Genomic DNA, 55,277 nt, shown 5'->3' with positions numbered 1-55,277 from the left:
CTTGATCATCCGGTCGATCGCCTGTCCGACGAACGACGGCTCCACCCGCGGCCGCCCGATGCCCTCGATCAGCGACCCGGAGTCGCTGGTGCGCGTCGGGTCGCCGTCCCGCCAGGCGTCGAAGAACACCGAGTGCTCGGGGTCCACGACGGCCAGTTGCGTGTTGTGCCTGCGGTAACGCAGATAGCGCCCGATCGTCGCGCTGGTGCCGCCGGTGCCCGCACCGACCACCACCCACGCCGGTTCGGCGTGCGGTTCCAGCGCGAGCTGCTCGAAGATCGACTCGGCGATGTTGTTGTTGCCACGCCAGTCGGTGGCCCGCTCGGCGTTAGTGAACTGGTCCATGAAGTGGCCGCCGAGCTCGGTGGCCAACCTGCGGGACTCGGTGTAGATCGCGCCCGGCTCGTCCACGAAGTGGCAGCGGCCGCCCTGCCACTCGATGAGCGACACCTTCTCGCGGCTGGTGGATCGGGGCATCACCGCAATGAATGGCAAACCCAGCAGGCGAGCGAAGTAGGCCTCGGAAACCGCCGTGGAGCCCGACGATGCCTCGATGACCGGCGTGTTTTCCGTCACCCAACCGTTGCAGATCGCGTACAGGAACAGCGATCTGGCCAACCGGTGCTTGAGCGAACCAGTCGGATGTGTTGACTCATCCTTGAGGTAAAGCTCGACGCCCCACTCCGCGGGCAGCGAAAAGCGCAGCAGGTGGGTGTCCGCGCTGCGGTTCGCGTCGGCCTCGATGATGCGGACCGCTTCGCTGGTCCAGCTGCGCGTTCGGGTGCAGGAACGGTCGAGTTGGGTGCTGTCGATCACTGGGCTTCCGAAGTTCTCTCGCCGCGCAGCTGCGCGCGGAGCTCTTCTCGGCGCTCCCGGCGTTCGGCCGCACGTTCCGCCATGCCGACGGCGACCCTGCGGCGCAGCGGACCGAACACGAGCATCGACAACGGCATCACGACCACTACGGACACCGCGAGCGCGACCAGGGCGGGGACGTGCACCAGCATCAACACCGCGGCCACCGCAGCCACCATGCCAAACCTGGCGGCGGTGTAGAGCACGATGTCGCGCGCGAGGTTCGGCTTCGAGCCCTGGTCCACAGTTCCGACTCCTTGCTGTTCCTGCACGTCATCCAGGTTAGAGCAAACAGAGCTGCGCCCAGTGGGGCCCCGCCCGAAGCGCCGTTTTCGTCCCTTACCTTCCCTTTACCTAAACCCAAATGTTCGAGTACCTGACCATCGAGGTGCCAGGATGCGACCGGAATGCCCGAAAAACCACTACTCGCAACGTGGAGGTCACCTGTGACCGCGACGACCCAACAGCCTCGCCAGAACGGTCAGGAGCAGCTCCTCACCCCCGCGCTCTTCCGGGTCGATCCCAAGACCGTGACCCGGTGGGCGACGGCCGGCCGGATCGGCTCCATCCGGACCCCCGGCGGCCACCGCCGCTTCCGCGAGTCCGAGGTCCGCACCCTGCTGGCCGAGCTGACCAACGACGTCGACCGGTCGTCCTGAGCGGCGATCGGTGCGACCCGGCGCCTCGACCGCCGGAGAGCACCCCGCCACCGAAGATCTGAAGAATCGCCGGCGGTCCCGGCGACCGCCGATCCAGGTGGCTCCTCGCCCACCACGCGAGGCGCCACCTGGATCCGCCATCGGCAGTGCCACCTGCGACTACGACAACCGCACCCGGGATTGGCTAATCTCGAAAGCGGAACAGTTGGAGGTGGCCACGATGATCTACGTCCTGGCAGCGATCGGCGCGCTCACCGTCGTCGTGCTGATGTGGAAGGCCTTCGGCCCCCAGGCGACTGGGGTGGCAGGGCGACGTCCCCGGCAGGCCCCCATCGCTCCGGACGACGACCCCGAGTTCCTGCGCCGGCTCGGCGAGCAGCAGCGCAAGCCGCGATCCGGAGAGGACGACTGAGCGTGCCGTTGGTGGGGCGGCAGCGCCCACACTAACGCGACATCAGCCCCGGTTGCGGCCGGGGGCGTGCGGGAAGTCGTCGGCCACGATCGCGGCCAGTTCCAGCAGCGCCATCCGGGTAGGCGCGTCGAGCCGATCCAGCTCCACCTCCGCGCCTTCTTCCAGGTGCGGGTCGAACGGGATCTTCGAAACCGCGCGGCAGCGAGCCCCGAAGTGCGCGGCCAACTTGTCCACGTCGACCTTGCCGGACCCCGGGCGCACCGAGTTGATCACCGCGACGGACCGGGACACCAGGTCGCCGTAGCCGTGCGCCTCCAGCCAGTCCAATGTGGCCGAAGCGCTGCGCGCCCCGTCGATCGAGCTGGGCGACACGATGACCAGCGAGTCCGCCAGGTCCAGCACGCCCTTCATCGCGGAGTGCATCAGGCCGGTGCCGCAGTCGGTCAGCACGACGTTGTAGAAGTGCTCCAGCAGCGTGACAGTGCGCCGGTAATCGTCTTCGCTGAACGCTTCGGAAACGGCCGGATCCTGTTCGCTGGCGAGGATCTCCAGTCGGCTCGGCCCCTGCGAGGTGTAGGAGCGGACGTCGCTGTACTTGCGGATCCGGTGCGCGTCGCGCAGCAGGTGCCGCACGGTCGCGGTGGTTTCCAGCGGGATCTTCTGGCTCAGCGTGCCGCGGTCCGGGTTCGCGTCGACGGCGATCACCCGGTCACCGCGCAGCGACGAGAAGGTGGAGCCGAGCGTCGCGGTGGTCGTGGTCTTGCCGACACCGCCCTTGAGGCTCAGCATCGCGATCTTGTAGCAGCCCTGCAGCGGCTGGTTGATCCGGGCGATCAGCTCGCGGCGCCGCCGATCGGCCGGCCCCTCACCGAGGTTCACGGTCTTGCCGCTGGCCAGGAAGACGGCTTTGCGCCAGCCCGATTGGGGTGACCGTTTGGTCGGCCGGAGCAGCTGAGCGGACGAGAGGTCCTGGCCGAATGGCTGATCCCCGGTGCCGCCGGACGGGGCAGCCTGGGTGTATGACGAAAACGACTGCTGCGGGCCCGGTTGCGGCCCGCCCTGCGGGTTCTGCGGCGCGTACGGGTGCGCGGGGACAGGCTGCTCGCCCGCGGTCGGGTACGGCCCGGACTGCCCACCGGACACCGGCGCGTACGGCCCGGACTGCCCACCGGAAACTGGCGGCAACGGTCCGGAGGGTCCGCCGGAAACCGAGTAGGGACCCGACTGCGCTCCGGGCACCGGGTGCGGACCCGAGGTGTTCGGCTGCTGCTGCGGACCGGCGGCTGGCCCCGGCGGGAACTGCCGCGGGCCGGACTGGTTCGGGTCGGCGTACGGCGGCGGTGCTGCGGCGCCGCTCGGCGCACCTCCCGGGTAGTACGGCTGCGGCGCGTCGCCCATCGAGTAAGCGCCGGACTGCCCTGGCTGCGCCGGGTCCGTGTAGGACGGTGTCGGGTGCTCGGGGGCCGGGTGCGGTTGCCCCGGCGACGTCGTGGGCTCGACGTACTGACCGTCCGGAGCCGACGCGGCGCCGTTGCCCGTGGTTTGCGGCTCGGCGACCGCACCGTCGGCCTGCGTCGAGGCGATACCCGTCTCGCGCCGCGCTCCGGGCTCTTCGTACTGACCGGTCACCGTTGCCGTCCCTCCAGACAATCGAGTCGGGCCCTGCCGGACCGAATCGAGATCTCCCCGTCCTCCGCAAGGCACGGTAGTCCCAGATATACCTACAAGTCACCGGGGGTGGCAGGTCATTTCCGCCGACGGTTCCCGCACGGGAAGCCCGAACTGCGCAGGTGGCGGACGGCGCGCCGGGAAATGCGGCCGTTGCGGCCGATTCGCGGCGGCGCACCGGTCGACGCAGATCACGAACTCACAGTCCAGCGTACGAGTGAAGCCCGGCGACGACGATGTTGATGAAAAACAGGTTGAAGATCATGACGGCCAGACCGAAGATGTTGATCCACGCGGCCCGGACGCCCCGCCAGCCGGCGGTCGCGCGGGCGTGCAGGTACGCGGCGTAGACGACCCACGCGACGAACGAGCAGGTCTCCTTCGGGTCCCAGCCCCAGAACCGGCCCCAGGCGGCCTCCGCCCAGATCGCGCCGGCAACGATCGCGAATGTCCAGACCGGGAAGATGATCACGGTGGCGCGGTAGGCCATCCGGTCCAGCGCCTGGCTGGTCGGGAGCCGGGAGCCGAACTTGGCCAGCTTCAGCGGGTTGTTCTCGAAACGGCACCGCAGCAGGTAAAGCACGCTGGCCACACCAGCGAAGAGCAGGACACCGCTGGAGACGATAGCCGCCGCGACGTGGATCACGATCCAGTAGGACTGCAGCGCCGGCTGCAGCGGGGCGGCCTTGGCGTAGAGCACCGTGCCGGACAGGAACAGCAGCAGGATCACCGGCAGCATCAGGAAGCCACCGAGTCCACGCAGCTGCGTCGGGGTGGCCTCGCGGCGCTCGGCGCGCAGCTGCCGGAACAGCACGATGCCCCAGGCGACCACCGCGGCCAGGCAGATCGCCGAACCGAACTCGTACATGTTGCCCCACGGCACCCGGCCGGTGGCGAAACCGCGCAGCAGAAGGGAAGCAGCGTGCACCAACGCGCCGAGCACGGTCATGGCGACGGCCATGCCGCCGAGGCGCTCGCTCAGCGGGCGCTTCTGCGGGGTCTCAACGTGCCCGATCACCGGGGTCGAGGTGGCCCCTCCACCGGCGTTGACCAGCGCCGACTCGCGCTTGCGGACTCCCGCCCCGGTCCTGCCGTAAGCGAATTCCCCGAAGTACAGCAACATCGCGGCGATGTAGACGACCACGGAGGTCGCGTACGCCATGTCGCTGTAAGTCGACAGCGTCTGATTGACCGGCATCAGCTCTTCCTTTCGCGCGCGGACCCGGCGACCGCGCGTGACTGCGGCGAGTGATCGACACCCGTGCCGAGCAGGTCGGCGGTAAGCCTGGTGAACTCCTCGCCATAACCGGCCTGATCGGTCCGGGCGAGTCCGCCGACTTCGACAACGGTACGCGCGGAACGGGAATCATCCGGTTCCGGGCTCGGCACCGCACGGACCCACACCCGGCGGCGCTTGATGGTCAGCGAGGTGCCGATGCCGAAGATGATCGCGATGGCGAAGCCGAGCACCCACGGCTGGAACGGGTCGTGCGAGACCTGCAGGTTGGCCCAGCGCTCGACACCGTCGAAGTGGACCCTGGTGCCGTCGTCGAGGCGGATCTCCTCGCCGGGGCGCAGGTTCTGCCGGGCGACCCGCTTGAGCCTGCCCTGGTCCACCATCGACTGGTCGACGCTGAAGATCGACTGGCCGCGTCCGGAGTCGAGGCCGAGGTCGCCGCGCAGCACGTCCACGGCCACGGCCGGATCGAGCAGGTCCGGGAAGCCGGAGCTCAGGACTTTGCCGTCGAAGGTGGCGGTCGGCGCGAACAGGCCGGTGATCGCGAGCTGGCTCTGCCGCCGCTGCGCCTCGTCCTGCACGCCCGGCGGGTCGAACTTGGTGGCGCCCTGCGACAGCATCGTCTGAATGGAAACCGGCTGCCACTGGATGAGCCCGGTGCGCTGCTGGCCGTCGGGGAAGGTGACCGTGAACTTCGGGGCGTAGCCGTTGCCGGACAGGTAGACGCGGTCGCCGACGATGCGCAGCGGGTGGTTGACCTGCAGCAGGTAGGGCTGCCAGGTGTTGGTGTCGAGGTCGCCACCGGCCTGGTACTGCATGTCGACGCGGTAGCTCTCGACCTGCCCCGTCGGCTGGTACTTCACCTCGAAGTCGTTGAGGCGCACGCAGAACGGGTTGAGCTGGGTGCCGTCGACGGTGAGCCCGGCGCGGAAGGAGTCGTAGTTGTAGGTCCCGGAGTTGCAGAACTCGGAGCCGTCGGCGACCACGATGACCTGGCCCTCGTAGCCGTACAGCTTGCCGCCTGCGACGCCGATGAGCATGCCCACCAGGGCGAAGTGGAAGACGAGGTTGCCGATCTCCCGCAGGAAACCCCGCTCGGCGCTGATCGAAAGCGCGCCATCGGCCTCTTCGCGTTCGACCATGCGCCAGCCGCGCAGCCGCTTGCGTGCGGAGGTCATCACCTCGTCGACCGAGGCGTCGAGGGTGGCCTGCTCGTAGTGCGGCATCCGGCCGAGGTTGCGCGGCGTCCGGACCGGCTTGCTGCGCCACTGCTTGTAGTACTCCCAGCAGCGCGGCAGCAGGCAACCGATCAGCGAGATGAACAGCAGCACGTAGATGGAGGCGAACCAGACCGAACTGAACACCTCGAACGCACCGAGCTTGTCCAGGATCGGCGCGAGATTCGGGTAATCCCTGAAGTACCGGTCCACTTCGCTCTGGTTCAGCGAGCGCTGCGGGATCAGCGCACCGGGCAGCGCGGCGAGCGCGAGCAGGAACAGCAGCACCAGCGCGGTGCGCATCGAGGTCAGCCCGCGCCAGGTGTTGCGCAGGAACGCCAGGGTCGCGTTGAGGAATCCGGGCATCAGATCGGCGTCTCGAAACCAGCGATCGGACCACGCAGCACCGCGATCAGCTCTCCCCACAAACCGGTGACGAGCAGCAGGCCCACCACCACCAGCAGCACGCCACCCGCGATCTGGATGGCGCGGGCACGCCGACGCAACCAGCCGGCGCTTCGGATCGCCCACCGGGCCCCGATCGCCAGCACCACGAACGGCAACCCCAGGCCCACGCAGTAGGCCAGGACGAGCAGTACGCCGCGGACCGCCATGCCGGTACCGGCGTCGGTGGCGATCGCCACCGACGTGACCCCGGCCAGCGTCGGGCCCAGGCACGGCGTCCAACCGAGCCCGAACACGGCCCCCAGCAGCGGCGCACCCCACACCCCGGCGCGTGGCACCCGGTGCAGCCGAACGTCGCGCTGCAGGGCGGGCACGAAACCGAGGAAGACCAGCCCCATCGCGACCGTGACGACCCCGCCGATGCGCTGCAGCAGCAGCTCATTGGCCAACAGCACGTCTGACAGCCCGAGGAGGATGAGCGTTCCCGAGGCGAAGACAACGGTGAACCCGGCTACGAAGAGCAGGGCGGCTCCGGCGACCCGCCAGCGCCCGCGGCGGCCTTGCTCGGCCTCCGCGACGTCCACCGGCGGCGCCTCGGCGCCGACGACACCGGCCAGGTAGGCCAGGTATCCGGGCACCAGCGGCACCACGCAGGGCGAGGCGAAGCTGATCGCCCCGGCGAGCGCTGCGATCGCCGCCGCGAACAGCAGCGGACCGGTCGCGGCGAGCTCGGTGGGGTTCACACTTCGAGGGTAGGAAAGTCAAGAGGGCGATCTACCACCGGGCTCGGTGAACCGGCCCACATTTTTCCTGGTGAACGCCTTGTGCAGGCACGACGCGTTCCTGCCAGGGCCTTAGGTCCCGCGTTTTCGGGACCACCGCACACTCCTCCGGACGGCCAGGAGACGAGCATCACACCGGGCCGGAGCCCAGCCGCGCGCCCGCTTCCGAACGGGCCACCACCTGCACGTACGGAGGTGTCCGGAACGGCGATTTCACGTGAAATCGCCGCTCACCACCGGCACGGGCCTGGAACCCTCAGCTCTGTTCGGCGGCGACCTTCTGGACTTCGGGGAGCAGCTCGCTCTCCAACATCTCCGTCAGGAAGACCGCCGCGACGCGGTGCTGCCGGTCGAGGACGATCGTGGCCGGGACGGTGCTGCGCGGGAACTGCCGCAGCGCCAGCAGCGTGCGACCCGAGGGGTCGAAGATCGACGGGTAGGTCAGCTTCCGGTCGCGGTTGAAGTCCGCGGCGGCCGTCTGGCTGTCCCGCACGTTGATGCCGAGCACCTGGACGCCCTGGGCGGCGGTCTTGTCCTGCACCGCCTGCAGGTCGTCCGCCTCGGACCGGCACGGCCCGCACCACGAGCCCCAGATGTTCAGGACGACGACCTTGTCCTTGAAGTCGTCCAGCCCGATCTGCTTGTTCGGTTCCAGGAGGCTCTCGCCGGACATGCCGGAAACCCGGCCGCGCTGCTCCGGCGGGTAGAAGAGGCGGGTCTGCCCGCCGGGCGAGACGAAGGTGAACTCACCGCCGCCGCCCTGCGAGACGGCATCGTCGCCTTGGGTCGCGCAGCCGGCGACCAGCGCAAACGCCGCCGCGACCAGCGCGAACCGCACCAACAGTCGTTTCATGCCCCCGTCACCTTCGGATCGGTTTCCCCGGCCGGTTCGACGTAAGCGATCCGCACCAGTTCTTCGCCGCGGAACACCAGGCTCGTCAGCGATGCCAGCGAGCACTGCCGCCGCCGCGGGTCGTGCCACATCGGCTTGCCTTCCAGGAAGCGGCGCAGCGTCCAGATCGGCAGCTGGTGAGAAACGCACACCGCCTCGTGACCGGCGGCGGCCGCCCGGGCCCGGTGCGCCGCGCCCAGCATGCGGTGCGCGATCTGCAGGTACGGCTCGCCCCACGACGGACGCAGCGGGTTCCACAGCTTCGGCCAGTGCTTCGGCGACCGCAGCGCGCCGTCCCCGACCGACACCTTCAGGCCTTCGAAGCGGTTGCCGGCCTCGATGAGCCGCTCGTCGGTGGCCACGTCGAGCTGGAACGCCGCGCTGATCGGCATTGCCGTCTGCTGCGCGCGCTGCAGCGGCGAAGCGCCGACGTGCGTGACCTCGCGCCCGGTCAGGAACTCCGCGACGATCTTGGCCTGCTGTTCTCCCCGGTCCGACAACCGGTAGCCCGGCAGGCGGCCGTAGAGGACTCCGTCGGGGTTGTGCACTTCGCCGTGGCGCAGGAAGTGCACCACGGTCTTCTCGCCGGTCATGCGCGTGCCTCCGGGGCGGTGGCCGCGGCGGCGGCCCGGGCGGCGTGCGGCAGAGCTTCGGCAATCGCCCCGAATGCCGCCTCGTCCATCGCCGCGTTGACGAACCAGGACTCGAACGCGCTCGGCGGCGCGTACACACCGCGCCGGAGCAGCTCGTGGAAGAAGGCGGGGAACCGCCAGACCTGCTGGGCCTGCGCCTGTTCGTAGTTGTGCACCGGGGTCTCGCTGAAGAAGACACTGACCATGTTCGCGGCGTATCCGACCTGGTGCGGCACGCCTTCCGCAGTCAGCGCCGCGCCGAGCAGTTCGCCGAGCCGTTTGCTGTTGCGGTCCAGCGCCGCATAGACCTCGGCGTCGGCGGCACGCAGGTTGGCCAGCCCGGCGGCGACAGCGACCGGGTTCCCGGACAGCGTTCCCGCCTGGTACACCGGCCCGGACGGGGCGAGACGGGCCATGACGTCGGCACGTCCGCCGAAGGCCGCCGCGGGCAGCCCGCCGGACATCACCTTGCCGAACGTGTAGAGGTCACCGGCGATGCCGTCGATGCCGAACCAACCGGCCGCGGAAACGCGGAAACCGGTCATGACCTCGTCCATGATCAGCAGCGCCCCGGCGGCGCTGGTGAGCTCCCGCAGCCCAGCGTTGAAACCGGGCAGCGGCGCGACCGCGCCCATGTTGCCCGCCGCGGCCTCGGTGATCACGCAGGCGATCTGGTCGCCCTGCTCGGCGAAGACCTGCCGCACGGCTTCGAGGTCGTTGTAGGGCAGCACGATGGTGTCCGCCGCCTGGGCACCGGTGACGCCCGGCGACGTCGGCAGCCCAAGGGTGGCGACCCCGGAGCCGGCGCTGGCCAGCAGCGCGTCGACGTGGCCGTGGTAGCAGCCAGCGAACTTGACGATCTTCTGGCGGCCGGTGAACCCGCGGGCCAGCCGGACGGCGCTCATCGTCGCCTCGGTGCCGGAGTTGACCAGCCGGACCTGCTGGACCGGTTCGACGCGGTCGATGATCTCCTGGGCGAGGTCGATCTCACCGGCGCCCGGCGTGCCGAAGGAAAGCCCGTGCGAAGCGGCCTCCTGCGCCGCCCGAACCACGTCGGGGTGCGCGTGGCCGTTGATCATCGGCCCCCAGGAGGACACCAGGTCGACGTACCGGTTGTCGTCGGCGTCCCACAGGTAGGCGCCTTCGCCGCGGACCATGAAGCGCGGTGTGCCGCCTACCGAGTGGAACGCCCGGACCGGCGAGTTCACGCCGCCCGGCGTCACCGCGAGTGCGCGCTCGAACAGCTTCCGCGACCGCGGAGCCGGATCGTCGTTCGAATTCGATGCGGGGTTCGCAGGAGCTGTCACGTCCCCAGTCTGACAGGCGCGGCGCAGTGACCGGTCACACCCCGTTGGACTCCCGGCGACGGGCCCGCGACGCCAGCACCAACTGCCGGATCGCGTCGAGCAGCAGCAACCCGGCCATTGTCACCGCGCCCACGGAGGTGCCCAGCCAGCTCCCGATCGACCTGGTGACGACGTCGACGGCGCCTTGCGGACCCGGCAGGTAGATCGTCACCGTCCCGCGCTGCCACGCCCACCAACCTACGAGCAGCAGCACCACGGCAACGACGAGCTCGATCCCGGCCACGGCGGCCCGCCACGGCTGGTTCAGTCCGGCCGAACGGATTGGTTCGTCGGCGTGCTCGGCGCTTTCGGTGTCGACGGTGAGTTTCGGCCCGTCGGCAGGCCACGGTTCCGGAGTCGTCACGCGAAGAAGCGTCTCACGACTCACCGTGCACACCGCATACAACCGAGCAAGCACTACTCCAACCACCGAGCAGAGCCGTGAGCGACTACTCCTCCACCAGGCGGGCCAGGGCCGCCGACAGGGCTTCGGGGTCCTTCGCCCAGGCCAGGACCACTTCGTCGGGTTCGAGCCGCAACGGCACCTCACCCGTTCCCTTCGGGATCGTCCAGCTCCCGCCGAGCACTCGGGCCCCCACGGACGCTCCTACATCGGTGACCGCCGCGATGCGGCTGACCGCGAGCTCTTCCCGCCCCTGCACCAGCTCCGCCGGCGTCAGCCGCACCGAAACCAGTCGGCGGCGGCCGTACACCCAGATCGCGGCGGCGGCCGCGAGCACACCGCCGACTAGCAGCCACGTCGCCGCGTTCACCGGGCCCGGTGTCAACGCCTCGACGCCGAACCCGAGCAGCGCGAACACCGGTCCCCACAGCACCGGCCACCAGCTGCTGCCGCGCTCCGAATACAGCACCAGTTCAGTCATGCTCACCCGTCAGCCAGTCCGTGCTCGAACGCCACCACATCAGCACCGCGGCGAAGGCGCCCAGGATGAGCAGGACCACGTTCACGCTGAGCACCGCCCCGGTGCCCAGCAGCATCACCAGGTGCAGCAGTGCGAACGCCGACAGCACGGCGCGGGCCCAGGGGCGCCGTTTGAACAGCAGCGCCCCCAACACCAGGTAGGCCGCCACCAACACCGCGGCGATCCCGGTGTTCATCACGAGTAGTTGCTGCGTGCGCTCGACCGCGTCCGCCGGTGTGGCCTGGCGCCGCTCGATCATCCGTCCCGCCAGTTCGGTGCGCCCGAACCACATCAACGCCGTCTGCCACGCGAGCACGAGCGCCACCACCCACCACAGGACGATGGCGTAGCGCAGCGGTCGCGGCGAATCCATCAGAACCGGCTCGCCGCCTTGAAGTACCAGTTCGACGGCTTCAGGTAGGCCAACGCGAGGAACACGATCATCCCCACCAGGCCCAGCCCGGTCTGGCTGTAGGACAACGCGAAGTACGAGCTGGGCAGGTTCGCGCCTTCCAGGTCACCGGACATCGTCATGCTGCCGCCCTGGATCAGCGCGATGACGCCGGACAGCATCCAGAGGCCCGCGAGCACCGTGAGCGTGATCCGCGCCCAGTTCTTCCCGGCCCGCATCTTGAAGCCGAAGAGGATCCACAACCCGGTCAGGACCAGGTAGATGATCGTGATGAAGACGAAGAAGAACAGCATGACCCCGTTGGCGACGGACGAGATCTGCTGGTCGAGATCCGGGTCGCCCATGCTGCCGGCGATGGAGTCGTTCACAAAGCCCTGCAGCAGCAGGTAGCTCACCACGGACAGCACCGTGGCCAGCAGCGGCACGACGATCGCGATCCAGAACGCGATCTCCACGGTGATCGGCCGCTGGAACGCGCTCAGCTCCTGCGCCGGAACCGGCGGCGCCGCGAACGGATTCGACTGCGGATACTGCGAATACCCGCCCTGCGGGTATTGCTGCGGAAAACCGCCGGATGGAGTCCCGCCCTGCGGGTACCCACCTTGTTGCCAAGGATTTTGCGGTGAAGTCACGCGGCAAACAGTATGAACAGGGCGGAGTCGCTGTCTACTTGGTTGCGCAAACTCACCTGCACCGCACAGTTCGATGTAGTCGTTCAACGGTTCCAGGAACACCTGGATCGTGACCTGGTAGCCGCGCTGCGACGGGAGAAGCTGCGGATTCGGCCCCCGCTGCCAAGGGTTCCGGGACGAAGTCACCCGCCGACCGGACCACGAGTGATCGGCTCGGCTGGCCGACATAGCCGACGTCCGGGCACCGCCTCGGTTTGCGCGAACTCACCTGCCCCGCGCGGCCTTGAAGTAGTCGTTCGACGGCTTCAGGAACACGAGGACGATGAAGAGCACCGTCGTGATCGGGACGATGATGAACATCTGGACCAGGCCGATGATCGCCGAGGGACTACTGAAGACGGGCCCGAAGTTCCCGCCGACGGCGACCAGGAACGAGGCGATCGAGTAGATGGTGTAGATCAGCCAGATCGCAGACATGACCACCAGCACGGTCCGGGCCCAACCGCGCCCGCGCCGCATCAGCAGCGAGAAAACGATCCAGAGGACCGCGGACACCACTGCGATGCCGACGAAGATCATGTTGGTGAGGAGGGCGGACCAAATGTCCGAGATGTACTTGCCGAACATGACGATCATGATCACGAAGTTGAGAACGCTCAGCGCCGCGGACAGCGGCGGCATCACGAGCCCGACGACGCTGGCGAAACCCACGGTGCCGGGCACGCGCGGCTTCCCGGCGGGAACCTGCTGCGGATAGCCCGCGTGCGGCGCGAACTGCTGGGGATTCTGGCCCTGCTGCCAGGGGTTCTGGGGCACTGTCACCCGGAAACCGTAGTACAGCGGAGCATTCCGACTCGCCGTAATGCCCGACATCCGGCCGAAGAAGGGGCCGCGGTCACCGGTGCCGACCGGTTTGGAAGTACTGGTTCGACGGTGCGAGATAGGCGAAGACGATGGTCGCCGCGACGGTCAGCACCTGCAGCACCGAGAGCAGCGCACTCGCGATGCCGCCCGCCGTGCCACCGGCGATCGACGGGAGGGTGAGCAGGATCCACACGGCCCCGACCACCGTGATCACGATCCGCGCCCAGTTCCGCCCGCGCCGCATGAAGAACAGGAACATGATCCACAGCGCCGCGATGATGGCCACGATGACGGTCAACATCACCAGCACCACGGAGTAGATGCCGCGTGCCTGCTCCATCGTCAACCGCTGGCCCTGCGCCGCGGTCTCCTCCAGCACCAACTGCAGCTCGGCGTCCGACACCAGCAGGAAAGCCGCCGCCAGCATCGCGAAGCCCACCACCACGCTGGCGATCCCCGCCCAGAAGGCGTTGTTGATCGAGCTCGGCCGCCACGGCCCGTGGCCGGGCACCTGCGGAGCGGAGTACGGGTCGCGCTCGGGTTCCTGCGGCGGCGTCACCTGGCCCAGGTTAGGAACCGCAACGCCCATTGTCCAGGAATTATTACCAACCGTTACCGGTCGTTGCCGGTGGGTTACCGGATCGCCGGTTCCGCACCGCCCGGAAGAACCGGTTCGAGTCCGGGCGGTACATGAAAACGATCGCGGCGATCTCGACGAGCATCACGACCAACGAGAACACGACGTCCACGCCGGTGATGGCGACACCGCTGAGCTCGCGGATCAGCGCGGTGCCGACCAGCGAAACGGTGAGCACGGTGAGCACGGCGTTGAAGATCCCGAAGCCGCCGAAGACGGTGAGCACGATGCGCGCCCAGTTCCGGCCTTCCAGCATCCGCCGGGACAGCACCACGTACAGCAACAGGATCATCGCCTTGAGCAGGAACGTGACCATGATCCCGCTGTTGGCCGCGGCCTCCAGGTCCATCTGCGACATGCCCGGCTGAAGCTGGCGCAGCTCGGCGATCAGCTGGGGCCGGTCGACGAGCTGGATGAACGCCTGCACGACGCCGATCAGCACCGACCCGATCCACAGCCACCGCGCCACCAGCAGCGCCTGCGGTGATGTGGGAGCCGGCTCGGGTACCGGTCGGCCGAACGCGTCCACCCGTTGCCCCAGGTCCGTCATGCCCGCACGCCCTGCAGCCAGCGCGCGGCCTCGACCGCCCAGTAGGTCAGGACGATGTCGGCACCGGCCCGCCGGATCGAGGTCAGGGTTTCCAGCACGGTGCGCTGCCGGTCCAGCCAGCCGTTGGCGACGGCGGCCTCGATCATCGAGTACTCGCCGGACACCTGGTAGGCGGCCACCGGCACGTCGGCGACGCCCGCGATGTCCCGCAGCACGTCGAGGTAGGACATCGCGGGCTTGACCATCACCATGTCGGCGCCCTCGGCGAGGTCCAGGTCCGCCTCGCGCAGCGCTTCCCGGCCGTTGCCCGGGTCCTGCTGGTAGGTCTTGCGGTCGCCCTTGAGCTGCGAGTCCACCGCGTCGCGGAACGGCCCGTAGAAGGCGGAGGCGTACTTAGCGGAGTAAGCCAGGATCGAGGTGTCGCCGAAGCCGGTCGCGTCCAGCGAATCGCGGATCACGCCGACCTGGCCGTCCATCATGCCGCTGGGGGCGGCCACGTGCGCCCCGGACTGGGCCTGCACGACGGCCATCTCGCCGTAGATCTGCAGCGTGCGGTCGTTGTCGACGTTGCCGTCTTCGTCCAGCACGCCGCAGTGCCCGTGGTCGGTGAACTCGTCCAGGCACAGGTCGGCCATCAGCACGGTGTCGTCGCCGAGCTCGCGGCGCAGGTCGCGCAGCGCGACGTTGAGGATGCCGTCGGGGTCGACCGCGCCGGAACCCTCGGCGTCGTGCGTAGTCGGCACGCCGAACAGCATCAGGCCGCCGACACCAGCTCTGACGGCGTCGACGGCGGCCTTGCGCAGCGAGTCGCGGCTGTGCTGCACGACGCCGGGCATCGACTGGATCGGCACCGGCTCGGTCACGCCCTCGCGAACGAACATCGGCAGCACCAAGTGCCGGGGCTCCACAGAAGTCTCGGAAACCAGTCTGCGCAGCGCGGCGTTGCGGCGAAGTCGACGCGGACGGTGCGAGGGGTACATGACGGCGGCTCCCCAAACAGGCTCGGCGGGGTGACACCACGAGCGTAACGACCCGACAGAACGCACGAGCCGAGGGATCAGCTCGAGAAGCGCTCGGCCTTGATCCGGTCGAGGAAACCGCCGAAAACACCGGCCCCGAAGACCAACGCCGGACCATCAGGGTCCTTGGAGTCCCGAACAGCGGTGGCGGTGGATAAGCGCGCAACCTCGACGCAGTTGTCAGCCCCGTTCTGGCTGCGGCTGCTCTTGCGCCATGTGACGGAAAGCTCGGACGCACGCACCACTTCGATCACTCCAGAGGATCGGGCTCGAACTTGACTCGATCGAGCATTCCCAGCGACTCAGCGGAAGACAGCGACGCCCGCTGCGCCCGATCGAATGCCAGCGTATAGAACTCGGTGTGCGGTGGTCCATCAAAGAAATCGGAATCAGTCAGGGCTTCGACATACGCGAACGTCACCATTGGGTCGCCCAGGTGAAGCAGCGTGAACGAGGTCCCGAGCGCCAGGTGCGCGCCCACCGAGAACGGGAGGATGCGAACGTCGAAGTTCGGCAGGTTCGCCAGCTTGTGGATGTAGTCGATCTGCCCCCGCATCACCGCTGCCCTACCCACAGCTCGACGCAGCACTGATTCACTCAAGACAACGGTGACGCGCGGAGCGTCGGACTCGGCGAGCCTCTCCTGACGTTGGGCTCGACGCGCGACTGCGCGGTCAATTTCACGTGCCGTCAGGGCGTCACCTTCTTCGAGGATGGTGCGCGCGTACTCCTCGGTTTGCAGAAGGCCCGGGACGAGCTCCTCCCGGTAGAGCTTCAGGTGCGACGCTGCGGATTCGAGCGCGACGTACGTTTGTGCCCAGTCCGCAACGAACGCGGGGCCGGTATCACGCTTGCGGGCTTCCTTGCCGAGAGCGATAACTCTTTCTCGTTCGTGTGCGCTCAGCTTGTAGAGATCCAGCAGAGCGTTGAGTTCCAAGGGCGCGAGCTTCCTCTTTCCGGACTCCATGAGCCCGACCTTCTGGACATAGCTCCAGCCGAGAGCCTCTGCGACTTCCCCGACCTCCAGGCTCGCGCGTTCGCGGTACGTCCGCAGAAGCGCACCGAGTTCGATCCGTCGCGCAAGCGGTGGAGGCGGGTTTGCCATCGTCTCGTCCTCTCAAGATCGACCATCAGGGCACCGCACTATCCCACGACAACTCACGGCCAGCGATGTCATCCGATCGGGATCTTTCGTCTTATCACGTGACAGTTGTAGCGTGACGACAACGAGAGTTACTCCAGTGACTAGGAGAAACGGGATGGTTGAGCAGCCGGAGGCTTGGTTGCGGCCGCATCTGGGGGCCGTTGAGGCGAGCGTGCGCGCGGGGTTCCGGTTCTCGTACCTGCCGACGCTCGACGGTGTCCTTGCGGTGCAAGGGATCCGGGTGCGGCACGGCGCGATCGACATGTACCTGGCTCGGTCGGCCTTCGACGCCTTGGCGGCTCGGGTCCGGGTCGATGACCTGGAGTTCCATGCCTCGCCGCCGCCGCTGTGGCACGCCCGAGGCGCGGTTGCCGACGTGGTGATGGAACTGCTCGGCCTGCCGTCGCACGGCTCGCCGGGAGCCCCGGCGCTCACCCTCTCCCGCCCGAGCGAGCTGTGGATTCCCAGCGACTCCGTGAACTGACCCGACCACCGAAAGGGAATGCTGATGACCTCGCTGCTCGTTCTCACCACCTGCTTTGGCGCTGCGGTCACCGTCCTGACCGCCTCCGGGTGGGGGTGGCGCGCCTTCGCCGCCTACGGGCAGCACTCAGGGGGCGGCGAAGGGGCTTTGACCGTGTGGCAGTTGATCGCGCACGTCGAGAAAGAGCGACAACAGTGGGAACGCCAGGGCAGGCACCAGCTCCGGGAGCCCGAGCCGTGCTGGCCCGACAACGACGCCCCGGCGATACCGCCGCTGGAGCTGCAACGACGAGTCCTGGACTCTCTCTGCCGCAGCTGATCAAGCCCCGGGCCGAGCGGTAGACACCCCGAAGTCCCCCGGCCCTCGCGGGCCGGTCGGTGCGGTCCTCTCCCCACGCACCGACCGGCCATCCTTTTCCCGGAGAGCGGCCACCCTTGTTCTGGCGGTCAGGCCAGTGCGACGGTCTGGCGGTCAGGAGCAACAGTCCAGCGCCAGGCTTCCAGCGACGGCTCTCCGTGACACTGCCACCACCGGAACGCGGCTTCCGCCTCGTCCCACAACCGACGAGGCCCCGACTGCCGAACGGTGTAGCGGCTCCGGTTGTCTGGGACGACGCTGGCCCACGAACCGGATACCGGATCGCTCAGCCACGCTACGCCGTGGTCACGTTCCGGGGTCTTCTTCTCCAGGCTGTACCGGCAGGAGGGAACCGCCACCGCCACCGCCCACCTGGACGCTTCGTCGATCAGCATCTTGAACGGGCTGACCTCAGTGATCGACCGGTCGGCGGCCGGGTCGTCCCAGCGCAGCCCATCGAATGGAAGCGCGGCGACGCGGTGCGAGCGGAGCTCCATGAAGCCGACCCGCAGTCCCTGCACAGCGTGCCCGCAGCCCACGCCGTCCCGCTCGACCTCGAACCGGACCAACGGGCCCGAGGCGAGATCGGCCCGCATCGGTGCCAGGATCACGCCGCCGATCCGCGCGTTCTCGAGCCACCCAACGGGAAGCTGCCCGAGACGCACCCCGGCGGTGGCGATGACCCGGTCGAACTTCTCGATCACGGCCATCGCCGCGGCGTCACCGACGACGACGGCGACGTGGCCGTACCCAACCGCCTCGAGCCGTGCCCGGGCGGTTGCCGCGAGGTCGGCGTCAATTTCGATCGTCGTCACTTTTCCTTGCACGCCGACGAGTTCGGCGAGCAGCGCGGCGTTGTATCCGGTGCCGGTCCCGATCTCCAGAACCGACTGTCCAGAGCTGATATCGAGAGCATCGAGCATTCCTGCCACCGCTGACGGCATGGATGCCGAACATGTGGGCCGACAACCGACCTCGGGCCAAGATGTCGCACCATCGTCGAACTGCGTCACGATCACGCGGTTCGAGTGGACGTTGTGCAGCCAGCGTTGCGGCTCCGCAGACCGGTCCATCGGCTCGTATGGACCGCCGTCGACCTCCTGAACCCACATCCGGTCCGGAACGAACCACTCCCGCGCCACCGCCCGAAACGCCGAGCCGCACCTGGTGGACAACTGCCCAGCCGACTGCAACTCCGCGATAAGCGCGGAGTCCCCGCCCCTAGCTGTCGTCCTCATCTTTCTCAAAGTCCGTGGGGTCAAGGTCGTCGGCGGTCTTGCCGGTCTGCTTGTCGTCCTCCACCGAATGCCTGTTGTCGACCACCAGGAATCTCCTCTCCGCCGTCCTGCTCTTGGCGACAGTATGGGATCCCAGAACCAAAAAGGGCTTCTTCCCCCTGACCGGCAACGCTTTTCACCAAGACAGATTTCACCAAGACAGAGCACAAACCGATCAGCCTCGACGGGACGGGATCTACCCCGTCGGATGAACCACGAAGGGCACCTTCCGACCGGTGGCCGGAAGGTGCCCTTCGTCAACGGGTTTCAGCTGCGGCGAGCCCGCTTCGCCTTGCGGGGCGGCGGGAGCGCGCCTTCGGCGCGGAGCCGGGCCGCGTGCTCGGCCAGGGCGTCCACCAGGTCCTCCACGCGCGGGACATCCGGCTGCACGTCGACCCGCAGGCCGAACTCCTTGGCCGTCTCCGCCGTGTTCGGGCCGATGCAGGCCACCAGTGTCCGGGCGTGCGGCTTGCCCGCGATGCCCACCAGGTTCCGGACGGTCGACGACGAGGTGAAGCACACCGCGTCGAACCCACCGGTCTTGATCATCTCGCGGGTCTCGGCCGGCGGCGGCGCGGCGCGGACGGTGCGGTAGGCCGTCACGTCGTCGACCTCCCAACCGCGCTCGCGCAGCCCTGCCGACAGCGTCTCGGTGGCGATGTCCGCGCGCGGCAGCAGCACCCGGTCCACCGGGTCCAGGATGTCGTCGTGCGGCGGGAACTCCTGCAGCAGGCCCTCGCTGGACTGGTCGCCCGACGGCAGCAGCTCCGGGATGATCCCGAACGAGCGGACCTTCTCCGCGGTGGCCTCGCCGACGCAGGCGATCTTCACGCCGGAGAACGCCCGGGCGTCCAGCCCGAACTCGCCGAACTTCTCCCACACCGCGCGAACCGCGTTGGCGGAGGTGAACACCACCCACTGGTAGCGGCCGTCGACCAGGCCCTTGACCGCGCGCTCCATCTGCGCGGGGCTGCGCGGCGGTTCGACCGAGATCGTCGGCACCTCGTGCGAGACGGCACCGTGCGACCACAGCCGGTCGCTCATTGCGCCGGCCTGCTCCTTGGTGCGCGGCACCAGGACCTTCCAGCCGTACAGGGCGCGCGACTCCCACCAGGAGAGCTTGCTGCGCTCGGACACCACGTCGCCGATGGTCACCACCAGGTGGCCCTGCAGCTCACCGGCGTCGGCGGCCAGCGAGGCCAGCGTCGTGTCGATGGTGCGCTGCTGCACGGTGGTGCCGGAGGCGGTCACCGTGACGGGAGTCGTCGCGGGCCTGCCGTGCTCCACCAGCCGCGAAGCGGCCTCGGCCAGGTGGCTGCCGGTGGTGTGCAGCACCAGCGCACCGGGCACCGCGGCCAGCGGAGCCCAGTCCACGTCGCCTCGGACATCGACCTCGGTGTGCACCGCGCCGAGCGCGACGCCGGCGTAGGCCGGGACCGCGCTGCCGCCGGCGACGCCGGGGATGATGTCGAAGGCGGCGCCGGTCTTGGCGACCTCCTGGACCTCTCGGACCACCGCGTCGGCGGTCAGCGGGTCACCGGCGACCAACCGCACCACGGTGCGACCGGTCGCGGCCTCGTTCGCCAGGTCCTTGGCGACGTCCGCCGGGTCTCCCACGGCGGGGCGGACCTCGGCGCCGTCAGCGGCCTGGCCGATGATATCGGCGGGTACGTCCGGGTCTGTCACCAGCAAGGCGGCGCGGGTGATCGCATCCCGGCCCCGGACGGTGAGCAGTCCGGCGTCACCGGGACCGGAGCCCACGAAAGCGATCCGTCCGTGGGTCTTACGTGCTCGGGTCATAAGGGCGCTCCCCATCAACTACTGCCGGGGCCGCTGAGCAAAGCGGCCCGGGCTTCGAGCAGCTGGGCGGCCAATTCCCGGCCCAGCTGATCGGCGGCGGTCGTCTCACCAGTGATGGAGGCGCGGACCAACTGATCGTCGTCGGTCGCCACCACCCCGCGCACGGACAGCCGCAGCGCCACGCGCCCGTCCTCGTCGAGGTCATCCACCACTTCGGCCAGCGCGCCGACGGGCGCGCTACAGCCCGCTTCGAGCGCGGACAACATGGCGCGCTCGGCGGCCACCGCGGCGCGGCTGGCCTGATCGTCCAAAACGGACTGCAGCAAGTGCTCGGTGTCCACGTCATCGACGCGGCATTCCACTGCCAGCGCGCCCTGGGCGGGCGCGGGCAGCATCTGCAGTGGATCGAGCGTTTCCGTGATCACCGCAAGCCGGCCCACTCGGGCCAGCCCGGCTCGGGCGAGCACGACGGCGTCCAGCTCACCGTCGGTCACCTTCCGCAGGCGGGTGTCCACATTGCCGCGGATGCTGCGCACCTCCAGCCCCAGGCCCAGGGCCCGGAGCTGACTGGCGCGGCGCGGCGAACCGGTGCCCACAACGGACCCCGGGGGCAGTTCGCCGAGCGTCAGACCGTCCCGTGCCACCAGCGCGTCCCGCGGGTCCTCCCGGACCGGGACAGCAGCCAGCGACAACCGGGGGTCCGGTTCGGTCGGCAGATCTTTGTAGGAGTGCACGGCGACGTCCACCTCGCCGGCGGCGAGCGCCTCGCGCAGCGCCGAGGTGAACACGCCGACGCCGATCTCGGCGATCGGCGCCATCGAGCGGTCACCGGGGGTCGACACGGTGACCAGCTGGGTCTGGTAACCCGCCTTCTCCAGCTCCTCGGCGACCTGCGAGCTCTGCGCCATCGCCAGGGCGCTGCCGCGGGTGCCGATGCGGAGGGTCTTGTTCAACGGTCCTCACCGTCCTGTCCTGCTCGATCGCGCAGCCGCGCCTGGGCGACGGAGGCCCCGCCGGGCAGGCCCTCGTCGGCCTGCGGGGTGCCGAGCACCGCGGGCGTCTGCGGATCGAGCTCGAAGAGCTCTCGGAGTGCGTCGGCGTAACCGGCACCGCCCGGCACCGACGCGAGTTGCTTGACCCGGACCGTCGGCGCGTGCAGGAGCTTGTCCACCACGCGGCGGACCGTGCGCGCCAGTTCGTCCCGCACGTCGCCGTCCAGTTCGGGCAGCCGCGAGTCGAGCCGCAGCAGCTCGCTGTCCACCACCTCGGCGGCGCGCTTGCGCAGCGCGGTCACGGTCGGGGTCACCTCGGCCGAGCGTTGCGCGGCGAGGTAGTTGCGCAGTTCCTCGGCGACGATCTGCGCGGCCCGCTCGGACTCGTTGCCGCCCTGCTTCTCGGACAGCCGCTGCTGCAGACTTTCCAGGTCGACGACGGTCACGCCGGGCAGTCCGGCCACCTCGGGTGCGATGTCCCGGGGCAGGCCGAGGTCGCAGCACAGCAGCGGACGGTCGTCGCGGACCGTCAGCGCCGACGCGACCACATCTTCGGTCACCACCGCGCCGATCGCGCCGGTGCAGGCCACGACCAGGTCGGCTGCGGCGATTGCGCTGCTCAGGTCCGTGAGGTCTGCGGTGCGCGAGGCGATGCCGTCGGCGCGCAGCGACTCGGCCAGCCGCTCGCCGTTGGCCGCGGTGCGGTTGGCGATCACGACCTCGCCGATGCCGGCGCGCTTCAGCTGCGCGGCTGCCAGGCCACCCATCGAGCCCGCGCCGACCACCAGCGCGCTGCGCCCGGCCAAGCCGTCGAGCGCGACCTCGGCGTCGGCGAGCGCCTCGGACACCACCGACGCGCCTTCGCCGTCGATGCCGGTCTCGGAGTGCACCCGCTTGCCGACCCGGAGGGCCTGCTGCGCGAGTTCGTGCAGGGTTTTGCCGACGCTGCCGTTCTCGTCGGCCGTGCCGTAGGCCTGCCGCAGCTGGCCGAGGATCTGTGCCTCACCGACGACCATCGAGTCCAGGCCGGCGGAGACCGAGAACAGGTGCTCCACCGCGGCGCCCGCGTAGTAGACGTAGAGGTGGTCGGCGAGGTCAGCGACCTCCGCACCGGCGTGCTGGGCGAGCACCGACGTCACGTCGTCCAGGCCGCCGTGGAAGGTCTCCGCGACCGTGTAGATCTCGACCCGGTTGCAGGTCGAGACGATGAACGCCTCGCAGATGCGCTCGCGCTGCAACAGCTCGTCGAGGAGCTTCGGGACGTCCGCTCCGCTGATCGAGACCCGCTCCAGCATCCTCACCGGGGCGCTGTGGTGGGAAATCCCGACGGTGAGCAGGTTCACAGCCGTTCCACCATCCTGTTCGCCGATTCGACCTCGCCTGGCACCCGACCGCCGTCGCCCGGCGGACCGATGTCCGCACCGTCCACATCGGATCGATCGGCTTCCGCCGCCGCTTCCTGCTGGCGTCGGGCCACGTGAAACGACAGGATCTGCATCTCCACCGCCAGGTCGACCTTGCGCACCTCGACGTCCTCGGGGACCTGCAGCACGACGGGTGCGAAGTTCAGGATGCACGTAACGCCCCCGGCGACCAAACCGTCGCAGACTTCCTGGGCGCCCTGCGCGGGCGTGGCGATGACGCCGATGGTGACCTCGCGCTCGGAACACACCTGCACGATGTCGTCGAGGTGGCTGACCGGGATGCCGCCGACCGGCACCCCCACCAGGTCCGGGTCGAGGTCGAACAGCGCGGAGACCGGAAAGCCGCGGCTCGGGAAGCCGCCGTAGTTGGCCAGCGCGTGGCCGAGGTTACCGATGCCGACGACCGCGACGCTGTGCTTGCGGGTCAGGCCGAGGGTGCGCTCGATCTGGCCGATGAGCACCGCCACCTCGTAGCCGACGCCGCGGGTGCCGTAAGAGCCGATGTAGGACAGGTCCTTGCGCAGCTTCGCGGAGTTGACCCCGGCGACCACGGCCAGTTCGTCGCTGGAAACGGTGTTCACGTTCTGGTCGGCGAGTGCGGACAGCGCCCGCAGGTAGACCGCGAGCCGGGCAACAGCGGCTTCCGGGATTGCCCTGGCGCGCTCCCGCGCCGCGGGCACCTCGATCGCCGGCGACCGCTTGGAGTCGGTCCGGGAAGCGGCCGTTGTCTGCCCGTCACCGTCCTGCACGTCCGCTCCGTGGGCCGTCACGCTGGATCTCCCTCGCCTTACCTACTACTCTGGCCTGCCCGCCCGTCCACACCCGATTGGGGCGCGGCCGCACGCGATGGTCGTCGCCCACTTCCCGACTTCGTTCCTCAGGCGGGGAGCACCGACGTCGACCGGTCTGCCACCCGGCGGCCTCGGCGTCGTCCGCGAGCGTCGCCGACATCCGGCGGCTGACACCTGATCCGCTGATCCACACCGAGAATCCGGCGACCCGACCCGTACACCGTAACCAATTTGTGAACGCATGCACAAAGTCGCAGGGCCGGACTCCACCGGAGGCGCAAACCTTCCCCGCCATCATTGCCGATGGCCCCCCGACGTGCCAAAACGCGTGGTCTGGCGCACGTGACGGGCGCAACCCGCGCGGCGCGGGGGCAAGATCACCGGTCAGCGGGCCAGGGCCCGGCGGAAGCGGTCCTCCTCGATCTTCCAGTAGCCGTGCTCGACTCCATCGATCAAGAACACCGGGATCCGGTCGCCGTACTCGGCGCGCAGTTCCGGGTCGGCGTCCACGTCCTGCTCGGACCAGGACACGCCGAGCTCCGCGCAGATCCGCCGCACGTCGGAGATCGCGTCCGCGCATGCGTGGCAACCCTCGCGGGTCATCACCGTCACCTCGTGCATGCCTTCGCTCCAGGGTGGTATTCGGGCCTGATTTCGCGGGTTCCAACGTACCCAGCGGGCGGACACGTGCCGCAGCACTGACCACACTGGTCAAGTGTCCAAAATCACCTGCCCGATTGATACAGGGCCCGCCTTTGAACACGCTGTGCAACCAACCATCACCGATTCGCACTACCTACTTCTGAGTAACAACGCGTATGCTCCTGCCTTAACGCCACGCCCCCGGCGTCACCAGGACGGACCTGGAGGCCGCCCGAGCCATTGGCCGGCCGCCGGAGGCGGATGTCCTCCGGACACCGCGACATGACACCGGCACCGATGCGTCCCACCCGCACCACGCCGGTGGAGCCAACGACGGCAGGAGGTCGCAAGAGATGAGCAGCCCGAAGACGCTCGCACCCCCCGCCCCGGCCGCGCCCATCCGCAGCGTCGACGCCCCGGTCACCCCGCGGGTCCCCCGGCCCCGCACCGGGAGCTGGGCGTACGTCAGCGCCGCCCAGCAGGGCGATAACGACGCCTTCGGCCACCTCTACGACGAGTACGCGCAGATCGTCTACCGCTACGTGCTGTTCCGGGTCAGCGACCACTGCCTGGCGGAGGACATCACCAGCGAGACGTTCCTCCGGGCGCTGCGCCGGATCGCCTCGATCAGCTACCAGGGCCGCGACGTGGCGGCCTGGTTCATCACCATCGCCAAGAACCTCATCCTCGACCACATCAAGTCCAGCCGGAACCGGCTGGAGATCCCCACCCCCGACATCACCGACAACCCGCCCGTCGGCCGGACGCACTTGGGCCCCGAACAGCACGCGCTCACCGAGGCCACCCACCGCGAGCTGCGGCGCTGCGTCCGGCAGCTGAACCCCGACCAGCGGGAGTGCATCCGGCTGCGGTTCCTGCGGGGCCTGACCGTGACCGAGACGGCGGTCGCGATGCAGCGCAACGAGGGCGCGGTGAAGGCGCTGCAGCACCGCGCGATCCGGCGGCTGGCGCAACTCCTCCCCGAGGATCTCCGCTAGGCGCGCGCCGAGTCACCCCGAAGCAGTTACCGGACCGTTGCCGCACCCCGGTGGAGGTGCGCAAGTTCGGTTGCGGCCAGGTCTTAAGCTAGAAGCCTGCTGAGCCGGGTCGGCCCGGGGCGGCAAGACCTGGAACTTCGCACGACAACACCGGAGGACCCCCGGGAGGCGCGGCGGTGCCGACACGTCAAGGCTCAGCCGGTGGCGCGGACCACAACGGCTTGCGCGCGCCCGGCGCCGATACGATCGACAGCGCGAAGGTGGCGGGCCGCGCGTCCGCGGAGGCCGCCGTCGCCGCCGCGCCCGGCCCGGACGGCTCGCTGGCCACCCCACCCGACCTCACCGCCGCAGCGTTCTTCGACGTCGACAACACGATGATGATGGGCGCCTCGCTGTTCCACTTCGCCCGCGGCCTGGCCGCCCGCAAGTTCCTCACCGCCACCGATCTGGCCGGGTTCGCCTGGCAACAGCTGAAGTTCCGGGTCGGCGGCCAGGAGAACCCGCAGGACATGCAGGCCAGCCGGGAGCAGGCGCTGTCGTTCGTGGCCGGCCGCAAGGTCTCGGAGCTGGTGGAGCTCAGCGAGGAGATCTACGACGAGCTGATGGCGGACCGGATCTGGGCGGGCACCCGGGCGCTGGCCCAGATGCACCTCGATGCGGGCCAGCGGGTGTGGCTGGTGACGGCGACCCCGGTGGAGCTGGCGCAGATCATCGCGCGGCGGCTGGGGCTGACCGGCGCGCTGGGCACGGTCGCGGAGAGCTCCGACGGCGTGTACACGGGTCGGCTGGTCGGCGAGATGCTGCACGGCCGAGCGAAGGCGCACGCGGTCCGGGCGCTGGCCGCCAGCGAAGGCCTGGACCTGCGGCGCTGCACGGCGTACTCCGACTCGGCCAACGACATCCCGATGCTGTCGGCGGTGGGCACGGCGGTGGCGGTCAACCCGGACCAGCGGCTACGCGACATCGCACGGGCCCGGAGCTGGGAGGTCCGGGACTTCCGGACGGGCCGGAAGGCGGCCCGGATCGGCCTGAACTCGATCATGGGAGCCAGCGCCATCGCGGGCGCGGTGGCCGCGGGCCTCGCCTACCGCCGCCGCGACCGCTCCTGACGCCACCGCGGCAGCGGGGCTCCGGACAGCGCGGGGGTCGTGAGTCTTCCGGGCTGCTGCAGCGACCCAAAAGACCCACGACCCCGAGAACCACCTGCGCTGCGGTCACGATCCGGAGATGTTGACCATCCAGCCGATGCCGAACCGGTCCACGCACATGCCGAACACGTCGCCCCACATCTGCTTCTCCAGCGGGACCGACACGGTGCCCGATTCGGACAGCTTCGTCCAGTAGCCGCGCAGCTCGTCGCCGGAGGCGGCGTCTCCGCTGAGGCTCACCGTGATGTTGTTGCCCGGCTTGAGCTCCATGCCCGGCGGGGTGTCGGAGGCCATCAGCATGAAGCCGCTGCCGCTCGTCAGCATTGAATGCATGATCTTGTCGGTCATCCCCGGATCCGAGGCACCGAACTCGCCGAAGGTGCTCATCGTCAGGTTGCCGCCGAACACGTCCTTGTAGAACTCCATCGCCTCGCGAGCGTTGCCGTCGAAGCTGATGTACGGGTTGAGCCGGGAACTCATCGGAACCTCCTACCGGTAGCGGAATCGGGTCTGCGCGAAAGCATGACTGCCCCCACCGACAGCGGCCACGCGAAAACCGGGCCGGTGCGGTGGCATCCCCGCCCACCGCACCGGCCCAACCGAAGGCCGGGCGCACCCCTCCCGCGCGTGCGCCCGGACATCGGCGTCATCCGGACATCGCCAGCTGCTTCGCGGCGTGGTCAATCCGGAACGCCGTGATGATCTCCACCACTCCCAGGACGATCAGCCAGATCCCGCCGAGCAGGACCAGCAGCGCCACCGACGCCAACGGCGAGACGATCAGCACGATGCCCGCCAGAGCCGTGACGATGCCCATGAAGATCTGCCAGCCGCGCGCGGGCATCGCCCGGTCGGCGACCGACGCGATCGTCTGGGTGACCCCGCGGAACAGCCAGCCGATGCCGATCCACAGGCCCAGCAGCAGGATCGACTGCATCTCACCCCGGAAGCACAGCAACCCCAGCAGGATCGACAGCGCGCCGCTGATGAACGCCAGTACCCGGATCGCCGCCGCCACGTGCGTGCCGAACGCCGCGACGATCTGCAGCACGCCGCTGACCAGCAGGTAGATGCCGAACAGCACCCCGAGGACGATCAGCGTGGCGCGGGGCCAGGCCAGCGCCAGTACACCGACGACGAGCGAGCAGACACCCACCACGAGGACCGACTGCCACGCCATCTTCGCCAACCGACCGGCCACCAATCGGCCTGGATCATCCTGAAGGTGACTCATGATCCATCCTTCCCACGGGACCCGGATCAGCGCATTCCCGAACCGCTCGCATCACCGATCCGAGTGGGAGTCCCCGTCTCCGAGGCGCCGCGCGGGAGCCGAGCTTTCAAACCCGGCTCGAGTCCGGCGCCTTGTCCCCGGACTGCGCCGGCACGTCCGCCGCGTGCGGCTGGGCCAGGGCGCAGACCAGTTCGTCGCCCTCGATCGAGGCGACGATGGTGTCGCCCGGCTGCGCCTCGCCGCGCAGCAGCAGCTTGGAGATCCGGTTGTCCAGTTCGGTGTAGATGGTCCGCAGCAGCGGGCGCGCCCCGAACTCCGGCTTGAAACCGCGCTTGGTCAGCCACTTCTTGGCGGCTTCGGTGACCTCCAGGTCGATCTCCTGGGCACGCAGCAGGCGACGGCTGCGGTCCAGCATCAGATCGACGATCCGCAACAGGTTTTCCTCGGTCAGCCGGTGGAAGACGATCGTCTCGTCGATGCGGTTGAGGAACTCCGGCGCGAACCGCGCGTGCAGGTCGTCCATCAGCTCATCGCGAATGCTGTCCACATCGCCTTGGTGGGCCAGGATGCGCTGCGCGCCGATGTTGCTCGTCATGATCACCACGGTGTTGCGGAAGTCCACGGTGCGGCCCTGGGCGTCGGTCAGCCGCCCGTCGTCGAGCACCTGCAGCAGCGTGTTGAACACGTCCCGGTGCGCCTTCTCGATCTCGTCGAACAGCAGCACGCTGTAGGGCTGGCGGCGCACCTTCTCGGTCAGCTGCCCTGCCTCCTCGTAGCCGACGTAGCCGGGTGGGGCGCCGACCAGCCGGGACACGGTGTGCTTCTCCTGGAACTCGCTCATGTCGAAGCGGATCAGCTTGTGCTCGTCGCCGAACATCAGCTCCGCCAACGCCTTGCCCAGCTCGGTCTTGCCGACCCCGGTCGGGCCCAGGAACAGGAACGACCCGATGGGCCGGTCCGGGTGCGCCATCCCGGCCCGGTTGCGCCGAACCGCCTCCGCCACCGCCAGGACCGCCTCGTCCTGACCGACGACCCGCTCGTGCAGGGCCTCTTCGAGCCGCAGCAGCCGGTGCTTCTCGTCCTCGGTCAGCTGAGCGACCGGGATGCCGGTGCGCTTCGACAGCACCTCCGCGATGTCCTGCTTGGTCACGTCCGCGACGCCTTCGCGCCGCTCGGTGATCCCGGCGATCTCGCCTTCCAGCGTCTCGATCCGCTCCTTCAGCTCGTGGGCCCGCTCGTAGTCCTCGGCGTCGACGGCCTGGTCCTTCTCGCGGCGGAGCTTGGCCACCTCGTCCTCGCGTCCGCGGACGTCGCCGCTGCGGCTCAGCGACCGCAACCGGACCCGCGCGCCCGCCTGGTCCATCAGGTCGATGGCCTTGTCCGGCAGGTAGCGGTCGCTGATGTAGCGGTCGGAGAGGCCGGCGGCCGCGGTCAGCGCCTCATCGGTGAAACGGACCCCGTGGTGCGCCTCGTAGGCGTCGCGCAGCCCCTGGAGGATCTGGATGGTCTCCTCGACCGTGGGCTCGGCGATCATGACCGGCTGGAACCGGCGTTCCAGCGCGGCGTCCTTCTCGATGTGCTTGCGGTACTCGTCGATCGTGGTGGCCCCGACGACGTGCAGTTCGCCCCGGGACAGCGCGGGCTTGAGGATGTTGCCCGCGTCCATGCTGCTGTCGCCACCGGCCCCGGCGCCGACGATGGTGTGCATCTCGTCGATGAACAGGATCACCGAGCCCTTGGCCGCGCGGACCTCGTCGATGACCTTCTTCAGCCGCTGCTCGAACTCGCCGCGGTACTGCGAACCGGCCACCAGCCCGGTCAGGTCGAGGGCGAGAACCCGCTTGTCCTGCAAGGTTTCCGGCACGTCGCCGGCGACGATGCGCTGCGCCAGGCCCTCGACGATCGCGGTCTTGCCGACGCCGGGTTCGCCGATGAGAACCGGGTTGTTCTTGCTGCGCCGGGACAGGATCTCCACGGTCTGCTCGATCTCGTCGGCGCGCCCGACGACCAGGTCCAGCTTGCCGGAGCGGGCCTCGCCGGTGAGGTCCCGGCTGTACTCGTCCAGCGTCGGGGTGTCGCTGCCGGCGGTGGTCGGGATGTTTTCGGTGGCGGCGGCTTGGTCGACCCGATCGCGCAGCTTGCCGGAGTTGACCTCCTGCGACTCCAGCAGCTTGACCGCCGCGGAGTCCGGGTCGTCCAGCAGCGCGGCCAGGATGTGCTCGGGCCCGATGTAGGACTTCCCCGCGGCCTGGGACCGGGCGTGCGCCCCGATCAGCGCGCGCTTGGCGGCGGGTGTGAGGCCCGGGCTCGCCGAGGGCTCGGCGCTGGCTCCCGGCAGCATCGCGGCGATCCGCAACGCGAGGTGGTCCGGCTCCGCCCCGGCCTGGACCAGCAGGGTGCGCGCGGGCTCCACCTGCGTCGCCGCCCACAGCAGGTGCTCGGTGTCGAGATCGGCGCTGCCGTCCTGCTTCGCGCGCTCGGACGCCTTGGCGATCAGTTCGGTGGCGGACTCGCTGAGCAGCCGGCCGATGGGCACTCGCTGCATCGCGGGCGGCGACGTCATCGGCGACATGCCGAAGAACCGGTTGAGCAGATCCGCGAATGGATCTTGGGATCCGAAGGCCGAGGGGTAGCTCATCACGCACCGTCCGTCATGTCTGGTCGCTCTGCCCGGATTTCCGCGTTCGAGCGCGCGGGGAGAAGCACGTTTACCAGCACAAATAGACCCCCGGACGGCCTCCGCCGCAACGCGGCACCGACCCGACCCCCGCCTTACAATCCCCACGATGCACAGAGCGGGAACACAGTTTCAATTGAAACTGGCACACCACTCAACCCACCCGACAAACCGGGAACACAGTTTCAATTGAAACTGTTGTCAGCCCAGGAAGACGTTGGTCCGTTGGGCGAGGAGTCGGTACAGGGTTTGCTGGATATTCTCCCGGACCTGGTCGCTGAGGCTGAACACCAGCATCGGGTCGTCCGCCGCGCCCTCCGGGTACGACGAGGTCTCGATCGGCTCCCCGAACTCGATGTACCACTTCGACGGCAACGGCACCGCCCCCAGCAGCCCGAAGTGCGGGAACAGCGGCGTGACCGGGAAGTATGGCACCCCCAGCAACCGCGCCAGCGGCTTGATGTCCGCCAGCTTCGGGTAGATCTCCTCCGCGCCCACGATCGAGCAGGGCACGATCGGCGTCCCGGTGCGCAGCGCCGCCGAAACGAACCCGCCGCGCCCGAAGCGCTGTAGCTTGTACCGGTCCTTGAACGGCTTCCCGATGCCCTTGAAGCCCTCCGGCCACACCCCGACCAGTTCGCCGTTGGTCAGCAGCCGCTCCGCGTCCAGGTTGCAGGCCAGCGTGTGGCCGGCCTTGCGGGCCAGCGGGCCGAGCACCGGCATCCGGAACACCAGATCGGCGCCGAGCATCCGCAGGTGCCGGGCCGCTGGGAGGTGGTCGTGCAGCGCGACCGTGGTCATCAACGCGTCCCACGGCACCGTGCCGGAGTGATTAGCCACCACCAGCGCGCCGCGTTCGGCGGGCACGTGGTGGCCGCCGATCACCTCGACGCGGAACCACTTCTCGTAGAAGGGCCGCAGGAAGCGGAGGAACACCTCGTCGGTCAGCTCCTGGTCGAAGCCGAACTCGTCGACCTTGTAGTCACCGAGCAACCGCCGCCGGGCGAACGCCAGCACGTCGATGACGGCGTCTTCCCACCCGGGCTCGTCCGGCACCGACGGCTCGGACGCATCGAGCCGCTCCCGGTCCGCCGCACGCAGCGGGATCACCTGCGCATCCGCCATTTACGCCCCCACACCCGGCCGGGCACAAGCGCAGAACACACGACTGCCGCTCATGCCGCCTCCGTTACCGATGCCTCGCCAGCAGGTCTCTGACGCTGCGTTCCAACGCCATGATGTTCTCCGGGTCGACCACCGGCCGCAGGCCCCGGCCACGAACGAAGTCGTCGAAGGCCTGCTGAGTGGTCCAGCGCGGGGTGAACCCGAACTCCTCGCGGAGCTTCGTGGTGTCCAGTACCCGGCCGAAGTTGAGGTACCGCAACTGCTCCGGTGAGAAGTCGACCAGCCGGGCGTTGCGGAAGAACCCGGCCAGCGGCGACACGGCGATGCTCGGCAGCGGCATCGCGATGCGACCGGCGCGCCGGATCGCCTGCGAAAGCATCAGAACGCCCGCACCGGCCACGTTGAACACGCCGGGCCGATCCGCCATCGTCGACCGCTCCAGCACCGCCAGCGCATCCTCCGAGTGCACCATCTGCAGCCGGGCGTCGAAGCCGAGCACGGTCGGCACGACCGGCAGCGCGAAGTAGCGGGTCAGGCTCGCGTCTATGCGTGGGCCGATCAGGTTGCTGAACCGCAGAGTCGTGATGTCCACGTCGGGCCGCCGCCGGCCGAAACCGCGCACGTAGCCCTCGATCTCCACCGCGTCCTGGGCGTACCCGGACGACGGCAGGTCCTTCGGTTCGATGTCCTCGGTGAACACCGCCGGATCCCGCGAGCTCGACCCGTAGACCGCGCAGGTCGACCGGACCACCACCTTGCGCACCAGCGGCGACTGCTGGCAGGCGGCCAGCAGCTGCATGGTGCCGATGACGTTCATCTCCTTCATCGTGGCCCGCCCACCGGGCCCGGAATGGGAGTTGACCGCCGCGTGCACCACGGTGTCGACCTTGGCGTTCGCGATCACCTTGCCGATCAGCGGGTTGCGGATGTCGGCGCGAACAAACTCGGTGCGGCCCATCCGGCGCAGCAGATCGCGACCGGGCTGCACGGTGTCCACGCCGAGAACGCGCTCCACGGCCGGGTCGGCCGCCAGGCGCGCGGCGAGATATCCGCCCAGGAAACGGCTGACCCCTGTCACCAGCACGACATTCGGGCCCATCTGTCTCCCCAGCCTTCTCCGGCACGGCCGCCGAATGCGATGCTACCGCCGAATGCGCCGGTCACCGGGCATCCGGAGTTACGGGACTGGGTCGGTTGCGCATCCGGCTCGAACCGGCCGCGAAAACACAACCGCCGCCGACCCAGCGGTCGACGGCGGTGCTCAGGTCACTTGCCCAACTTGCGACGCTGGACGCGCGTCTTGCGGAGCAGCTTGCGGTGCTTCTTCTTGGACATGCGCTTGCGGCGCTTCTTGATGACCGAGCCCATGCGGACTCCTTCACTCTTGACGGCAGTTCGAACGTCTCCCGCACCGGTGCAGCCGCATGAACGCGCACACCTGGCACGACCAACCCAAAACTTTACCTGCCCAGGTCTTCGGCCCTTCCGCCGTGTCCTCGAAACGCCTGCGGGCACCTTCCACCCGCCGCCGCGCGGTGCCCCGGTTCGGCCCGCGACGTTCGGGCCACGTCGGCAAGCCGACGGGCCCACGGCCGATGACCTGGGCATTCAGCTCAGCCGGGCGGTCTCAGCCGGCGTTGTAGTAGGCGCTCTCCAGGTACGCGTGTACGTCCTTCTCCGCGACGCGGAACGATCGCCCCACCCGTGCGGCGGGGAGTTCGCCAGCGTGCACGAGCCGATAGACCGTCATCTTCGACACCCGCATCAACTTGGCGACTTCCGCGACGGTGAGGAACCGCACCTGCCCCATGCTCGGTGGCGCCTGTTGGCTGGGTTCGGAGTTCGCAGACATGCTTCACCGTGCCCTTCGGCACGTGTCGCGCCGTCGGCTTCCCCTCCGACGGAAATCTCACGCACGTGCTCTATCGAGAGTAGCGGGACACGCGGGACACCTGCGATGGTCGAACGTCCCCCTTGCTCCTGAGTAGTTCGCACCATCTCCGACGACCCGCGGCGCCAGCCGCTTGGCCCACCCCAGCCGCGGGTTCTCAGACCGTGCCCCGTCGGGGCTCTTGGCGAGGGCAGGTCCCCGAAGCCGCGCATTGCAGACCGGGCGGCCACCCGCACCGCCACGCAAGACGAGTTCAGAGAAGGTTCTGGCCGCTCAGGCGGGTTCGTCGTCCTCGTGGGCCTTGCCGAGCTCGACGGAGCGGTCGCGAGCCGCCTCGATGGCGTCGATGAGCGCCGCGCGCACGCCGTGCTTCTCCAGCTCGCGGATGCCCGCGATGGTCGTGCCCGCCGGCGAGGTGACCGCCTCGCGCAGCATCACCGGGTGGCCACCGCCCTCGCGGAGCATCGCCGCCGCCCCGACCGCGGACTGGACGATCAGGTCCGCGGCGGTGGCCCGCGGGATGCCCAGCAGGATGCCCGCGTCGATCATGGCCTCGACCAGGTAGAAGAAGTACGCCGGGCCCGAGCCGGACAGCGCGGTCACCGCGTCCTGCTGGCTCTCCGGCACCCGCACGACCATGCCGACGCTGCCGAGCAGCTCCTCGACCAGCGCCAGGTCCGCGTCCGAGGCGTGCGCGCCGCCGGAGATCGCGCTCATCGCCTCGCCGACCAGCATCGGGGTGTTCGGCATGACCCGGACCACCGCGGTGCTTTCGGGCAGCCGGCGCTCGAACAGCTTCGTCGGCAGGCCCGCGCACAGCGACACCACGAGCTTGCCGCTGGGCAGGTTTGGTGCCATCTCGTCCAGCAGCGGCTCGATGTCCTGTGGCTTGACTGCGACGACGATGACGTCCGCACTCTGCACCGCGTCGGCCACGTCGGCGTGCGTGATGCCGTAGGTCTTGGTCAGCTCCGCGGCACGCGTCGGGAACCGCTCGGTGAACAGCAGGTCTGACGGGGCGCGCCCCGCCTTCAGCAGCCCCGACAGCAGGGACTCACCGATCTTTCCGGCTCCGAGTACGGCGATCGTCGTCATGCCGCTCAGGGTGCCAGACCACGCAGCGCATGCGGCACGAACCGCCTGTGCACGCTGCGTGGCGAGCCCTGCCAAAGGTCGTTTTCAGCCGCTACTGTGTCTGCCACCAGCGCCCGCCACGGCCGAGCGATCTTTCGCGCCTGAGCGACCAGCCTGAAGGAGCTCCGATCATGTTCAGCACGATGCAGGACGGCCCCCTCTCGATCGCCCGGATTCTCCAGCAGGGCAGCGGACCGCACGGCGCGTCAGCCGAGGTCGTGACCTGGACCGGCGACGGGGCGCGGCGCAGCAGCTACGCGGAGGTCGGCCGCCGGACCGCGCAGCTGGCGCACGCGCTGCGCGGCCTCGGCGTCACCGGCGACCAGCGGGTCGGCACGTTCATGTGGAACAACGCCGAACACCTTGAGGCGTACTTCGCGGTGCCGACGATGGGCGGGGTGCTGCACACCCTGAACATCCGGCTGTTCCCGGAGCAGCTGATCTACGTCGCGAACCACGCCGAGGACCACGTCGTGCTCGTCGACTCGACGCTGCTGCCGCTGTTCCAGAAGCTGCTGCCGGAGCTGAAGACGGTGCGGCACGTGATCGTCGTGGGCGGCGACAAGGCCGCGCTGGAGGCACCGGCCGGGGTGGCGGTGCACGGCTACGAGGAGCTGCTGGCCGGGCAGCCGGACGAGTTCGACTGGCCGGAGCTCGACGAACGCTCGGCAGCCGCCATGTGCTACACCTCCGGCACCACCGCCAACCCGAAGGGCGTCGTCTACTCGCACCGGTCGATCTACCTGCACTCGATGCAGGTGTGCATGACCGACGGCATGGCCCTCTCGCAGTCGGACCGGTCGCTTGCCGTCGTGCCGATGTTCCACGCGATGTCGTGGGGTCTGCCGTATGCGGCGTTCATGGTCGGCGCGACGATGATCATGCCGGACCGGTTCTTGCAGCCGGAACCGCTGCTGAAGATGATCGCCGCGGAGCGCCCGACTATGGCCGCAGCCGTGCCGACGATCTGGCAGGGCGTACTGCAGCACCTGGAGTCCGACCCGCACGACGTGTCCTCCCTGCGAGAGGTCGTGGTCGGCGGGGCGGCGTGCCCCCCGTCGCTGATGAAGGCGTTCCATGAGAAGTACGGCATCGCCGTGCTGCACGCGTGGGGCATGACCGAGACATCGCCGCTGGGCAGCGTGGCCCGACCGCCGGTGGACGCCACCGAAGAACAGCGCTGGACCTACCGCTCGAGCCAGGGACGGCTGCCGACCGGGGTGCAGGGCCGGCTGGTCGGCGACAACGGTGCGGTGCTGCCGTGCGACGGCGAGAGCGTCGGTGAGCTGGAGGTTCGCGGGCCCTGGATCGCCGGGGCGTACTACGGCGACGACGACCCGGAGAAGTTCCGCGATGGCTGGCTGCGCACCGGCGACGTCGGGTACATCACGCCCGACGGGTTTCTGCAGCTGACCGACCGGGCCAAGGACGTGATCAAGTCCGGCGGCGAGTGGATCTCGTCGGTCGACCTGGAGAACAAGGTGATGGGGCACCCGGCGGTTGCCGAGGCGATGGTCATTGGCGTCCCGGACGAGAAGTGGTCGGAGCGACCGCTGGTGGCCGTGGTGCTGCGCGACGGCCACCAGGTCGACGCGGCCGAACTGCGCGACTTCCTCGCCGGCGAGGTCGCGCATTGGCAGCTGCCGGAGTACTGGACGTTCATCCCGGAGGCTCCGAAGACGAGTGTCGGCAAGTTCGACAAGAAGCGCCTCCGCAAGCAGCACGCCGACGGCCAGCTCGACGTCACCCACCTCACCTGAACCCGACCCGCAATTTCAATGAGCGTTTTTCCAACCGCTTCTTGCATTGCGGTGCGAGTGGCGGATCCTCGGCGGCCTTCTCGACTCAGGGATCCCCGGACTTGTGCATGACCAGCTCGCTGGAAATCAGGGGTCCGGTTTCCCAATTGAAATCGCGGGGTTCAGGGGGCGATCGCCAGTTGGCGGGCCTGGCAAATCAGGCGGCCCACCGAGTCGACCACCGTGATGTCCTCGTCGAACCACTGGCCGTGCACCGCGCGGCAGTCCACCAGCAGCCGCAGCCAGCCGTTCGCCGGGTGCGCCCGCAGCAGGGCGGTGAGCTGCACGGTCGGCGCCCAGCCGAACCGACCGAGGTTTAGCGTCACCGGCACCGTCAGGTCCCCGGCGACGAGCCCGAACAGCAGGTCCGGCTGCGCCTCGCGGGGCTTGACCCACAGCCGCAGCCGCGGCTCGCCGATGCCGCCGTTGAGGAAGTCCGCGGTGTTCGCGTCCAGCCGCAGGTCGCAGACCCGCGAAAGCGCGAAGAACTTCCGGGCCTCCGTCGCGGCGAGGTCGACCGCGGTCGACGGCGGATTCACCGGCATGTCCGGGAGATCCGACCACTCCGGCTCCGTCTCGGGCACCTTGCCGAGGGCGGCCGTGGCGTCCACGCAGACCTGGCCGCTCTGCTCCAGCAGCGCGCGGGCCGACGTAACCGTCTTGCCCACCTTGAGCACCTCGGTCCGGACCAGCACCGGACCGACCCGGGGCGGGCGCAGGAACTGCGCGCTGACCGACAACGGCGCAAGCCCGGTCGTGTCGCCGAGGGCGCGGGCCAGCAGCGCGAGCAGGTAACCGCCGTGCGGGCGTTCTCCGACGGCCCACTCCGGATGCAGGTTGGCGACGAAGGTGCCGTCGCCGAGCGAGCGCACCGAAGTGGCCGCCGCGAAGGGATCCAGGACCTCGGTCACGTACGGTCCAGCGGACGGAAGCGCTCGGCAGCCGATGCGCGCAACGGGTTCATGGTCACCGATTCTAGTGACCTTCGGAGAAGTTGATCACTAGGCATCGGTTAGCCGGTCCAACCGCCGGAAAGCGTGCGCGCGGAACGGGAATCCGACCGCCGCGAGCACTTTCGGGTGCTACCGCGCCGAAAAGTGCCCACGGGCCTTGAGCAGGTGAAATCTCAGGTCGCGCGGAGCGGTTCCAGGTGGAGCCGGGCGAACAGCAGGGCCTCGGACAGCAACGCCGCGCGCTGCTGGGGATTCCGCGCCTTGCGGGTGTTGATCTCCAGGACGACCGCGCCGCTGTACCCGTCGGCGGCCAGCTCCTCGCATACCTCCGCGCACGGCTGGTTGCCCTGCCCCGGCACCAGATGCTCGTCCCGGGGCACTCCGGTCCCGTCCGCCAGGTGCACGTGCGCCAGGCCGTCTTTCATCCGCTTCAGCAGCTCGATTGCGTCCACGTGCGCGGCGGCGGCGTGCGACAGGTCGAGCGTGTAGTTGCGGTAGCCGACCTCCGTCGGGTCCGGCGAAGGCTTGAACGCCGACAACCCGCTGCTCTTGCCGCCGCGCAGCCGATTCAGGGTGCTCGGCGGGCGGAGCGGGAACATGTTCTCCACCGCGACCGCGATCCCGCTGGTCTCCTCCAGCTCCGCGACCAGCTCGCCGAACCGCTCGGCGTAGCGCTTCTGCCAGCGGAACGGCGGGTGCACGACGACCGTCGACGCGCCCAGCTCGCTGGCCACCACCACGGCCCGCCGCAACCGCTCCTCCGGCTCCGGCGACCAAACCCGTTGCGTGATCAGCAGACACGGCGCGTGGATCGCCAGGATCGGCACGCCGTGCCGCTCGGAAAGCCGATGCAGCGCCGAGACGTCCTGGCTGACCGCGTCCGCCCAGACCATCACCTCGACACCGTCGAAGCCGAGGTCCGCGGCCATCTCGAACGCCGCCCTCGCCGGTTGCGGCCACACCGACGCGCTGGACAACCCGACCGGGATCCGGCCGGGAACGTCTTCGCGCGGTGGCGGTTGCACAGTCATCGCCTGCCAAGCATGACCGACGGTGGGTGGGTGGTGGCGCGCTGGTGGCTCACGAGTGGCTGAACAGCAGCAATGCTGCTGGGGACACCGTGCAGAACAAGCCGACCAGCACCGCCAGCAGGATCGTCTGCAGATCGTTGGTACGCAAGAACTTCCACGCGATGAACACCAGCAGACCGGTGATCACCAGCGCGGCACCCAGCGCGGCCAGCGCGTTCGTACCCCACAACCAGCGGAAGCCGACCCAGATCAGCCCGCCGCCGACCAGGCCCGCGACGCCCTGCAGGATCAGCGTGCCCCACACCTTGCCCGCAGAGGCGGGCTTCTCCTCGTCCTCGCTGTAGTCGTCCACGTCCAGGCCAGCGGGCAGCTCCGGGTCGTAGTCCTCGTCCTCGACGAACTCGGCCTCGGGCTCGTCGTAGGAATCGAAGTCGTACGGGTCCGCCGGCTCGGCCTGCTGGTCCTCCTGCTGCGACTGCGCTTGGGCCTGCTGCGGCTGCGGGTAGGCCAGCACAGCCGTGCCTTCCGGGTCGGGCTCGGCCGGGACCGGAACCCGCGGCAGCTGCTCCGTGACGCCCTCTGGCGGGGTGGGCTTCGGCGGAGCCGCAGGCGGAGCGGGCGGCACCGGAGGCGGCACGTCCTGCTGCGGCGCCGGGCGTCGCAGGGCGGGCTGCTGGATCGTCGCCTCGGCGTCGCCTTCCGGCTGGGCGGCGGGGGTCGGCGGGGTCGGTGTCTTGCCCTTGCCCGCGCCGACGAACCGCTGTGCCCAGTAGCTCGCGCCGGAGGACTCCTGCGCGACCGCCGGTTCGGCAGGCACGGGCTCCGGAGCGGGTGGCGCAGCAGGCGGCGGCGCCGATTGTGGTGCTTGTGCGGTCGGCGGCTGAGCGGCTGGAGGCTGCGGTGCTGAAGGCTGCGGTGCTGAAGGCTGCGGTGCTGAAGGCTGCGATGCTGAAGGCTGCGATGCTGAAGGCTGCGATGCTGAAGGCTGCGATGCTGAAGGCTGCGATGCTGAAGGCTGCGATGCCGAAGGCTGCGGTGCTGAAGGCTGCGATGCTGAGGGTTGCGGACCCGGCGTGTTGGGCGCCCCTGGGCGGTGGCTGCGGCGCTGCGGCGGCTCGCCGTCCGGCGGCACGGCGCGCAGCTGACCGCTGTCCGACAGCACCCGGTCGATAATCGCCTGCGGCGCGGTTTCGGTCGGGTCCTCGGCACGCCGACGCCGACGCCGGGAACTCTTCTGCGAGCTGCCGCCGTATTCGGCCAGCAGCTCCGCAACGGTGCGCTGGGTGGGCTGATCGGCCCCGCTGTCCCGACTCATCGCTCCCACCGTGCCCCGTGCTGCGTCTGGCGTCCAGTTCCGTTCGCGGACCCCACCTCCGCGAGCCCGAGAGTTTCGCGGGCCTGGATGGCAGTGTGACCGTCTCCATTGGTGTGGTCCAGTCGCCGCAGGATCACACCCTCCCGCAACGCCCAGGGGCAGATGTCCAGCTCCTTCAGCTCCAGCGCCCGCATGGCGGCCTCAGCCACCAGCGCGCCGCCCACCAACTGGTGTGCCCGCGCGCCACTCACCCCGTCGAGCGCGGCCAGATCGGATGACGACATCCGGGTGATGAACGCCAGCAGCTGCCGCAGGCCGGTCTCGGTGAGGGTGCGCGGCATCCGCGGTCCCGCGGAAGCCGGCGCCGCGCCGGTCAGCCTGGCCAGCGACCGGAACGTCTTGGAGCTGGCCACCGCGCGGTCCGGGCGCCCCAGTTTGCGGAACCGCTTCGCAGTGGGCGCCAGTTGCCCCTGCAGCCATTCGCGCAGCTTCTTCACCTCGTCCTGCGTCGGCGGGTCGTGCAGCATCGTGCGGGCCAGCCGACCGGCCCCCAGCGGGAGCGACACCGCCAGGTCGGGCTGCTCGTCGATGCCGACCGCCATCTCCAGCGAACCGCCGCCGATGTCGAGCATCAGCAGGTTGCCCGCCGACCAGCCATACCACCGGCGGGCCGCCAGGAACGTGAACTGGGCCTCGTCCTCGCCGGGCAGCACCTCCAGCTCGATGCCGGTCTCGGCGCGCACCCGAGCCAGCACCTCGGCGGCGTTGTCCGCATCGCGGATCGCCGACGTCGCGAACGCCATCAGCTCCTCGCAACCGGCCGCTATCGCCGCCTCCTGCGCGTCGGCGACGGTGCGGATGAGCTCCGCAGCGTCCTCCTCCGCGAGCCGGCCACCGTGCGAACCGATCCGCTCGGCCAGCCGCAGCACAGTCTTCTCCGATGTCATCGGGGTCGGATGGGCACCACGATGCGCGTCCACCACCAGCAGGTGGACCGTGTTGGATCCGACGTCGAGCACCCCTAGGCGCATGCCCGACAAATTACCGGCTGCGCACGTGGCCTGGGGCGAGGTGGGCAGCAAAACGGCCTATTCGATGCCCCCGCGCACGCCGCAGACCTGGCCGACCACCGCCGTAGTGCGCCACGTCACGCGGCCAACATCACCTCCTCGAACCCGTGTCGGAACCTTCGGTCACTCTGCGTGCACGTCGTCCGGCGGCGGAGCTCCGGTCGGCGCGAAAGCCAATCGATCTTCATCTTCGGGACTGGACGACGCCCCGACCGCAACCGCAACTGCCCGACCGGCGGGATGTTGACGAGGAGAATCCCGCACAGGACCAGGCCCGCAGGGCGTCGATCTCGCCGATGCGCCTCCCGGTGGGCACGGCGGGCGGGCTCCGCGCCGATCTGGCGGCGGGGAGCTGAGTCGGGTCCGGAACGCTTGCGGTGGCGTTCGAGATCGGCTGGTTCACGGCAGCAAGATTGCCCGTTCCGCCCGAATCCACCCATCGGCCGATCAGCTCGCCGACATCGGCCGATCGGCTGATCATCGACGTTCCACACTCGGGCCGAACGTCCGGCGGTACCGGAGTCAGGGCGCGCAGCAGCTGCCTGACAAGCACCTCGGAGCGCAGAAGAGCCCCCAAGGTCGTCCCTGGGGGCTCGTTCCGACTGCGCGATTTCCTCGCCGCTGTCGGCCCAGCTATCCCTCGAACTTGTAGCCGAGGCCGCGGACCGTGATCAGGTAGCGCGGGTCCGCCGGATCGGGCTCGACCTTCGAGCGCAGCCGCTTGACGTGCACGTCCAGCGTCTTGGTGTCGCCGACGTAGTCCGCGCCCCACACCCGGTCGATGAGCTGCCCGCGGGTCAGCACCCGGCCGACGTTGCGCAGCAGGTACTCCAACAGGTCGAACTCCTTGAGCGGGAGGTTGACGTCCGCCCCGTCGACGGTCACCACGTGGCGCTCCACGTCCATCCGCACCGGCCCAGCCGCCAGCACCTGCGGCTGCAGCTCCTCCGCCTCACCGCGGCGGCGCAGCACCGCGCGCACCCGCGCGATCAGCTCCCGCGCCGAGTACGGCTTCGTGACGTAGTCGTCGGCACCGAGCTCCAGGCCCACGACCTTGTCGATCTCGCTGTCCCTGGCAGTCACCATGATCACCGGCACCGACGAGCGCTGGCGGAGCTGCTTGCACACATCGGTGCCGCTCATACCAGGCAGCATCAGGTCGAGCAGCACGATGTCCGCGCCGTTGCGGTCGAACTCGTCCAACGCCTCCGGCCCGTTCGCGGCGACTGCCGCCGTGAAGCCCTCCTTGCGCAGCAGGAAAGCAAGCGGGTCGGCGAAGGACTCCTCGTCCTCCACGATCAGCACCCTGGTCACCGGACTCCTCCCGTTTCGACGGTTGTGACCCCGTCCGCACTTTCGGTCCCGGAGCGGGCGGCACCGCCCGCGCGGTCCGCTGATGTCACCGGCTCTGCAGTGGCCGGCTGGCCGTCGGTCGTGCCGTGCCTGGGCACCCGAAGCGTGAAGGTGGAGCCAGTACCGGTGCGACTCCACAGCTTGACCTCGCCGCCGTGGTTCGCGGCGACGTGCTTGACGATGGCAAGGCCCAACCCGGTGCCACCGGTGGCGCGGGACCTCGCCGGATCCACCCGGAAGAACCGCTCGAAGACCCGCTCGTGGTAATCGGGTTCGATCCCGATGCCCCGGTCGGTGACCGCGATCTCCACGAAGTCGCCGGACAGCCGACGGCTGATCGACACCGGGCTGCCCGGCGGCGAGTACGACACCGCGTTGTTGATCAGGTTGCTAAGCGCGGTCACCAGCAGGGTCCGATCACCGTCCAGCAGGTAGCTGGTGGGCTCGTCGATGGTGATTTCGATCCCGGCCGACTCGGCGGCCAGCCGGCAGCGGCCTAGTGCCTCCTCGACCACGGCGTCGACGTCGACCGTGGTCAGCTCGGGCAGCCGTTCGGCGCCCTGCAAACGGGACAGCGCGATCAGCTCGGATACCAGCGTCCCGAGCCGGGTCGACTCGTGCAGGATCTTGGCGGAGAACCGCCGCACCTCTCCGGCGTCGTCGGCGGCGTCCAGCACCGCCTCGGCGAGCAGCGCGAGCGCCCCGACCGGGGTCTTCAGCTCGTGGCTGACGTTCGCCACGAAGTCGCGGCGGGTGGCCTCCAGGCGCACCGAATCGGACTCGTCGGCGGCGTCGACGGCGGCGAAGCCGTCGCCGAGCGGGCGCACCTCGCCGAGCACGGCGGCCGGACCGCGACCACGCAGCGCAGTGCCTGCTCGGTTGAGCGGGGAGAGGTCGACGGGCACCGACTCACCGGCCAGCAGGGCCCGTTCGGCGGCCTTGCGGGCCCGGGGGTCGGCCTGGTGGTCGCGGATGAGGCCGAGCTCGTCGGCCCGCGGATTGTGCAGCACCACGTCGCCGAACTTGTTGAGCACGACCACCCCGCTGTCGCTGGTGTGCACCAGCCGCTGGAGCAGTTCGGCGACGGTTGGGCCTTCGGGCCTGGCGCGGCGCCGGGATTCCCGAGCTGCGACGAAGCCGCCGACCGCGCCCAGTACGAGCGCGCCAATGATCAGGGCGGTGTAGCCCAATGCGGTCACGTCTGCATCGTAAGCAAGCCGGGGTGGGGAAAGGCCAGTCTACGAGGGCGTTCCGTGATACCCGTGACACGAAAAGGGGGCTTCTTCACCTCTGCTTCACTCCCTGCTGGGAGCCAGTTCACGTACCGACCGGTCGACCGTCGCGCTCCGTTCGCCACCCCGGCGAATTCTCGCCACCCACCAACCATCTAGGTGACAGAGGAGGGCACCCGCGATCCGGTTGATCGGTCGCGGGTGCTCCTCGTCTCATAACCGCTCGGGTCAGCGGCCCTGGCTGGCGACGGCTGCCGCGGCGGTGGCGGCGGCCTCCGGGTCGAGGTAGGTGCCGCCCGGGTTGGTGGGCTTCAGGTCGGCGTCGAGGTCGTAGCGCAGCGGGATGCCGGTGGGGATGTTCAGGCCCGCGATGTCGTTGTCGGAGATGCCGTCCAGGTGCTTGACCAGGGCGCGCAGCGAGTTGCCGTGCGCGGCGACCAGCACCGTCCGGCCGGCCCGCAGGTCCGGCACGATCGCGGAGTCCCAGTACGGCAGCAGCCGGGCCACCACGTCCTTCAGGCACTCGGTGCGCGGGAGGTCGGCGCCGAGGTCGGCGTAGCGCGGGTCGGCGTCCTGGCTGAACTCGCTGCCGAGCTCGATCTCCGGCGGCGGCGTGTCGTAGGAGCGGCGCCAGAGCATGAACTGCTCCTCGCCGTAGGCCTCCAGGGTTTGCTTCTTGTTCTTGCCCTGCAGCGCGCCGTAGTGGCGCTCGTTGAGCCGCCAGTCACGGCGAACCGGGATCCAGTGCCGGTCCGCGACGTCGAGGGCGATGTTCGCCGTCGAGATGGCTCGCCGCAGCAGCGAAGTGTGCAGCACGTCCGGCAGCACCCCGCTCTCGCGCAGCAGCTCACCGCCGCGCTTGGCCTCGGTCTCGCCCTTCTCCGACAGCGGGACGTCCACCCAGCCGGTGAACAGGTTCTCGGCGTTCCACGTGCTCTCACCGTGCCGCAGCAGCACCAGGGTCGCAGTCATAACCCCAGGCTATATAAGCCCTGTTTCCAGACTTGTCCTGCGTGGCGGCTGCCTCAGTCCAGGACGGCGTCGAGGGTGATCGTGGTCCCGGTGAGGGCCGCCGAGACCGGGCAGATCTCCTTGGCCTTCAGGGCCGTCTGATGGAACACATCCGCGTCGATGCCCGGTACCTTCGCCCGCACGGTGAGCGCGATCCCGGTGATGGCGAAGCCTTCGCCGCGCGGACCGAAGCCGACTTCGGCGCTGGTGTCGATCCGCTCCGGTGGAGTGCCCGCCGCGGTGAGCAGACCGGACAACTGCATCGAGTAGCAGGCCGAGTGGGCCGCGGCGATCAACTCCTCGGGGCTGGTGCGGCCGTCGGGGTCCTCGGCGCGGGACGCCCAGGTGACCGGGAACTCACCGACGTTGGACGAGTCGAGGGTGACGGTGCCGGAACCGTTCTTGAGGTCTCCAGTCCACTGCGTGGTGGCGTTGCGATCGGTCATCTCGCCGCTCCTCATCGGGTGCGCGGAGGCCGCTCCCCTCCGCCGCGTACACCCTCCCGCAGCGCGCAGCGACCCGCAGTTTTGGTTGTGTGCTTCACCCGACAGTTATGTGATCACCGCAGGTCCGTGACACGAAAGTGGCAGCAATCACCCCCGTTCGCGAAACGAAGGCACTTCGACTCCTATGCGTTACTTTTCGTTGAAAACATCACACTAATGGAGCAATGCGGCGGCCTTGTGGCCGCTGCCGGACTCTGCGAAGTTGACAACGCTCTCCTTGATCGGCTCCCACGCACTCCCCGATCTCGCGAGAGCGTCCGCGCGGCTCACCTCCCCCAAGAGCCGCGCCCCGCCGGGCCCAGGGTGCCCCCCGCCCACCGGCCCGCAGCGGGACCCCACGCGGGGCGGCTCGTGCTCGTGACTCCCCTCTCTCCCGAGCCGCCCCGCGCGGTCCCTTCTCTGTTTTCCAGCCGCGTTTTGCGCTTGCCGCAGCGACAACTCCCGCAACACGAATTTTGATCTCGCGGCGGCGGTTTTGATCGTCGAGGAAGCGAAAGCCGCTCCGCCGCTTGCCTGACGCCATCCCGGATTCATGGCATCGCCCTGCCCATGTCCAGCTCGTCCGCAGTGGTCAGCGAACCAGCGGTCAGCGCGGGCCCTGCTCTGGTCAGATGCTGGGGCTGCGGAGGGCCTTTCGGCGGCGGCGCAGCAGCCAGGCCGCCGTTCCCGGTACCGCGAGCACGGCGGCGAACGGCAGGATCGCTCCGAAGGCCGTTAGCAGGAACGCTCCGATCGACGACAAGGTCCGCCAGCCGCCGAAGAGTCCCGCCAGGAAGCCCGTGTCATCGACGGCGACCGCGTTCGGGCGCACCAGCCGCACCGTGACCGTGGCCAGCTCGACCTGGCCGGAAAGCGCCGCCGCGCGCCGTTCGAGGGAGTCCAGTTCGGTTTCCCGCGAGGTCAGCTCGCTCTCGATCGACACGATCTCGCCGACCGTCGCCGCGCGGTCCATCAGCACGCGCAGCCGCTGCACGCTCGCGCGCTGCGAATCGATCCGGCTCCGGGTGTCGACGAGCTGGTCGGTGACGTCCTGGGTCTGCTGGCTGCGCGCCGTGACCCGCCCCAGGCCGGACAACTCGCCCAGCACCTGGTCCAGCCGCTCCGCCGGAACCCGCACCGTCATCGTCGTGCCCGACCGGTAGGCGTCCTCCTGCTGCAGGTAGCCGCCCGCACCTTCGCTGCGTCGCCGCACCTCGCCGCCGACCCGCTCGACGTCGTCGACCTCGAGGTCCAGCTCTGCAGTGCGGATCACCTCGCGCTGGCCGATCGCCTTGCGCTGCGTGTCGTCGGACGTCGCGTCGGCGTTGCCCGAGGCGCTGCGCTCCTGCGGGGCGGCAGGCGCCACGGCGCGCGAATCTCCGGCCGAGAGCGCCGAATCCGCCGCCCCCGATGAACATCCGCCCAGCAGGCCGAGCGCGACCACCGCCACGAGCGGCCCGGATAATCGCCGCTTGCCCATTCCGTTCTCCTCCGTATCGTTGTGAACACGGCGGAGACGGAGGCGAACGATCTCCGGGTTGCACCGATGGCGACAAACCCGGTCAGCACACGCGGATCAACTGCGATGCCTAGCCCTACGGCCGGTCGTGGAGGGGCTGGACCGGGCCGTCGCGTGCCACCAGCTGCCGGAACGGCTGGAGGTTCGCCAGGGACTCGCCGCGCGACTCGCGCCAGCCCCACTCGCGCCGGATGGCGGTGGCGAACCCGAGCTCCAGCAGGGTGTTGAAGTCTCCGTCGGCGGCCTCCAAGACCTGGCCGAGCACCCTGTCGAGCTCGTCGGCGGTCACCGCGTGCAGGCCGATCCGGCCCACCAGGTAGATATCGCCGTTGGCGTCGATCGTGTAGTGCACGCCGTAGAGCCGGGCGTTGCGGCGAAGCAGGAACCGGTACACGTCCTCGTGCGCCTCGTCCGGCTGCCGGCACACGAACGCCTCGACGACCAAGGCGTGCTCGGCGACGATGAGCCAGCAGTTGGTCTGCAGCTTCTTGCTGCCGGGCAAGGTCACGAAGAACCGCCCCGCACCCTTCGGGACGTACTCCAGCCCGCTGGCGTCCAATGTGGACTTGATTATCCCGTCGGCGCTCACGCCGTCACCTCCCGGATGCGCAACTGCGCGTGGAAGGCCATCTTCGCCCGCACGTAGGTGTCGAGCAGCGACTCGGTGGTGCGTTCCCACGAGAACCGCGCGGCGTGCGCGGGGGCGTTCGCCGTCAGCCGGGCGCGGAGCTGCGGCGTCAACACCAGCGAGCCGAGGGCGTCCGCCCACTGCCCGGTGCCGTGCCCGTCCACCAGCAGCCCGGAAACCCCGTCGTCGACCGCGACCGGCAGGCCGCCGACGGCGGCCGCCACCACCGGCGTGCCGCAGGCCTGCGCCTCCAGCGCGACCATCCCGAAGGACTCATTGTGGCTCGGCACCGCCACAACGTCTGCCGCCCGGTACACGTCGGCCAACGCGGCACCGTTGCGCGGCGGGAGGAACCGCACCACGTCGGAGATGCCCAGCTGCACCGCGAGCTCCTGCAACGCCCGAGGGCGCTCCAGCCCGCTGCCGGACGGCCCGCCGACCACCAGCACCACCAGGCGGCAGCGGATCTCCGGGTGCCTCGCGAGCAGTTCCGCCGTGGCCCGCAGCAGCACGTCCGGGGCCTTCAGCGGCTGGATGCGGCCAACGAAGGCGAGCACCACGGCGTCCGGCGGAAGGTCCAGCCCGGCTCGGACGGCCTGGCGGTCGCCGGGGGTGAAGCATTCGAGGTCGACGCCGGGCGGGATCGTCACGACCTCGTCCGGATCGGCACCGTAGCGGGTGATCAGGTCGGCGGCCTCGAACTCGGTGTTCGCCACCAGCACGTCCGCCTCGGCGACCACCTGCTCCTCGCCGAGCACCCGGACTCGCGGCTCAGGGCTGTCGCCCGCGGCGAGGTTGGCGTTCTTGACCTTGGCGAGAGTGTGCGCGGTGTGCACCAGCGGGACGCCCCAGCGCTCCCGAGCCAGCCAGCCGACCTGCCCGGACAGCCAGTAGTGCGAGTGCACGATGTCGTAGTAGCCGGGTTCGTGGCGGGCTTCCACCCGCAGCGCACCGGCGGCGAAGGCGCACAGCTGCGACGGCAGGTCGTTCTTGTCGAGCCCTTCGAACGGACCGGCGACCACGTTCCGGACCAGGACGCCGGGGGCCAGCTCCGCGATCGGCGGGATGTCCGACGAGGTCGCCCTGGTGAAGATCTCGACCTCGGTACCCGCATCGGCCAGCCGCTTGGCGGTCTGCGCGATGTAGACGTTCATGCCCCCGGCGTCGCCGGTGCCCGGCTGCTCCAGCGGGGAGGTGTGCAACGAGAAGACGGCGGCGCGGCGTGGCCGCATGCGTAACGTTCTGGAGGTCATCTGCTGCCCATCGCAAGCCGGTCGGCCCGAAGTTTTCGGACGCATGTCAACCCCTACACCTGCCGTGGCGAAAACATTCCCGTCACGGTGCCGAAACCACGGCATTCGCGGGCGGTGGTGGTCACACCGCTCACGACCCCATCCAGGCCGACGTTCGACGCTACCGCCCCGGGGCCGCCGAGCCGGACGGTCCGACGGCCCCGGGTGGCGCTAGTCACACCGCCGTCGACCGGCCAGAACGCATCGCCAGGAGCATTTCGCCGACCGCGATCACCGCTACACGACGACCGCGATGCGCAGCCATCGGCGGCCTCGTCGGCGAGCGGCTGCCGCCTGGTCCGGGCTGCACTCGACGCTGGTGGCCGGGCTGCTCGTGGGCGCGATCGGCATGGGGGCGGTGCCGCTGGTGATGTCCGCGGAGAGCGACTACCGGCCCCGCTGCCGGGGTTCGTGCTGCTGAGCCTGGGGCGGGGTCTCCGGGAGAGCGGCGTGATCTACCCACACCCGGCGGGCCGCGAGATCTTCCTGCCCCTCCGCTGCGACGACCTCGACGCCGAGCCTGCTCAGTCCCCGACGAATAGCCCGAGGACCGAACCAGGAAAGCGAAAAGCGGCAGGCCCCCCGCCGCTCCTACGGCCCGAAAGCACTTCCGGGAGCTCCGCCGCGGGTTCTCAGACGTCGTTCCGTGAGGACAGCCCCGGCGTCGTGAATTGGCATTCACGAGTCCGGGATCCCCGGAGACCAGACGGCGTCTGAGGATCCGCCACCGACGCCGCTGCCCAAAACGGGGCCTCGAAACAGGACCCGATCGCGTCAGAGCGCTGACTTCTTGGTCCACTGGTCCCAGCTGAGAAGCCAGTCGTAGACGTCGAACTGCGGCGGCATCGAACTGGCCGAACCCGTCACCTCGATCGGGTCGCCGATCAGCGCGCTGTCGTAGTACGCCTTCGCATCCGCCGCGCTGAGGTTGATGCAGCCGTGCGAGTTGTTGACCTTGCCGAGCGCGGCCGCGTTCTCCTGGTTCTCGTGGATGAACTCGCCGTGGTTCGAGAACCGGGCCGCCCAGGTCTTGCGCACGTCGTGGTAGCCGTACCGGGGGTTGTCCATGATCTCCACCGGGTTCTTCTGCATGACCATGAAGATGCCGTTGGGGGTGTTCCGGCCCGGGTCGTACTCCTCGCCGTAGCTCGCCGCGTAGTTGGCCACCTGCTGGCCGTTGCGCATCACGACCAGCCGGTGGGTGCCCACTGCCGCCTTCACGATCTGCGACCGGCCGATGTCGAAGTCGGTGCTCAGGTCCGCCATCCCGTACGCGCCGTCGCCGTAGGACTGGCCGTAGAGCTTGGCGTTCACGCTGATGTGGGTGTGCGCCGGCCAGTACTCCTTCGGCCGCCAGTCGACCTGCCGGTCCGACAGCCACGCCCAGGAGCCGTCCACCGGCACCGAAGTCTGCATGGTCAGCGCGCGCTGGATCGCCGCCTTGTCCTTGACCGGCTCGTCGAACTTCACGCTGATCGGCATCGCGATGCCGACCTCGGCGTTGTCCGTCGGGTTGATCGTGGCGCGGATCACCTTCTTCGGCTGCAGCGTGCTGAACTGGCCCTGCACCGGCACCTGCAGGCCGTCCTCGCCGATGGCCTGGCCGGACCAGGAGTAGCTCTTGCCGTAGCCGAGCGCCTCGGTGGCCTGCCAGGTCCTGCCGTCCTTGGACAGCTCGCCGGCGACCTGCTTGCCGTCGGCGTTGGTCAGCGCGATGGAGTCGAACTTGCCGCGGTCCACGGTGACCTTGATCGGCGCCGTCGGGTTGACCTCGCCCGCAGCGGCGCCCGGTTCGAAGGCCACCTCGGCGACCGGGTCCGCGGGCTTCTGATCCTGCGGCGCAGGCGAACCGCAGCCCGAAATCAGCAGCAGTGCCACCAAAGCCCCCGCCAGCGCAGCCCACAGCGACCGCAGCTTGGAACCACTCACCTTCTGCCCCCGATCCCTTCTGAAATTGCCGCACGACCGTCCCTTTGCCCCGAACGCAAGGACGGTCGTCGAAAAGTGACCCCTCGTACCCAGTAGACGCTCGAGGGGTGGAAAAGATGTCCTGAGGCTCCAGTGTGGCGTGTCACATCGTGAGGCGAACGAGAACCCCCCGCCGAACCGCCGTCCGCGCGCGCCTGCCGGGCGTGGTCGGATGTGGGGCGGGCAATCGGCCGTTTCCCGGGAGGAAGAAGACGTGAGCACAAACTCTGCAGGTCGCTGGGCCGTGGTCACCGGGGCGAGCTCCGGCATCGGCGCGGCCACCGCGCGCCAACTCGCCACCGCCGGTTTCCGCGTGGTGCTCGGCGCCCGGCGGCTCGACCGGCTGACCGAGCTTGCCGACGAGATCGGCGGCACCGCGCTGCCGCTGGACATCACGGACGCGGACTCGGTGGCAGCGTTCGTCGCGCAGGTTCCGGAATGCCACGTGCTGATCAACAACGCCGGTGGTGCGAAGGGCCTGGCCAAGATCGCCGATGCCGACGAGGACGACTGGCGCTGGATGTGGGAGACCAACGTGCTCGGCACGCTGCGGGTCACCAAGGCGCTGCTGCCCAAGCTGATCGCCTCCGGCGACGGGCACGTGGTGACGGTGACCTCGGTGGCCTCCTCGCAGGTCTACGACAACGGCGCGGGCTACACCTCGGCCAAGCACGCCCAGGGTGCGCTACACCGCACGCTCCGCGGCGAGCACCTAGGGGAGCCGGTGCGGTTCACCGAGGTCGCGCCGGGTGCGGTGGAGACGGAGTTCTCCGAGGTGCGCTTCGGCGGCGACAAGGAGCGCGCGGCGGCGGTCTACCAGGGCATCACGCCCCTAACCGGCGATGACATCGCGGACATCATCACCTTCGTGGTGACCCGCCCGTCGCACGTCAACCTGGACTACATCGAGGTCATGCCCCGCGACCAGCACTCGGCGACCCGAATGCACCGCCACGAGTGACCCCACCAGACCGGCCGTGATTTCAATCTGGAGATCGAGGTCCGATTTCCAGATTGAATACGGATATTGAATTCACGTCGAGCCATCCATAGTCCAGTACGCGAACGGGCACGCATTCATCTCTCTCGAGATCAGCGGGCATAGCCCCCGAGGCTCAGACAAAACAATCGCCTATTTAAGTGATTCACGACCCGCTGAACGGGTCACCAAACTTGTGACCCGGGACACCAATGGTTATTTCCTGGACGCTTTCGCTTCCTTGTGGTTCCATCCACGACTATGGAGAGTTCCTTGCCGTTGACGGCACGGCGACCGCGCGTAGGCGTGTGCGTAGCGATGGCAATCGGTGCGATGATGTCTGTCCAGACAGGCGCAGCTGTTTCCACTTGGATGTTCGCAGCCGTTGGTCCCGTCGGTGCGGCTTTTCTTCGACTCGCGCTAGCCGCAGCGTTCTTGCTTGCAATTTGCCGGCCGAATCCATTCAAATTTTCCAAATCGTCGATGCTTTCGGCAATAGGACTCGGGCTCGTAAGCTGCTGCATGACACTGTTCTACTTCCAGGCCATCAATTTGATCCCACTGGGCACCGCCAGCACACTCGAATACCTCGGGCCGTTCACCATTGCGGTCATTGGCCTCAAGAAACGCCGAGATCTAGTCTGGCCCGTTCTTGCACTCGCAGGAGTGGTGATGCTTACAACGCCCTGGGCCGGAGAATTCAATCCGGTCGGGATCGCGTACGGCCTAGCGGCGGGCGCAAGTTTGGGCGGCTATGTTGTGCTCAGTCAACGGGTCGGGGATAGTTTTTCCGGAATGCAGGGACTAGCGATATCGTTGACGGTGGCCGCGATAACTGCGAGCTTCTTTGGCGCCAAAAGCTCCATTAACGGAATCACGATCACTATCCTAATCATTTCCGCAGTATCGGCGATCCTCCTCCCGCTGTTGCCCTACGCGCTTGAAATGCAGGCGCTCAGGGGAATGACAACATCCTCCTTCTCTACCCTAATGAGTTTCGAACCTGGCTTTGCCTGCGTGATCGGGTTCGTGCTGCTGGGCCAGCAGCTGTCTTTCCTACAGTTCGCCGGAATAGCATTGGTCGTAATTGCTGGTGTGGGGGCTGTGCGTCGCGGTCAACGTACCGAGCCGGCCCTAGCTTGAGTCCGGCAGTTAGCAACCATTTTGGACGGGCAGGACTCAGTTACACGTCCTGCCCGTCGAAAGTACTCATTTGCTCGGCGCCAACTCCGCATCGATCGTATCGATATCCGTGAAGCGCCCCAGCCGTTCACTGGCTTGATCGGCATCCACACGTCGAACCATATCCTGGAACTGCCAAATCACACCCTCCCCGACTGGTGCCGTCTCTGCAATTGCCTGGGCAAACACAGGATCTTTGAGGCGAGCCCCGTGCGCAGCAGGAAGATTCCAATAAGGGATCTTTGGGGATAGGTGATGGTCTAAGTGGTAACCCTCATTGTGAATCCCGAGGAAGTGCCGGGAGATGTATCCCAGTGCTCTGTGGCGGGTGGTCCGTACATCGATAGCAGCACTGCCTACAAGAGGAAAATGCTCCAGCATCTCGATATACCAGTTAACCATTGGGAAGACGACAAAGAGCGGAACTATCCAGTAATAGAGGAAGAGATCAAACAGTCCAAAGACGGCAAAAGCGCCACCGATACAAGCCACGTAAGCCACGACGGAAATTCCACGTATTGCCTCCTTTCTGGTTCCGGACAATCGCGCAGTGACCAGTTCCTTAACGACAGATGGAGTCTGACGCCCAAACAGCGGCGAAATCAGATATCGCCACCTGAACTTGGCGCCTGACTGCGGCTCGTAGAGACCGGCAGAAATGTGCGCCCGTAGGTCGGGGTCAATTCTAGGATCGCCAAAAGACCCATGATGATCACGTACGTGGCTTCGCCTGTACGCGTTATATGACTGAAAGATCATATAACCGGAAAAGCAGGTTCCCAAGAACCTGTTAAGGCGCTTATTCTTTGCTAGAATGTCATGAGCCGACTCATGAAGTAGTGTCGCAAGCGCCCGCTGCCGAGTACCGATAACCGGAAGCGCCACACCTAGATAGAAGATCCAAGACGCCCATGAACTCAAGTCATTCAAAACTTCGCCGCACAGCGCCGCTAAAATGATCACTGTCCAGTCTGTAACCAATGCAGCCAGGCCATGCCAGTTGTCTAACTTACGCAGCCGAGTCAGCTCTTCTTGAATTTCCTTGGAGAATTTGTGTCTCGGAATTCGCCCAGGAGTAACTTCGCCGAATTTTTCGGCGTCTGGACGAGTTGAACTAATCCACCCAGTTTTACTCATGAGCGAAGACGGTATCGATCAATTTATCGACCCGGGTACCGCTATCCGCGTTAATACATAGTAGATACGCAATCTAATTTGCTTGTATCGACGACTGGGAGAACTGTGACAAAGATTGCGTAACATTCTTATTGGCCCAGGCCAGCGGCTTCTTGGATTTCAAGTTGAGGGTGAATCCACGCGGATTCGCTTGACAAGGGATTCTGGCGTGGTTGAAGCGCACGGTAGACATGGGGCTGCCAGTGCGGTACGCACTCGACCTGCGCCTATGGCCTTCCTGTTCGCCCAACGGACCCATGTCTGAGGTAACCCCCAGCGAATCGCTCGTCGCAGGATGCCGTCGTCGACTGGGGCTAGCTTGGGCCGCCTCCACTCTTACCGGCCGATTGCCGACGACTTGGCCGGTCGGAGGTGCTCTTCACCCGTCCGGCCTCAGACGCGGATGCGTTGGGATTCGGTGCAGAGTTCCACGTCGAGCTCCGCCAGCACGTCGGCGATCGGGCTGGCGAAACCGAACGCCCCGCCCCGGCTGCACGCCACGTGCAGGCCGATGATCCGCCCGCCCGGATCGATCACCGCCGCCCCGGCGTCCCCCGGACCGCAGAACCGCAGGTCCGCGGCGGTGATGCGGATCTGCTCCCGCAGCACCCGGACGCCCAGGGCTTCGCCGTGGTCAAGCCGCACGGTCGCATCGACCGAGGTGATGATGCCGACCGTCACGCCGGTGCCGAAGCCGTTCTTGCGGACCCGCTCGCCCGGGTAGGCCGTGGCGTGCCCGGTGACCGGCCCGATGCCGTCGACCACGCACGACGTCTCCGAACCGGGCGCGATGGCGACCGCGGCCGCGTCGACCCGGCCGGACAGCGCCGCCCGCGCCAGCTCGGTGTGCACCCGGCCGCCCGCCGGGTCGATCATCCGGTCGCCCACCGCCCAGGCGTCGTCCAGGCAACCCACGTCGAAGGTGGTCAGCCCCATCGGCACCACCGTCGGCGAGGTGCCGGTGACGATCGCCCCGAGCGTGCCGATCCGGCGGTACTCGCCGGCGTTCGGCACCGTCGGCGGCGACAGGTGGACGGCGCGGCACGGCACGATCCCGCTGCCGCCACGCACCACCCCGGCGCGCTCGCTGCGCTGCTGGCACGACGCCAGCGGCTTGTCCCGGGCGCAGTGGATGTGCTGCAGGACCGGCTGCTCCTCGATGACGTCCGTCGGGATGCCGAAGATGTCGCTCGGGACGCAGGTGCCCGCGACCAGCTGCTCGCGCGGAATCTTGCGGATCACCGACACCACGATGACCTGCTGACCGGTGGGCTCTCCCGCGCGGTGCTGCACACCGATGTCCACGGCAGTCACCCCGGGTAGGTCCAGGAGCTGGTCCTCGACCGCCCGCTTGATCGGGCGTATGACCGCCCGGTCTCTAAGCTCCCTGATGCTCAGCATGGTGGCCCCCTCCACCTACACCATTTAACACTCAGGGTTACGTCACAGTCACGAAGAGTCACTCTTACGGCCGTTCAGCTCTTCGGCTGCTACAGCGAACAGTCCACCAACACAGGCTCGGGTGCCAGCGAAACGCCGAAGGCCACGCGTACTCCGTCCCGAACTTCACGCGCAAGAAGTAGCAAGTCGCGGGTCGTCGCGGCACCGCGGTTGGTCAGCGCGAGGGTGTGCTTGGTGGACAACCTCACCCGACCGCCGGGGCCCGGATGCCCCTTGGCGAACCCGGCCCGCTCGATCAACCACGCCGCGGACAGCTTGGTCCCGCCGTCGGCCCCCGGGTACTGCGGGATCCGCTGGTCGGGACCGACCTCGGCGACGATGCGGGCCACCACCTCGGGCAGCTCGTCGGCGCCGACGATCGGGTTCGTGAAGAACGAGCCGGCGCTCCAGGTGTCGTGGTCGGCCGGGTCGAGCACCATGCCCTTGCCGCGCCGCAGCGCCAGGACCGCTTCGCGGGCGCTGGCCACGTCGACCTGCCCGCCGGGTTCAGCGTCGAGCGTACGTGCGAGCTCGGCGTAGCGGATCGGGGCCGACCGGCCGCCGTCGCGCAGCAGGAACCGCGC

Annotated in this window: 59 protein-coding genes (2 of these 59 cut by a window edge); 11 read left to right on the top strand and 48 right to left on the bottom strand. The window is 68.7% G+C overall.

Annotation, left to right across the window (positions count from 1 at the left end; all coding sequences use genetic code 11):
* Together cds1 and SSPN_RS0130325 are read right to left on the bottom strand one after the other, a co-directional pair.
* Nucleotides 1-816: the 5' portion of an L-cysteine desulfhydrase Cds1 gene (gene cds1, locus SSPN_RS0130330; protein ID WP_010312426.1), read on the bottom strand. 288 nt of this gene lie to the left of the window's left edge; only the first 816 of its 1,104 coding nucleotides appear in the window; its start codon is at nucleotides 814-816; its stop codon lies beyond the left edge, outside the window.
* Nucleotides 813-1,100 carry a DUF4229 domain-containing protein gene (locus SSPN_RS0130325; protein WP_010312425.1) on the bottom strand — a complete coding sequence of 96 codons (288 nt, stop codon included), beginning with the start codon at nucleotides 1,098-1,100 and terminating at the stop codon, nucleotides 813-815. Before SSPN_RS0130325 ends, cds1 begins: the two co-directional genes overlap by 4 nt.
* Before the next feature lie 201 nt (nucleotides 1,101-1,301).
* Here SSPN_RS0130325 and SSPN_RS0130320 point away from each other — a divergent pair, with 201 nt between their 5' ends.
* Both SSPN_RS0130320 and SSPN_RS0130315 read left to right on the top strand, forming a co-directional pair.
* Complete coding sequence (locus tag SSPN_RS0130320) at nucleotides 1,302-1,514, top strand: BldC family transcriptional regulator (RefSeq protein ID WP_010312424.1); 213 nt, start codon at nucleotides 1,302-1,304, stop codon at nucleotides 1,512-1,514.
* A gap of 220 nt (nucleotides 1,515-1,734) precedes the next feature.
* On the top strand, nucleotides 1,735-1,926 hold the full coding sequence (locus SSPN_RS0130315) for a hypothetical protein (RefSeq protein WP_029535871.1): 192 nt from the start codon (nucleotides 1,735-1,737) through the stop codon (nucleotides 1,924-1,926).
* Between the two features lie 42 nt (nucleotides 1,927-1,968).
* On the opposite strand, the gene SSPN_RS0130310 is transcribed toward SSPN_RS0130315, so the two are convergent.
* The 17 genes from SSPN_RS0130310 to SSPN_RS0130230 all read right to left on the bottom strand — a co-directional run bounded on the left by SSPN_RS0130310 (nucleotide 1,969) and on the right by SSPN_RS0130230 (nucleotide 16,247).
* Nucleotides 1,969-3,555 (bottom strand): MinD/ParA family ATP-binding protein, encoded by a 1,587-nt coding sequence (locus SSPN_RS0130310; protein WP_010312422.1) that lies wholly within the window; start codon nucleotides 3,553-3,555, stop codon nucleotides 1,969-1,971.
* A 238-nt stretch (nucleotides 3,556-3,793) separates the two neighbouring features.
* Nucleotides 3,794-4,792 carry a c-type cytochrome biogenesis protein CcsB gene (gene ccsB / locus SSPN_RS0130305; RefSeq protein ID WP_010312421.1) on the bottom strand — a complete coding sequence of 333 codons (999 nt, stop codon included), beginning with the start codon at nucleotides 4,790-4,792 and terminating at the stop codon, nucleotides 3,794-3,796.
* Entirely contained in the window at nucleotides 4,792-6,414 is a 1,623-nt protein-coding gene (gene resB, locus SSPN_RS0130300) for a cytochrome c biogenesis protein ResB (protein ID WP_010312419.1), read from the bottom strand. The genes ccsB and resB overlap by 1 nt, the downstream gene beginning before the upstream one ends.
* The gene (locus SSPN_RS0130295; RefSeq protein ID WP_010312418.1) at nucleotides 6,414-7,196 is read right to left on the bottom strand and encodes a cytochrome c biogenesis CcdA family protein; all 783 of its coding nucleotides are present in this window, start codon (nucleotides 7,194-7,196) and stop codon (nucleotides 6,414-6,416) included. Before SSPN_RS0130295 ends, resB begins: the two co-directional genes overlap by 1 nt.
* Before the next feature lie 295 nt (nucleotides 7,197-7,491).
* Entirely contained in the window at nucleotides 7,492-8,088 is a 597-nt protein-coding gene (locus tag SSPN_RS0130290) for a TlpA disulfide reductase family protein (protein WP_010312417.1), read from the bottom strand.
* Entirely contained in the window at nucleotides 8,085-8,720 is a 636-nt protein-coding gene (locus tag SSPN_RS0130285) for a histidine phosphatase family protein (RefSeq protein WP_010312415.1), read from the bottom strand. The genes SSPN_RS0130290 and SSPN_RS0130285 overlap by 4 nt, the downstream gene beginning before the upstream one ends.
* Nucleotides 8,717-10,066, bottom strand: a complete 1,350-nt coding sequence (gene hemL, locus SSPN_RS0130280; RefSeq protein WP_010312413.1) for a glutamate-1-semialdehyde 2,1-aminomutase — start codon at nucleotides 10,064-10,066, stop codon at nucleotides 8,717-8,719. The genes SSPN_RS0130285 and hemL overlap by 4 nt, the downstream gene beginning before the upstream one ends.
* 34 nt (nucleotides 10,067-10,100) lie before the next feature.
* A complete protein-coding gene (locus SSPN_RS0130275) occupies nucleotides 10,101-10,493 on the bottom strand; it encodes a hypothetical protein (RefSeq protein WP_237710789.1) in 393 nt (130 codons plus the stop codon).
* A 61-nt stretch (nucleotides 10,494-10,554) separates the two neighbouring features.
* The gene (locus SSPN_RS0130270; protein WP_010312408.1) at nucleotides 10,555-10,989 is read right to left on the bottom strand and encodes a hypothetical protein; all 435 of its coding nucleotides are present in this window, start codon (nucleotides 10,987-10,989) and stop codon (nucleotides 10,555-10,557) included.
* Nucleotides 10,982-11,401: a hypothetical protein gene (locus tag SSPN_RS0130265; RefSeq protein WP_010312405.1), complete on the bottom strand. Its 420-nt coding sequence runs from the start codon at nucleotides 11,399-11,401 to the stop codon at nucleotides 10,982-10,984. The genes SSPN_RS0130270 and SSPN_RS0130265 overlap by 8 nt, the downstream gene beginning before the upstream one ends.
* On the bottom strand, nucleotides 11,401-12,072 hold the full coding sequence (locus SSPN_RS0130260; RefSeq protein WP_237710788.1) for a proline-rich domain-containing protein: 672 nt from the start codon (nucleotides 12,070-12,072) through the stop codon (nucleotides 11,401-11,403). The genes SSPN_RS0130265 and SSPN_RS0130260 overlap by 1 nt, the downstream gene beginning before the upstream one ends.
* 264 nt (nucleotides 12,073-12,336) lie before the next feature.
* Nucleotides 12,337-12,894 (bottom strand): hypothetical protein, encoded by a 558-nt coding sequence (locus SSPN_RS0130255; protein ID WP_010312402.1) that lies wholly within the window; start codon nucleotides 12,892-12,894, stop codon nucleotides 12,337-12,339.
* A 73-nt stretch (nucleotides 12,895-12,967) separates the two neighbouring features.
* A complete protein-coding gene (locus SSPN_RS0130250; RefSeq protein WP_101377145.1) occupies nucleotides 12,968-13,495 on the bottom strand; it encodes a hypothetical protein in 528 nt (175 codons plus the stop codon).
* A 43-nt stretch (nucleotides 13,496-13,538) separates the two neighbouring features.
* Nucleotides 13,539-14,123 carry a hypothetical protein gene (locus SSPN_RS46585; RefSeq protein WP_010312395.1) on the bottom strand — a complete coding sequence of 195 codons (585 nt, stop codon included), beginning with the start codon at nucleotides 14,121-14,123 and terminating at the stop codon, nucleotides 13,539-13,541.
* Entirely contained in the window at nucleotides 14,120-15,103 is a 984-nt protein-coding gene (gene hemB / locus SSPN_RS0130240; RefSeq protein WP_044575115.1) for a porphobilinogen synthase, read from the bottom strand. Before hemB ends, SSPN_RS46585 begins: the two co-directional genes overlap by 4 nt.
* A gap of 77 nt (nucleotides 15,104-15,180) precedes the next feature.
* A complete protein-coding gene (locus tag SSPN_RS0130235; RefSeq protein ID WP_010312392.1) occupies nucleotides 15,181-15,396 on the bottom strand; it encodes a DUF397 domain-containing protein in 216 nt (71 codons plus the stop codon).
* Nucleotides 15,393-16,247, bottom strand: coding sequence for a helix-turn-helix domain-containing protein (locus tag SSPN_RS0130230; RefSeq protein WP_010312390.1), 855 nt, complete (start codon nucleotides 16,245-16,247; stop codon nucleotides 15,393-15,395). The genes SSPN_RS0130235 and SSPN_RS0130230 overlap by 4 nt, the downstream gene beginning before the upstream one ends.
* Nucleotides 16,248-16,401: 154 nt before the next feature.
* Here SSPN_RS0130230 and SSPN_RS0130225 point away from each other — a divergent pair, with 154 nt between their 5' ends.
* Together SSPN_RS0130225 and SSPN_RS0130220 are read left to right on the top strand one after the other, a co-directional pair.
* The gene (locus SSPN_RS0130225; RefSeq protein WP_010312388.1) at nucleotides 16,402-16,770 is read left to right on the top strand and encodes a hypothetical protein; all 369 of its coding nucleotides are present in this window, start codon (nucleotides 16,402-16,404) and stop codon (nucleotides 16,768-16,770) included.
* A gap of 24 nt (nucleotides 16,771-16,794) precedes the next feature.
* Complete coding sequence (locus SSPN_RS0130220) at nucleotides 16,795-17,088, top strand: hypothetical protein (protein ID WP_143539426.1); 294 nt, start codon at nucleotides 16,795-16,797, stop codon at nucleotides 17,086-17,088.
* Between the two features lie 128 nt (nucleotides 17,089-17,216).
* On the opposite strand, the gene SSPN_RS0130215 is transcribed toward SSPN_RS0130220, so the two are convergent.
* From SSPN_RS0130215 to SSPN_RS0130185, 6 genes are all read right to left on the bottom strand, one after another.
* A complete protein-coding gene (locus SSPN_RS0130215; protein WP_029535865.1) occupies nucleotides 17,217-18,365 on the bottom strand; it encodes a methyltransferase domain-containing protein in 1,149 nt (382 codons plus the stop codon).
* Between the two features lie 306 nt (nucleotides 18,366-18,671).
* On the bottom strand, nucleotides 18,672-20,204 hold the full coding sequence (locus SSPN_RS0130205) for a bifunctional uroporphyrinogen-III C-methyltransferase/uroporphyrinogen-III synthase (RefSeq protein WP_010312379.1): 1,533 nt from the start codon (nucleotides 20,202-20,204) through the stop codon (nucleotides 18,672-18,674).
* Nucleotides 20,205-20,218: 14 nt separating this feature from the next.
* On the bottom strand, nucleotides 20,219-21,157 hold the full coding sequence (gene hemC, locus SSPN_RS0130200; protein WP_010312378.1) for a hydroxymethylbilane synthase: 939 nt from the start codon (nucleotides 21,155-21,157) through the stop codon (nucleotides 20,219-20,221).
* Nucleotides 21,154-22,539 carry a glutamyl-tRNA reductase gene (locus tag SSPN_RS0130195; RefSeq protein WP_010312376.1) on the bottom strand — a complete coding sequence of 462 codons (1,386 nt, stop codon included), beginning with the start codon at nucleotides 22,537-22,539 and terminating at the stop codon, nucleotides 21,154-21,156. Before SSPN_RS0130195 ends, hemC begins: the two co-directional genes overlap by 4 nt.
* Nucleotides 22,536-23,390 (bottom strand): redox-sensing transcriptional repressor Rex, encoded by an 855-nt coding sequence (locus tag SSPN_RS46575; protein WP_010312374.1) that lies wholly within the window; start codon nucleotides 23,388-23,390, stop codon nucleotides 22,536-22,538. Before SSPN_RS46575 ends, SSPN_RS0130195 begins: the two co-directional genes overlap by 4 nt.
* Nucleotides 23,391-23,795: 405 nt before the next feature.
* The gene (locus SSPN_RS0130185) at nucleotides 23,796-24,032 is read right to left on the bottom strand and encodes a glutaredoxin family protein (protein ID WP_010312371.1); all 237 of its coding nucleotides are present in this window, start codon (nucleotides 24,030-24,032) and stop codon (nucleotides 23,796-23,798) included.
* A gap of 374 nt (nucleotides 24,033-24,406) precedes the next feature.
* Between SSPN_RS0130185 and SSPN_RS0130180 the strand changes: the two genes are divergently transcribed.
* On the top strand, nucleotides 24,407-25,051 hold the full coding sequence (locus SSPN_RS0130180) for a sigma-70 family RNA polymerase sigma factor (RefSeq protein ID WP_010312369.1): 645 nt from the start codon (nucleotides 24,407-24,409) through the stop codon (nucleotides 25,049-25,051).
* A 221-nt stretch (nucleotides 25,052-25,272) separates the two neighbouring features.
* Complete coding sequence (locus tag SSPN_RS0130175) at nucleotides 25,273-26,160, top strand: HAD family hydrolase (RefSeq protein WP_044575911.1); 888 nt, start codon at nucleotides 25,273-25,275, stop codon at nucleotides 26,158-26,160.
* Between the two features lie 105 nt (nucleotides 26,161-26,265).
* Here the strand turns inward: SSPN_RS0130175 and SSPN_RS0130170 are convergent, their stop codons facing one another.
* From SSPN_RS0130170 to proC, 8 genes are all read right to left on the bottom strand, one after another.
* On the bottom strand, nucleotides 26,266-26,679 hold the full coding sequence (locus SSPN_RS0130170; RefSeq protein ID WP_010312365.1) for a VOC family protein: 414 nt from the start codon (nucleotides 26,677-26,679) through the stop codon (nucleotides 26,266-26,268).
* A gap of 166 nt (nucleotides 26,680-26,845) precedes the next feature.
* Entirely contained in the window at nucleotides 26,846-27,433 is a 588-nt protein-coding gene (locus tag SSPN_RS46570) for an HdeD family acid-resistance protein (RefSeq protein ID WP_044575109.1), read from the bottom strand.
* A gap of 106 nt (nucleotides 27,434-27,539) precedes the next feature.
* Nucleotides 27,540-30,071: an ATP-dependent Clp protease ATP-binding subunit gene (locus tag SSPN_RS0130160; RefSeq protein WP_010312360.1), complete on the bottom strand. Its 2,532-nt coding sequence runs from the start codon at nucleotides 30,069-30,071 to the stop codon at nucleotides 27,540-27,542.
* 240 nt (nucleotides 30,072-30,311) lie between these two features.
* Nucleotides 30,312-31,235 (bottom strand): lysophospholipid acyltransferase family protein, encoded by a 924-nt coding sequence (locus SSPN_RS0130155; protein ID WP_010312358.1) that lies wholly within the window; start codon nucleotides 31,233-31,235, stop codon nucleotides 30,312-30,314.
* Between the two features lie 64 nt (nucleotides 31,236-31,299).
* Nucleotides 31,300-32,334 carry an NAD-dependent epimerase/dehydratase family protein gene (locus SSPN_RS0130150; protein ID WP_010312355.1) on the bottom strand — a complete coding sequence of 345 codons (1,035 nt, stop codon included), beginning with the start codon at nucleotides 32,332-32,334 and terminating at the stop codon, nucleotides 31,300-31,302.
* 167 nt (nucleotides 32,335-32,501) lie between these two features.
* A complete protein-coding gene (locus SSPN_RS52365) occupies nucleotides 32,502-32,603 on the bottom strand; it encodes a 30S ribosomal protein bS22 (RefSeq protein WP_010241351.1) in 102 nt (33 codons plus the stop codon).
* A 259-nt stretch (nucleotides 32,604-32,862) separates the two neighbouring features.
* The gene (locus tag SSPN_RS0130140; RefSeq protein WP_029535864.1) at nucleotides 32,863-33,087 is read right to left on the bottom strand and encodes a helix-turn-helix domain-containing protein; all 225 of its coding nucleotides are present in this window, start codon (nucleotides 33,085-33,087) and stop codon (nucleotides 32,863-32,865) included.
* 312 nt (nucleotides 33,088-33,399) lie between these two features.
* Entirely contained in the window at nucleotides 33,400-34,221 is an 822-nt protein-coding gene (gene proC, locus SSPN_RS0130135) for a pyrroline-5-carboxylate reductase (RefSeq protein WP_010312351.1), read from the bottom strand.
* A 170-nt stretch (nucleotides 34,222-34,391) separates the two neighbouring features.
* Between proC and SSPN_RS0130130 the strand changes: the two genes are divergently transcribed.
* A complete protein-coding gene (locus SSPN_RS0130130) occupies nucleotides 34,392-36,020 on the top strand; it encodes a long-chain fatty acid--CoA ligase (protein ID WP_010312349.1) in 1,629 nt (542 codons plus the stop codon).
* 161 nt (nucleotides 36,021-36,181) lie between these two features.
* Here SSPN_RS0130130 and SSPN_RS0130125 read toward each other — a convergent pair whose 3' ends face one another.
* From SSPN_RS0130125 to SSPN_RS55660, 3 genes are all read right to left on the bottom strand, one after another.
* Complete coding sequence (locus tag SSPN_RS0130125) at nucleotides 36,182-36,970, bottom strand: thioesterase family protein (RefSeq protein WP_010312347.1); 789 nt, start codon at nucleotides 36,968-36,970, stop codon at nucleotides 36,182-36,184.
* A 215-nt stretch (nucleotides 36,971-37,185) separates the two neighbouring features.
* Entirely contained in the window at nucleotides 37,186-38,043 is an 858-nt protein-coding gene (locus SSPN_RS0130120) for a sugar phosphate isomerase/epimerase family protein (RefSeq protein ID WP_029535863.1), read from the bottom strand.
* Nucleotides 38,044-38,092: 49 nt separating this feature from the next.
* Complete coding sequence (locus SSPN_RS55660) at nucleotides 38,093-38,860, bottom strand: hypothetical protein (protein WP_010312345.1); 768 nt, start codon at nucleotides 38,858-38,860, stop codon at nucleotides 38,093-38,095.
* A gap of 14 nt (nucleotides 38,861-38,874) precedes the next feature.
* Between SSPN_RS55660 and SSPN_RS63330 the strand changes: the two genes are divergently transcribed.
* The gene (locus SSPN_RS63330) at nucleotides 38,875-39,216 is read left to right on the top strand and encodes a hypothetical protein (protein ID WP_010312344.1); all 342 of its coding nucleotides are present in this window, start codon (nucleotides 38,875-38,877) and stop codon (nucleotides 39,214-39,216) included.
* A gap of 138 nt (nucleotides 39,217-39,354) precedes the next feature.
* Here SSPN_RS63330 and SSPN_RS0130105 read toward each other — a convergent pair whose 3' ends face one another.
* The 8 genes from SSPN_RS0130105 to mshA all read right to left on the bottom strand — a co-directional run bounded on the left by SSPN_RS0130105 (nucleotide 39,355) and on the right by mshA (nucleotide 47,909).
* Nucleotides 39,355-40,389, bottom strand: a complete 1,035-nt coding sequence (locus SSPN_RS0130105) for a Ppx/GppA family phosphatase (protein WP_029535861.1) — start codon at nucleotides 40,387-40,389, stop codon at nucleotides 39,355-39,357.
* 672 nt (nucleotides 40,390-41,061) lie between these two features.
* Nucleotides 41,062-41,742 carry a response regulator transcription factor gene (locus SSPN_RS0130100; protein WP_010312341.1) on the bottom strand — a complete coding sequence of 227 codons (681 nt, stop codon included), beginning with the start codon at nucleotides 41,740-41,742 and terminating at the stop codon, nucleotides 41,062-41,064.
* On the bottom strand, nucleotides 41,739-42,980 hold the full coding sequence (locus SSPN_RS0130095; RefSeq protein ID WP_010312340.1) for a sensor histidine kinase: 1,242 nt from the start codon (nucleotides 42,978-42,980) through the stop codon (nucleotides 41,739-41,741). The genes SSPN_RS0130100 and SSPN_RS0130095 overlap by 4 nt, the downstream gene beginning before the upstream one ends.
* A 261-nt stretch (nucleotides 42,981-43,241) precedes the next feature.
* Nucleotides 43,242-43,985 carry a phosphoglyceromutase gene (locus tag SSPN_RS0130090; RefSeq protein ID WP_010312339.1) on the bottom strand — a complete coding sequence of 248 codons (744 nt, stop codon included), beginning with the start codon at nucleotides 43,983-43,985 and terminating at the stop codon, nucleotides 43,242-43,244.
* 53 nt (nucleotides 43,986-44,038) lie between these two features.
* A complete protein-coding gene (locus SSPN_RS0130085) occupies nucleotides 44,039-44,470 on the bottom strand; it encodes an OsmC family protein (protein WP_010312338.1) in 432 nt (143 codons plus the stop codon).
* Between the two features lie 667 nt (nucleotides 44,471-45,137).
* A complete protein-coding gene (locus tag SSPN_RS0130075) occupies nucleotides 45,138-45,989 on the bottom strand; it encodes a DUF4349 domain-containing protein (protein ID WP_010312335.1) in 852 nt (283 codons plus the stop codon).
* Between the two features lie 115 nt (nucleotides 45,990-46,104).
* A complete protein-coding gene (locus SSPN_RS0130070) occupies nucleotides 46,105-46,617 on the bottom strand; it encodes a type III secretion system chaperone family protein (RefSeq protein ID WP_010312334.1) in 513 nt (170 codons plus the stop codon).
* Nucleotides 46,614-47,909 carry a D-inositol-3-phosphate glycosyltransferase gene (mshA, locus tag SSPN_RS0130065; RefSeq protein ID WP_029535859.1) on the bottom strand — a complete coding sequence of 432 codons (1,296 nt, stop codon included), beginning with the start codon at nucleotides 47,907-47,909 and terminating at the stop codon, nucleotides 46,614-46,616. Before mshA ends, SSPN_RS0130070 begins: the two co-directional genes overlap by 4 nt.
* A gap of 292 nt (nucleotides 47,910-48,201) precedes the next feature.
* Here mshA and SSPN_RS57175 point away from each other — a divergent pair, with 292 nt between their 5' ends.
* Nucleotides 48,202-48,369 carry a hypothetical protein gene (locus tag SSPN_RS57175; RefSeq protein WP_010312332.1) on the top strand — a complete coding sequence of 56 codons (168 nt, stop codon included), beginning with the start codon at nucleotides 48,202-48,204 and terminating at the stop codon, nucleotides 48,367-48,369.
* 353 nt (nucleotides 48,370-48,722) lie between these two features.
* On the opposite strand, the gene SSPN_RS0130055 is transcribed toward SSPN_RS57175, so the two are convergent.
* Nucleotides 48,723-49,877, bottom strand: coding sequence for a L,D-transpeptidase (locus SSPN_RS0130055; RefSeq protein ID WP_010312331.1), 1,155 nt, complete (start codon nucleotides 49,875-49,877; stop codon nucleotides 48,723-48,725).
* A gap of 253 nt (nucleotides 49,878-50,130) precedes the next feature.
* Between SSPN_RS0130055 and SSPN_RS0130050 the strand changes: the two genes are divergently transcribed.
* Together SSPN_RS0130050 and SSPN_RS46560 are read left to right on the top strand one after the other, a co-directional pair.
* A complete protein-coding gene (locus tag SSPN_RS0130050; RefSeq protein ID WP_010312330.1) occupies nucleotides 50,131-50,877 on the top strand; it encodes an SDR family NAD(P)-dependent oxidoreductase in 747 nt (248 codons plus the stop codon).
* A gap of 279 nt (nucleotides 50,878-51,156) precedes the next feature.
* Nucleotides 51,157-52,038, top strand: coding sequence for an EamA family transporter (locus SSPN_RS46560; protein ID WP_044575102.1), 882 nt, complete (start codon nucleotides 51,157-51,159; stop codon nucleotides 52,036-52,038).
* A gap of 66 nt (nucleotides 52,039-52,104) precedes the next feature.
* Here the strand turns inward: SSPN_RS46560 and SSPN_RS52360 are convergent, their stop codons facing one another.
* The 3 genes from SSPN_RS52360 to SSPN_RS0130030 form a co-directional block, all read right to left on the bottom strand.
* Nucleotides 52,105-53,214 carry a fatty acid desaturase family protein gene (locus tag SSPN_RS52360; RefSeq protein WP_083822177.1) on the bottom strand — a complete coding sequence of 370 codons (1,110 nt, stop codon included), beginning with the start codon at nucleotides 53,212-53,214 and terminating at the stop codon, nucleotides 52,105-52,107.
* Between the two features lie 432 nt (nucleotides 53,215-53,646).
* Entirely contained in the window at nucleotides 53,647-54,654 is a 1,008-nt protein-coding gene (locus SSPN_RS0130035) for a chymotrypsin family serine protease (protein WP_010312327.1), read from the bottom strand.
* Nucleotides 54,655-54,743: 89 nt separating this feature from the next.
* Nucleotides 54,744-55,277: the end of a UDP-N-acetylmuramate dehydrogenase gene (locus SSPN_RS0130030; protein WP_085982156.1), read on the bottom strand. Its footprint extends 642 nt past the window's final position; only the last 534 of its 1,176 coding nucleotides appear in the window; its start codon lies beyond the right edge, outside the window; it ends in the stop codon at nucleotides 54,744-54,746.

The sequence above is a fragment of the Saccharopolyspora spinosa NRRL 18395 genome (assembly GCF_000194155.1).
Taxonomy (GTDB): domain Bacteria; phylum Actinomycetota; class Actinomycetes; order Mycobacteriales; family Pseudonocardiaceae; genus Saccharopolyspora; species Saccharopolyspora spinosa.
The sequence above is the reverse complement of the archived record's forward strand: the minus strand, read 5'-3'. Positions and strand labels throughout refer to the sequence as shown.

Excerpts from the sequence above, each read along its gene's own strand:
- SSPN_RS0130035 (WP_010312327.1), bottom strand. The coding sequence starts at position 54,654 with ATGCTGAGCATCAGGGAGCTTAGAGACCGGGCGGTCATACGCCCGATC.
- SSPN_RS0130225 (WP_010312388.1), top strand. The coding sequence starts at position 16,402 with ATGGTTGAGCAGCCGGAGGCTTGGTTGCGGCCGCATCTGGGGGCCGTT.
- SSPN_RS0130140 (WP_029535864.1), bottom strand. The coding sequence starts at position 33,087 with ATGTCTGCGAACTCCGAACCCAGCCAACAGGCGCCACCGAGCATGGGG.
- SSPN_RS52360 (WP_083822177.1), bottom strand. The coding sequence starts at position 53,214 with ATGAGTAAAACTGGGTGGATTAGTTCAACTCGTCCAGACGCCGAAAAA.
- SSPN_RS0130230 (WP_010312390.1), bottom strand. The coding sequence starts at position 16,247 with ATGGCAAACCCGCCTCCACCGCTTGCGCGACGGATCGAACTCGGTGCG.
- SSPN_RS0130180 (WP_010312369.1), top strand. The coding sequence starts at position 24,407 with ATGAGCAGCCCGAAGACGCTCGCACCCCCCGCCCCGGCCGCGCCCATC.
- SSPN_RS46570 (WP_044575109.1), bottom strand. The coding sequence starts at position 27,433 with ATGAGTCACCTTCAGGATGATCCAGGCCGATTGGTGGCCGGTCGGTTG.
- SSPN_RS0130130 (WP_010312349.1), top strand. The coding sequence starts at position 34,392 with ATGTTCAGCACGATGCAGGACGGCCCCCTCTCGATCGCCCGGATTCTC.
- SSPN_RS0130105 (WP_029535861.1), bottom strand. The coding sequence starts at position 40,389 with ATGCGCCTAGGGGTGCTCGACGTCGGATCCAACACGGTCCACCTGCTG.
- proC (WP_010312351.1), bottom strand. The coding sequence starts at position 34,221 with ATGACGACGATCGCCGTACTCGGAGCCGGAAAGATCGGTGAGTCCCTG.
- SSPN_RS57175 (WP_010312332.1), top strand. The coding sequence starts at position 48,202 with ATGCGCAGCCATCGGCGGCCTCGTCGGCGAGCGGCTGCCGCCTGGTCC.
- SSPN_RS0130205 (WP_010312379.1), bottom strand. The coding sequence starts at position 20,204 with ATGACCCGAGCACGTAAGACCCACGGACGGATCGCTTTCGTGGGCTCC.
- SSPN_RS0130120 (WP_029535863.1), bottom strand. The coding sequence starts at position 38,043 with ATGACTGTGCAACCGCCACCGCGCGAAGACGTTCCCGGCCGGATCCCG.
- SSPN_RS0130285 (WP_010312415.1), bottom strand. The coding sequence starts at position 8,720 with ATGACCGGCGAGAAGACCGTGGTGCACTTCCTGCGCCACGGCGAAGTG.
- SSPN_RS52365 (WP_010241351.1), bottom strand. The coding sequence starts at position 32,603 with ATGGGCTCGGTCATCAAGAAGCGCCGCAAGCGCATGTCCAAGAAGAAG.
- SSPN_RS0130185 (WP_010312371.1), bottom strand. The coding sequence starts at position 24,032 with ATGCACGAGGTGACGGTGATGACCCGCGAGGGTTGCCACGCATGCGCG.
- SSPN_RS0130150 (WP_010312355.1), bottom strand. The coding sequence starts at position 32,334 with ATGGGCCCGAATGTCGTGCTGGTGACAGGGGTCAGCCGTTTCCTGGGC.
- SSPN_RS0130290 (WP_010312417.1), bottom strand. The coding sequence starts at position 8,088 with ATGAAACGACTGTTGGTGCGGTTCGCGCTGGTCGCGGCGGCGTTTGCG.
- SSPN_RS46585 (WP_010312395.1), bottom strand. The coding sequence starts at position 14,123 with ATGACGGACCTGGGGCAACGGGTGGACGCGTTCGGCCGACCGGTACCC.
- SSPN_RS0130265 (WP_010312405.1), bottom strand. The coding sequence starts at position 11,401 with ATGGATTCGCCGCGACCGCTGCGCTACGCCATCGTCCTGTGGTGGGTG.
- SSPN_RS0130170 (WP_010312365.1), bottom strand. The coding sequence starts at position 26,679 with ATGAGTTCCCGGCTCAACCCGTACATCAGCTTCGACGGCAACGCTCGC.
- SSPN_RS0130090 (WP_010312339.1), bottom strand. The coding sequence starts at position 43,985 with ATGACTGCGACCCTGGTGCTGCTGCGGCACGGTGAGAGCACGTGGAAC.
- SSPN_RS0130220 (WP_143539426.1), top strand. The coding sequence starts at position 16,795 with ATGACCTCGCTGCTCGTTCTCACCACCTGCTTTGGCGCTGCGGTCACC.
- ccsB (WP_010312421.1), bottom strand. The coding sequence starts at position 4,792 with ATGCCGGTCAATCAGACGCTGTCGACTTACAGCGACATGGCGTACGCG.
- SSPN_RS0130155 (WP_010312358.1), bottom strand. The coding sequence starts at position 31,235 with ATGGCGGATGCGCAGGTGATCCCGCTGCGTGCGGCGGACCGGGAGCGG.
- mshA (WP_029535859.1), bottom strand. The coding sequence starts at position 47,909 with ATGACCTCCAGAACGTTACGCATGCGGCCACGCCGCGCCGCCGTCTTC.
- hemB (WP_044575115.1), bottom strand. The coding sequence starts at position 15,103 with ATGTACCCCTCGCACCGTCCGCGTCGACTTCGCCGCAACGCCGCGCTG.
- SSPN_RS0130315 (WP_029535871.1), top strand. The coding sequence starts at position 1,735 with ATGATCTACGTCCTGGCAGCGATCGGCGCGCTCACCGTCGTCGTGCTG.
- SSPN_RS0130075 (WP_010312335.1), bottom strand. The coding sequence starts at position 45,989 with ATGGGCAAGCGGCGATTATCCGGGCCGCTCGTGGCGGTGGTCGCGCTC.
- resB (WP_010312419.1), bottom strand. The coding sequence starts at position 6,414 with ATGCCCGGATTCCTCAACGCGACCCTGGCGTTCCTGCGCAACACCTGG.
- SSPN_RS0130215 (WP_029535865.1), bottom strand. The coding sequence starts at position 18,365 with ATGAGGACGACAGCTAGGGGCGGGGACTCCGCGCTTATCGCGGAGTTG.
- SSPN_RS0130160 (WP_010312360.1), bottom strand. The coding sequence starts at position 30,071 with ATGAGCTACCCCTCGGCCTTCGGATCCCAAGATCCATTCGCGGATCTG.
- SSPN_RS0130085 (WP_010312338.1), bottom strand. The coding sequence starts at position 44,470 with ATGACCGATCGCAACGCCACCACGCAGTGGACTGGAGACCTCAAGAAC.
- SSPN_RS46560 (WP_044575102.1), top strand. The coding sequence starts at position 51,157 with ATGGAGAGTTCCTTGCCGTTGACGGCACGGCGACCGCGCGTAGGCGTG.
- SSPN_RS0130270 (WP_010312408.1), bottom strand. The coding sequence starts at position 10,989 with ATGACTGAACTGGTGCTGTATTCGGAGCGCGGCAGCAGCTGGTGGCCG.